General features: G+C 62.1%; 53 protein-coding genes (1 of these 53 cut by a window edge). 23 read left to right on the top strand and 30 right to left on the bottom strand.

Annotated features, from left to right (window positions below; all coding sequences use genetic code 11):
* Positions 1–158 carry the final stretch of a L,D-transpeptidase gene (locus LZK81_RS00265; protein ID WP_046607958.1) on the top strand. 514 nt of this gene lie to the left of the window's left edge, so only the last 158 of its 672 coding nucleotides appear in the window; its start codon lies beyond the left edge, outside the window; it ends in the stop codon at positions 156–158.
* Positions 159–242: 84 nt separating this feature from the next.
* On the opposite strand, the gene LZK81_RS00260 is transcribed toward LZK81_RS00265, so the two are convergent.
* The 8 genes from LZK81_RS00260 to hslV form a co-directional block, all read right to left on the bottom strand.
* Positions 243–2,414, bottom strand: coding sequence for a malate synthase G (locus LZK81_RS00260; protein ID WP_233954825.1), 2,172 nt, complete (start codon positions 2,412–2,414; stop codon positions 243–245).
* A gap of 115 nt (positions 2,415–2,529) precedes the next feature.
* Positions 2,530–3,450 (bottom strand): LysR family transcriptional regulator, encoded by a 921-nt coding sequence (locus LZK81_RS00255; RefSeq protein ID WP_233956677.1) that lies wholly within the window; start codon positions 3,448–3,450, stop codon positions 2,530–2,532.
* A gap of 103 nt (positions 3,451–3,553) precedes the next feature.
* Positions 3,554–5,581: a hydantoinase/oxoprolinase family protein gene (locus LZK81_RS00250; protein ID WP_233954823.1), complete on the bottom strand. Its 2,028-nt coding sequence runs from the start codon at positions 5,579–5,581 to the stop codon at positions 3,554–3,556.
* 52 nt (positions 5,582–5,633) lie between these two features.
* Entirely contained in the window at positions 5,634–7,052 is a 1,419-nt protein-coding gene (locus LZK81_RS00245; RefSeq protein WP_233954822.1) for a cytochrome P450, read from the bottom strand.
* Between the two features lie 44 nt (positions 7,053–7,096).
* Positions 7,097–8,032, bottom strand: coding sequence for a DUF1402 family protein (locus LZK81_RS00240; RefSeq protein ID WP_233954821.1), 936 nt, complete (start codon positions 8,030–8,032; stop codon positions 7,097–7,099).
* Between the two features lie 213 nt (positions 8,033–8,245).
* Positions 8,246–9,553 (bottom strand): ATP-dependent protease ATPase subunit HslU, encoded by a 1,308-nt coding sequence (hslU, locus tag LZK81_RS00235; protein ID WP_046607953.1) that lies wholly within the window; start codon positions 9,551–9,553, stop codon positions 8,246–8,248.
* Complete coding sequence (locus LZK81_RS00230; RefSeq protein WP_233954820.1) at positions 9,550–10,068, bottom strand: GNAT family N-acetyltransferase; 519 nt, start codon at positions 10,066–10,068, stop codon at positions 9,550–9,552. Before LZK81_RS00230 ends, hslU begins: the two co-directional genes overlap by 4 nt.
* Positions 10,061–10,588 (bottom strand): ATP-dependent protease subunit HslV, encoded by a 528-nt coding sequence (gene hslV / locus LZK81_RS00225; RefSeq protein ID WP_007751667.1) that lies wholly within the window; start codon positions 10,586–10,588, stop codon positions 10,061–10,063. Before hslV ends, LZK81_RS00230 begins: the two co-directional genes overlap by 8 nt.
* A gap of 190 nt (positions 10,589–10,778) precedes the next feature.
* On the opposite strand from hslV, the gene hisB reads away from it, so the two are divergent.
* From hisB to coaA, 7 genes are read left to right on the top strand one after another with little or no spacing between them, the layout of a single operon-like run.
* Complete coding sequence (gene hisB, locus LZK81_RS00220) at positions 10,779–11,387, top strand: imidazoleglycerol-phosphate dehydratase HisB (RefSeq protein ID WP_233954819.1); 609 nt, start codon at positions 10,779–10,781, stop codon at positions 11,385–11,387.
* Between the two features lie 19 nt (positions 11,388–11,406).
* On the top strand, positions 11,407–11,898 hold the full coding sequence (locus tag LZK81_RS00215) for a DUF2628 domain-containing protein (protein ID WP_233954818.1): 492 nt from the start codon (positions 11,407–11,409) through the stop codon (positions 11,896–11,898).
* Positions 11,898–12,548 carry an imidazole glycerol phosphate synthase subunit HisH gene (hisH, locus tag LZK81_RS00210; protein ID WP_233954817.1) on the top strand — a complete coding sequence of 217 codons (651 nt, stop codon included), beginning with the start codon at positions 11,898–11,900 and terminating at the stop codon, positions 12,546–12,548. Before LZK81_RS00215 ends, hisH begins: the two co-directional genes overlap by 1 nt.
* A gap of 29 nt (positions 12,549–12,577) precedes the next feature.
* Positions 12,578–13,321 (top strand): 1-(5-phosphoribosyl)-5-[(5-phosphoribosylamino)methylideneamino]imidazole-4-carboxamide isomerase, encoded by a 744-nt coding sequence (gene hisA / locus LZK81_RS00205; RefSeq protein WP_233954816.1) that lies wholly within the window; start codon positions 12,578–12,580, stop codon positions 13,319–13,321.
* Positions 13,318–14,106 (top strand): imidazole glycerol phosphate synthase subunit HisF, encoded by a 789-nt coding sequence (gene hisF / locus LZK81_RS00200; RefSeq protein WP_105440002.1) that lies wholly within the window; start codon positions 13,318–13,320, stop codon positions 14,104–14,106. Before hisA ends, hisF begins: the two co-directional genes overlap by 4 nt.
* A gap of 18 nt (positions 14,107–14,124) precedes the next feature.
* Positions 14,125–14,448, top strand: coding sequence for a phosphoribosyl-ATP diphosphatase (locus LZK81_RS00195; RefSeq protein WP_233954815.1), 324 nt, complete (start codon positions 14,125–14,127; stop codon positions 14,446–14,448).
* Positions 14,445–15,440 (top strand): type I pantothenate kinase, encoded by a 996-nt coding sequence (gene coaA, locus LZK81_RS00190; protein ID WP_233954814.1) that lies wholly within the window; start codon positions 14,445–14,447, stop codon positions 15,438–15,440. Before LZK81_RS00195 ends, coaA begins: the two co-directional genes overlap by 4 nt.
* A gap of 31 nt (positions 15,441–15,471) precedes the next feature.
* Here the strand turns inward: coaA and LZK81_RS00185 are convergent, their stop codons facing one another.
* The 3 genes from LZK81_RS00185 to LZK81_RS00175 form a co-directional block, all read right to left on the bottom strand.
* Positions 15,472–16,083: an alpha-ketoglutarate-dependent dioxygenase AlkB gene (locus LZK81_RS00185; RefSeq protein ID WP_233954813.1), complete on the bottom strand. Its 612-nt coding sequence runs from the start codon at positions 16,081–16,083 to the stop codon at positions 15,472–15,474.
* Positions 16,084–16,099: 16 nt separating this feature from the next.
* A complete protein-coding gene (arfB, locus tag LZK81_RS00180; protein ID WP_038547443.1) occupies positions 16,100–16,534 on the bottom strand; it encodes an alternative ribosome rescue aminoacyl-tRNA hydrolase ArfB in 435 nt (144 codons plus the stop codon).
* Between the two features lie 165 nt (positions 16,535–16,699).
* The gene (locus LZK81_RS00175) at positions 16,700–18,313 is read right to left on the bottom strand and encodes a phosphoenolpyruvate carboxykinase (RefSeq protein WP_233954812.1); all 1,614 of its coding nucleotides are present in this window, start codon (positions 18,311–18,313) and stop codon (positions 16,700–16,702) included.
* Between the two features lie 328 nt (positions 18,314–18,641).
* Here LZK81_RS00175 and LZK81_RS00170 point away from each other — a divergent pair, with 328 nt between their 5' ends.
* The 12 genes from LZK81_RS00170 (at position 18,642) to trxA (ending at position 36,355) form a co-directional block, all read left to right on the top strand.
* Entirely contained in the window at positions 18,642–19,370 is a 729-nt protein-coding gene (locus LZK81_RS00170; RefSeq protein ID WP_046611897.1) for a response regulator transcription factor, read from the top strand.
* A gap of 105 nt (positions 19,371–19,475) precedes the next feature.
* A complete protein-coding gene (locus tag LZK81_RS00165; protein ID WP_233956676.1) occupies positions 19,476–21,230 on the top strand; it encodes a sensor histidine kinase in 1,755 nt (584 codons plus the stop codon).
* Positions 21,227–21,691, top strand: a complete 465-nt coding sequence (locus tag LZK81_RS00160) for an HPr kinase/phosphorylase (protein WP_046607944.1) — start codon at positions 21,227–21,229, stop codon at positions 21,689–21,691. The genes LZK81_RS00165 and LZK81_RS00160 overlap by 4 nt, the downstream gene beginning before the upstream one ends.
* A 127-nt stretch (positions 21,692–21,818) precedes the next feature.
* Positions 21,819–22,220: a PTS sugar transporter subunit IIA gene (locus tag LZK81_RS00155; RefSeq protein WP_007765502.1), complete on the top strand. Its 402-nt coding sequence runs from the start codon at positions 21,819–21,821 to the stop codon at positions 22,218–22,220.
* Positions 22,221–22,233: 13 nt separating this feature from the next.
* Positions 22,234–22,512: an HPr family phosphocarrier protein gene (locus LZK81_RS00150; RefSeq protein WP_046607943.1), complete on the top strand. Its 279-nt coding sequence runs from the start codon at positions 22,234–22,236 to the stop codon at positions 22,510–22,512.
* Positions 22,513–22,685: 173 nt separating this feature from the next.
* Positions 22,686–24,086: an adenosylhomocysteinase gene (gene ahcY / locus LZK81_RS00145; protein WP_046611895.1), complete on the top strand. Its 1,401-nt coding sequence runs from the start codon at positions 22,686–22,688 to the stop codon at positions 24,084–24,086.
* A 393-nt stretch (positions 24,087–24,479) separates the two neighbouring features.
* Positions 24,480–26,954, top strand: a complete 2,475-nt coding sequence (locus LZK81_RS00140) for a PAS domain-containing sensor histidine kinase (protein WP_046611918.1) — start codon at positions 24,480–24,482, stop codon at positions 26,952–26,954.
* A complete protein-coding gene (gene tsaE, locus LZK81_RS00135; protein WP_233954811.1) occupies positions 26,951–28,462 on the top strand; it encodes a tRNA (adenosine(37)-N6)-threonylcarbamoyltransferase complex ATPase subunit type 1 TsaE in 1,512 nt (503 codons plus the stop codon). Before LZK81_RS00140 ends, tsaE begins: the two co-directional genes overlap by 4 nt.
* A 12-nt stretch (positions 28,463–28,474) precedes the next feature.
* Complete coding sequence (locus tag LZK81_RS00130) at positions 28,475–29,221, top strand: nucleotidyltransferase family protein (RefSeq protein WP_233954810.1); 747 nt, start codon at positions 28,475–28,477, stop codon at positions 29,219–29,221.
* Positions 29,218–32,421, top strand: a complete 3,204-nt coding sequence (gene addB / locus LZK81_RS00125; protein WP_233954809.1) for a double-strand break repair protein AddB — start codon at positions 29,218–29,220, stop codon at positions 32,419–32,421. Before LZK81_RS00130 ends, addB begins: the two co-directional genes overlap by 4 nt.
* Positions 32,414–35,962: a double-strand break repair helicase AddA gene (gene addA / locus LZK81_RS00120; RefSeq protein ID WP_233954808.1), complete on the top strand. Its 3,549-nt coding sequence runs from the start codon at positions 32,414–32,416 to the stop codon at positions 35,960–35,962. The genes addB and addA overlap by 8 nt, the downstream gene beginning before the upstream one ends.
* 72 nt (positions 35,963–36,034) lie before the next feature.
* On the top strand, positions 36,035–36,355 hold the full coding sequence (trxA, locus tag LZK81_RS00115) for a thioredoxin (RefSeq protein WP_007770439.1): 321 nt from the start codon (positions 36,035–36,037) through the stop codon (positions 36,353–36,355).
* Positions 36,356–36,436: 81 nt separating this feature from the next.
* Here trxA and LZK81_RS00110 read toward each other — a convergent pair whose 3' ends face one another.
* From LZK81_RS00110 to LZK81_RS00070, 9 genes are all read right to left on the bottom strand, one after another.
* Positions 36,437–37,789, bottom strand: coding sequence for a bifunctional folylpolyglutamate synthase/dihydrofolate synthase (locus tag LZK81_RS00110; protein WP_233954807.1), 1,353 nt, complete (start codon positions 37,787–37,789; stop codon positions 36,437–36,439).
* A gap of 33 nt (positions 37,790–37,822) precedes the next feature.
* The gene (gene accD / locus LZK81_RS00105; protein WP_233954806.1) at positions 37,823–38,719 is read right to left on the bottom strand and encodes an acetyl-CoA carboxylase, carboxyltransferase subunit beta; all 897 of its coding nucleotides are present in this window, start codon (positions 38,717–38,719) and stop codon (positions 37,823–37,825) included.
* Positions 38,720–38,758: 39 nt separating this feature from the next.
* Positions 38,759–39,598, bottom strand: a complete 840-nt coding sequence (gene trpA, locus LZK81_RS00100) for a tryptophan synthase subunit alpha (RefSeq protein ID WP_046611890.1) — start codon at positions 39,596–39,598, stop codon at positions 38,759–38,761.
* 1 nt (position 39,599) lies between these two features.
* Positions 39,600–40,820, bottom strand: coding sequence for a tryptophan synthase subunit beta (gene trpB / locus LZK81_RS00095; protein ID WP_046607935.1), 1,221 nt, complete (start codon positions 40,818–40,820; stop codon positions 39,600–39,602).
* Between the two features lie 11 nt (positions 40,821–40,831).
* Complete coding sequence (locus tag LZK81_RS00090; RefSeq protein ID WP_233954805.1) at positions 40,832–41,488, bottom strand: phosphoribosylanthranilate isomerase; 657 nt, start codon at positions 41,486–41,488, stop codon at positions 40,832–40,834.
* Positions 41,489–42,140: 652 nt separating this feature from the next.
* On the bottom strand, positions 42,141–42,902 hold the full coding sequence (locus tag LZK81_RS00085; RefSeq protein WP_233954804.1) for a M48 family metallopeptidase: 762 nt from the start codon (positions 42,900–42,902) through the stop codon (positions 42,141–42,143).
* A 91-nt stretch (positions 42,903–42,993) separates the two neighbouring features.
* Positions 42,994–43,416 (bottom strand): DUF2852 domain-containing protein, encoded by a 423-nt coding sequence (locus tag LZK81_RS00080; protein ID WP_046611886.1) that lies wholly within the window; start codon positions 43,414–43,416, stop codon positions 42,994–42,996.
* A 148-nt stretch (positions 43,417–43,564) separates the two neighbouring features.
* Positions 43,565–44,848: a polyhydroxyalkanoate depolymerase gene (locus LZK81_RS00075; protein WP_233956674.1), complete on the bottom strand. Its 1,284-nt coding sequence runs from the start codon at positions 44,846–44,848 to the stop codon at positions 43,565–43,567.
* Between the two features lie 260 nt (positions 44,849–45,108).
* On the bottom strand, positions 45,109–45,951 hold the full coding sequence (locus tag LZK81_RS00070) for a fumarylacetoacetate hydrolase family protein (RefSeq protein WP_233954803.1): 843 nt from the start codon (positions 45,949–45,951) through the stop codon (positions 45,109–45,111).
* A 155-nt stretch (positions 45,952–46,106) separates the two neighbouring features.
* Here LZK81_RS00070 and LZK81_RS00065 point away from each other — a divergent pair, with 155 nt between their 5' ends.
* Positions 46,107–46,706: a nitroreductase family protein gene (locus LZK81_RS00065; protein WP_233954802.1), complete on the top strand. Its 600-nt coding sequence runs from the start codon at positions 46,107–46,109 to the stop codon at positions 46,704–46,706.
* Positions 46,707–46,838: 132 nt separating this feature from the next.
* Here LZK81_RS00065 and gyrB read toward each other — a convergent pair whose 3' ends face one another.
* The 5 genes from gyrB to LZK81_RS00040 all read right to left on the bottom strand — a co-directional run bounded on the left by gyrB (position 46,839) and on the right by LZK81_RS00040 (position 52,167).
* On the bottom strand, positions 46,839–49,274 hold the full coding sequence (gyrB, locus tag LZK81_RS00060; protein WP_233954801.1) for a DNA topoisomerase (ATP-hydrolyzing) subunit B: 2,436 nt from the start codon (positions 49,272–49,274) through the stop codon (positions 46,839–46,841).
* 139 nt (positions 49,275–49,413) lie between these two features.
* Positions 49,414–49,779: a helix-turn-helix domain-containing protein gene (locus LZK81_RS00055; RefSeq protein WP_038547381.1), complete on the bottom strand. Its 366-nt coding sequence runs from the start codon at positions 49,777–49,779 to the stop codon at positions 49,414–49,416.
* A complete protein-coding gene (locus LZK81_RS00050; RefSeq protein WP_046606630.1) occupies positions 49,776–50,357 on the bottom strand; it encodes a Smr/MutS family protein in 582 nt (193 codons plus the stop codon). The genes LZK81_RS00055 and LZK81_RS00050 overlap by 4 nt, the downstream gene beginning before the upstream one ends.
* Positions 50,354–51,472, bottom strand: coding sequence for a murein transglycosylase A (locus LZK81_RS00045; protein ID WP_233954800.1), 1,119 nt, complete (start codon positions 51,470–51,472; stop codon positions 50,354–50,356). The genes LZK81_RS00050 and LZK81_RS00045 overlap by 4 nt, the downstream gene beginning before the upstream one ends.
* Positions 51,469–52,167 carry a Tim44/TimA family putative adaptor protein gene (locus LZK81_RS00040; RefSeq protein WP_046606632.1) on the bottom strand — a complete coding sequence of 233 codons (699 nt, stop codon included), beginning with the start codon at positions 52,165–52,167 and terminating at the stop codon, positions 51,469–51,471. The genes LZK81_RS00045 and LZK81_RS00040 overlap by 4 nt, the downstream gene beginning before the upstream one ends.
* A gap of 126 nt (positions 52,168–52,293) precedes the next feature.
* Here LZK81_RS00040 and LZK81_RS00035 point away from each other — a divergent pair, with 126 nt between their 5' ends.
* Positions 52,294–52,809 (top strand): FxsA family protein, encoded by a 516-nt coding sequence (locus tag LZK81_RS00035; protein WP_233954798.1) that lies wholly within the window; start codon positions 52,294–52,296, stop codon positions 52,807–52,809.
* 85 nt (positions 52,810–52,894) lie between these two features.
* Positions 52,895–53,371: a protein-export chaperone SecB gene (secB, locus tag LZK81_RS00030; protein ID WP_037086290.1), complete on the top strand. Its 477-nt coding sequence runs from the start codon at positions 52,895–52,897 to the stop codon at positions 53,369–53,371.
* Between the two features lie 52 nt (positions 53,372–53,423).
* Here the strand turns inward: secB and dnaQ are convergent, their stop codons facing one another.
* Genes dnaQ through LZK81_RS00005 form a run of 5 tightly spaced genes read right to left on the bottom strand, consistent with a single transcriptional unit; the run spans position 53,424 to position 57,029 of the window.
* Positions 53,424–54,128, bottom strand: a complete 705-nt coding sequence (gene dnaQ / locus LZK81_RS00025; protein ID WP_233954797.1) for a DNA polymerase III subunit epsilon — start codon at positions 54,126–54,128, stop codon at positions 53,424–53,426.
* Complete coding sequence (gene coaE, locus LZK81_RS00020; RefSeq protein ID WP_233954796.1) at positions 54,121–54,732, bottom strand: dephospho-CoA kinase; 612 nt, start codon at positions 54,730–54,732, stop codon at positions 54,121–54,123. The genes dnaQ and coaE overlap by 8 nt, the downstream gene beginning before the upstream one ends.
* Positions 54,729–55,589, bottom strand: coding sequence for a shikimate dehydrogenase (locus LZK81_RS00015; protein ID WP_233954795.1), 861 nt, complete (start codon positions 55,587–55,589; stop codon positions 54,729–54,731). Before LZK81_RS00015 ends, coaE begins: the two co-directional genes overlap by 4 nt.
* On the bottom strand, positions 55,582–56,175 hold the full coding sequence (locus LZK81_RS00010; protein WP_233954794.1) for a Maf-like protein: 594 nt from the start codon (positions 56,173–56,175) through the stop codon (positions 55,582–55,584). The genes LZK81_RS00015 and LZK81_RS00010 overlap by 8 nt, the downstream gene beginning before the upstream one ends.
* Positions 56,176–56,207: 32 nt before the next feature.
* On the bottom strand, positions 56,208–57,029 hold the full coding sequence (locus LZK81_RS00005) for a pyruvate, water dikinase regulatory protein (protein ID WP_046611875.1): 822 nt from the start codon (positions 57,027–57,029) through the stop codon (positions 56,208–56,210).
* Positions 57,030–57,433: the final 404 nt, after the last annotated feature.

The raw sequence follows: 57,433 nt of genomic DNA, 5'->3' as shown, positions 1-57,433 counted from the left end.
GCCAGGATACGCTCTTCCGTCTGCACGGCACGCCGGAATGGAATTCGATTGGCACCGCGGCTTCGTCGGGCTGCATCCGCCTGATCAACCAGGACGTCATCGACCTCTACAGCCGCGTCCGTCCGGGCCGCGAAACCAAGGTCGTCGTGATCCAGTAATCGCGAAATTCGACGAGAATACGAAAAGGCCGCCGAGAGATGTCTCCGGCGGCCTTTTTCTTTGCCTGATCCTCTGCTCGCCGGTCAGCCGGCGAGCTTGGCTTTCAGCTCCAGACGGCGGCGATGCAGGACCGGTTCGGTATAACCGTTCGGCTGTTCGCGACCCTTGAGCACCAAATCGAGCGCTGCCTGGAAGGCGACGGAACTGTCGAAATCCCTGGCCATCGGTATATAGAGCGGGTCGCCTGCGTTCTGGCCATCGACGACGCCGGCCATGCGCTTCATCGTCTCGACGATCTGCTCTTCGCTGGTGAGCTTGTGGTAAAGCCAGTTCGCCATGTGCTGGGCGGAGATGCGCAGCGTCGCGCGGTCTTCCATCAGGCCGACATTGTTGATGTCCGGCACCTTGGAGCAGCCGACGCCCTGGTCGATCCAGCGGACGACGTAGCCGAGAATGCCTTGTGCGTTGTTGTCGAGTTCGCGCTGGATTTCCTCCAGGGTCCAGTTCGGCCGCACAGCGACCGGCACGGAGAGGATATCCGACAGTTTGGCGCGGGTCCGGTTCTTGAGGCCGGCCTGGACGGCGGCAACGTCGATCTTGTGATAGTGGGTGGCGTGCAGCGTGGCCGCCGTGGGCGACGGGACCCAGGCGGTATTGGCGCCGGCCCTCGGATGAGCGATCTTCTGTTCCAGCATAGCCGCCATCATGTCGGGCATGGCCCACATGCCCTTGCCGATCTGCGCGTGGCCGGACAGGCCGCATTCGAGGCCGATATCGACGTTCCAGTTCTCGTAGGCCGCGATCCAGGCGGCCTGCTTCATGTCGCCCTTGCGGATCATCGGGCCCGCTTCCATGGATGTATGGATCTCGTCGCCGGTGCGGTCGAGGAAGCCGGTATTGATGAACACGACACGTTCTCGCGCCTCGCGGATGCAGGCCTTGAGGTTGATCGTGGTGCGGCGCTCCTCATCCATGATGCCCATTTTCATGGAATTGGCTGGAATGCCGAGCGCCTGTTCAACGCGGGTAAAAATCTCGCAGGCGAAGGCGACCTCTTCCGGCCCGTGCATCTTCGGCTTCACCACATACATGGAACCGGCGCGGGAATTCTGGCGGCGGCCGTTCGGGCCGATATCGTGGATGGCGATCAGCGCCGTCACCATCGCATCCATGATGCCTTCCGGCACTTCCCTGCCGTCACTGTCCAGCACCGCCGGATTGGTCATCAGGTGACCGACATTGCGGATCAGCATCAGCGAGCGGCGCTTGACCGTCACATCGCCGCCGGGAGGGGCCTTGAACGTTGTGTCGGAGTTGAGCTTGCGGATGAAGGACTTGCCGCCCTTGCTCACCTCTTCCTGGAGGTCGCCGTTCATCAGGCCGAGCCAGTTGCGGTAGACGACGACCTTGTCCTCGGCATCGACGGCGGCGATCGAGTCTTCGCAGTCCATGATCGCAGTGATCGCCGATTCCAGCCAGACATCCGAAATCTTGGCTGGATCGTCCTTGCCGATCGCCGTCGTGGCATCGATGAGGATTTCGATATGCAGGCCGTTCTTCGTCAGCAGCAGATGGGTCGGCCCGGCGGGCTCGCCGAGATAGCCGGCAAACTGAGCCGGATCCGCGAGATTGACGGTCTTGCCGTCCTGAGCTGCGGCCGTCAACTTGCCGCCGGTGACCACAAACGAGGTCACCTCGGTCCAGCTTGCGCCGGAAAGCGGCACGGACTGATCAAGGAAGTCACGCGCCCAGGCGATGACCTTGGCGCCGCGGACCGGATTGTAGGCCTTGCCCTTTTCAGCGCCGTCGGTTTCGGCAATGGCGTCGGTGCCATAAAGCGCATTGTAAAGCGAACCCCAACGGGCATTGGCGGCGTTCAGCGCATAACGGGCATTCATGACCGGGACGACGAGCTGTGGGCCGGCGATCTCGGCGATTTCCGGATCGACCCTGTCGGTCGAAACCGTGAAATCCGGCCCTTCCGGCAGCAGGTAACCGATGTCGCGCAGGAAGGTTTCGTAAACAGCCAGATCGCTGGGTGCTCCGTTCTTGCGGTACCAGTCGTCGAGTTTTACCTGGAAGGCGTCCCGCTTGGCGAGAAGCTCGCGGTTCTTCGGCGCCAGGTCGTGGACGATCTTCGAGAACTCGGAGAAAAACCGTTCGGCATCGACACCGGTCGCCGGCAGCGCTTCCTTCACCAGGAAGTCGTGGAGCTTCTCGTCGATTGCGAGACCATTTTTTTCGATACGGGCCATCGGTTCCTCCGAATTTTCCAGTCGCGCGCAAGTCTCTTTGGTAGCGAGGGAAATTGCAATTGCACAAATATTGAATGACTTATGCCATATCGGAAATAATCGCGAACGATAGCAGCTATTTCCGGCTTGCCTCCGGGGAATGCCGTTCCCAATACGGGATCGGCCCATAAAGGTCGGCAAGATATTCGATGAAGGCGCGGACCTTGGAAGGGAGATGCTGCCGGCTCGGATAGACCGCCGAGACCGAGATATTCTTCGAGCCCTCATATCCGGGCATCACCATCACCAGCCGCCCATCCTTGAGCTCGTTGCCGATATCCCAGGTGGATCTTAGCGCGATGCCGAGACCGGCGATCACCGCTTCGCGGATGACTTCGCTCGAATTGGTGTTCAGCATCCCGGCTGGCCGATAGATCAGCGGGCCTTTGGGGCCTTCCAGCCTCCAGGGTTCGCCATTGTGGGCCGTCAGGCAGTGATGGTTCGCCAGTTCCTCGATACTCGTCGGAGCGCCGTGGCGTTCGACATAGGAGGGCGAGGCGCAGAGGATGCGCCGGACCTGGACGAGTTTGCGGGCGACAAGGCTGGAATCCTTCAGCTCGGAGATGCGGATTGCCACGTCGAAACCCTGGGCGATGATATCCGTGAACTCATCTGACAGCATCAGGTCGATCGACAGATGTGGGTTCGCCTGCATGAATGTCGGAAGATGCGGCGCGATGTGCATCCGACCGAACGAGGTCGGCGCGGAGATGCGCAGATTGCCGGCGATCTCGGTCGATCGGCCCGAAACGAATTGCTCGGCATCCTCGATCCCGGTCAGGATATTGGCGATCCGATCGTAAAAACCCTTGCCGGCATCGGTCATTCCGATCTGGCGGGTGGTGCGCTGCAGGAGGCGCGTCCCCAGTTGCTCCTCCAGCCGCTTGATGCGCTTCGAGACCACCGCCGGGGAAATGCCAAGGCTCTTCGCCGCCGCCGACATATTTCCGCTGGCTGCGACTTTGACGAAGATTTCCAGATCGGCGAGATTGGTGATCACTGCGATTTGTTCCCAGCTGGAATAAATACCGGCTCACTTACGCCCTTTTAAAGGGCGCTTAAAGGGCAATCCGCCCTAGGCGCCGAGCAACGTGAGCGGGCTAAACCGCTTGGAAAACGGCTATCCTCGGCCTGCCGACTGCAACCGCAGTAATCCGTGCCTCGACGAATTTTCGCGACCCCTCGATTTCCGGCGCATCCAGTTCTTCCGAAATTGTTACCACCGCATCCCTGGCGCCATCCGCATTCGCCTGCGTCTGCGCGGCGGCGATTGCGTGCTCGCGCGCGGCGGTCAGCGCTGCCGTTTCACCGATGACCGCAATCCGCTCGCCCGCTCCGGACACTATAAATCGGCCCTCTTCCGGGGAAGTGACGACAATGGTGACGCTGGCACGGACCTGGCCGACCACAGCCCCGACGGCGTTTGCAACATCGGCATCGGCAGGAATGATCGACTGCGCGCCGAGCATATCCGCGACCGCCGGATAATAGACGGGTGCTGAAGCCCCGAGCCCGATCAGCGACCGATCCAGCGAAACGGAGAACCGGGCAATGCCGGGAACGCGTTTCAGCGCTCGGTCGACGGCAAGCGAAACCGCGGGATCGATGGCTCCGGCGCCATCTTCGGCGAGGCAGGCTGCGAGCACCGCTTCGGACGACTGGCGCGTCAGCCGGCTCACGATCTTCTCAGCCAAGTCTTCCGAGGACGCGGCGATCCCGCGCCCCGCGCCGTCCTTGCGCCGGGCGGCAAGTTCCAGCCCTAGCCTTGCAGCCTCTCCGTGCCATTGGCCCTGGCGGCCGAGTACATGCAGCGCATCGGAAGGGGTGATGCCGGAGAGATGCACCAGCCCTCTCGCAACCAGCCGGTCGAGGATTGCCTTCTGCGAATTCATCGTCAGCAGATCGTTGAGCGAAACCGGCACGTTGCCGATGCGGGCAAAAAGCGCCTGTTCCGGCGGCTGCAGGCCCTGGGCCATCACATCCGGCACGCCGGTTCGCACCGCAAAGCGGCCGTCGTGCCGGCCGGCATGGCTGGCGCGCAGCTGTTTTTCCAGCGTCGACAGGATGATCTCGCCATGCGCCATGGCGGCGAGGCTGAGCGGCAGAAGCCGGCGCGGACCGAGCGTGAGCCGCGCTTCGAGGCCGCGGTCGTCGATATGAACCTCGGAATCGCCGCCAAGCCCATAGGTGCGCAGCGCCACCGCCTCCACCATCGTGCGATGGCCGCCGACCACCGCGCCCTCTTCCGCCAGCTTCGGCCGCCCGCCATCGAGAACCGCGACATCCGTGGTGGTGCCGCCGATGTCGGAAACCACCGCCTGATCGAGCCCAGTCAGAAAATGCGCCCCGACAAGGCTTGCGGCGGGGCCGGAAAGGATGGTTTCGATTGGCCGCAGCCGCGCCTCGGCAGCGGAGATCAGCGCGCCATCGCCGCGCACCACCATCATCGGCGCCGTTATGCCACGGGCGGTCAGAAAGCCCTCGCAGGAACCGACCAGCCGGTCGATGATCGACACCAGCCGGGCATTGAGCAGCGTGGTCAACGCACGGCGAGGACCGCCGAGTTTCGACGACAGTTCGTGGCTGCAGGTGGCGGGCAGATGCGAAAGCGCGCGAATACGGTCCCTCACCCGGATTTCGTGAGCCGGATTCCGGACGGCGAAATAACCGGCGACCGCAAAGGACGAAACCGTTCCGCCAAGCGCCGGCATGGCCGTTTCCAGAGCCGCCATGTCGAGCAGCGTCTCGTTGCCGTGCACGTCATGGCCTCCGGGCAGGAAGATCACCGGATCGCTTCCCAGCGCCTCGGCAAGCCCGCCACGGGTGAGATCCTCCGAGGTGAAGCCGACCATGATCAGGGCCGCACGACCGCCCTGCCCTTCGACCAGCGCATTGGTGGCAAGCGTGGTCGACAGCGAAACGAGGCCGATTGCCGAGGCGGAAGCGGCACTTTTCTCCAGCACCGCATCGACGGCGCCGGCAATGCCGACCGCCAGATCGTGCCGGGTCGTCAGCGATTTCGCCTTGGCAACAACGCCTTCGCCCTCGCGGAACAGCACCGCATCCGTATAGGTGCCGCCGGTATCGATTCCGAGAAGGAGAGGGCCGGGAAGAATGGATGAGGCCACGCGAGAATCCTGAAGATCAGTCTATGGATCAATAGCGCATAGGCCGCCAAGATCAATTCACCAGCGGAGACCTCCGATGTCGCGGACTGACCCGCATCAGCAGACCATCTCGCGGCTGGGTGGTCAACTTCTGGACCGGCCAGACCTTGGTCTCAGGCGTAACGTCGAAACGATAGCGACCCATCAGCACCGCGAGCGCGATTACCGCCTCCTGCAGGGCGAAGGTGGCGCCGATGCAGGTGCGCGGGCCCGCGCCGAAAGGCAGATACTGGAACCGGTTCAGCTTGCCGCGGTTCTCGGGCAGAAAACGCTCGGGCATGAAGGCCCGCGGCTTTTCCCAATAAAGTTCGTGGCGGTGCAGCGTCCAGGGCATGACCAGCACGGTCACGCCGGCGTCGATCCTGACCGTCTTGCCTTCCGGGCTCGTCCAGTTGTCGTCGCTGATCGCTTCGCGATTGATCGAGGGTGCCGGCGGATAGAGCCGCAATGCCTCCTCGAACGCCGCGCGCACCCAGGGCATCAGTTCCAGCCATTCGACCGGATCGGCGCCGGTCGCCAGAACGCGGTCGATCTCCTCTTCCATGTTCTGCCGTACCGACGGCGATTCCGCGACGCAATAGAGCGTCCAGGCAAGCGCCCGGGCCGTGGTCTCGTGCCCCGCGCCGATGAAGGTGAGGATATTGTCCTCGATCTCGCCCATGGTCAGTCCGTCGGGACCGGCAAGCTGCAGCAGCAGCGTCAGGAAATCCTGCGGCACATCGCTCGGATGTTTGCGCATCCGCTCCTGCCGCATAAGCATGGTTTCGGCAACCACGCGCCGGAACTTGTCGAGGATCCGCCTGCCGCCGATGCGCGTTACGCGCGGCACCCAGGGCGGGGCGCGCAGCATGTCCATCGGGTCAATCCGGCCCATGCGATGCAGAAGCTGGTCGACATCGTCGGCAACGGTCTCCTTGTTCCCGGCGATCTCCCCGGAAAACAGGGTTTCGGCGAGGATGGCATAGGTCAGTTCGGTCATGTCCACGGAAATATCACGGACCGAGCCCTCGGCGCCGGCCTCGGCATATTTCCTTGAGAACTCCTCGGTCTGGCTCAGCATCTGGCCGGCAAAACCGCGGGAATGCCTTGGCGTGAAAACCGGCGCCATTGCCTTGCGGCAGCGTTTCCAGACCTCGCCTTCCGCCGTCAGCAGGCCGTCCCGGAGGATCGGGCGAAGGACGAGCTGGCGGATCTCCGACATGACGTAATTGCTGACATTGTCCACCAGAATGTGCCGGATAAGCCCGGGATGATTGACGATCAGCGTCCGTTCCTTGAAGAACTTCGTCTCGAACCAGGGCAGCGTGTAGGAAACCTTGCCCCAAAGTTCCAGCGGATTGCGCAGCGCAGTCCAGATGACCTCGATCGGGTTCAGCAACCGATCTCGATGCGGAGGTGCCGGCGGAACGAAGGGTTCGGGGCGGATGTCCATGGACAGCCCTCCTCAGGGGTTTCCTATGGAGGGTATATCAGCCGTCAGAGGAGGGATTTCAACTCGGCGAGCTTGTCGTTGACCAGCCAGCCGTAATAATTTTCCTCCGGCAGGCCGCCGCGGGCAGCCAAGGCGGCGGCGCGCTGCGCCGAACCGCCGGTATTGTAGAGTGTCGCGGTGATGCCGGGGTTGCGGGAAATATCCATGCCGGCGATCGTCTTGTAGTCGTCGATCGAGCGGCGGATGCTGGCTGCCATATAGGCGAGCGACTTGTCCGGGTCCATGATCGCATCATAGACCGCGGCGGCCTTGTTCTCGTCGAGCTTCGGGTAACCGGAATTCCTGGAAACCATGTCCGAGAGCATCAGCGCCGTCAGCGGGTTGACCTGGCCGAGGCCGAAAGTCTGACCAGCATAGAAGGGCTGGAAGAAGACCGCGCTGAACCGATTGTCGGGAAACGAGGTGCCCCCGACCGAACGGCCGCGAAAGCTCTTTTCCCAGACGCCTTCGCGGCAGGACCAGAGCTTGTAGGAATCGGCGAAATCATCGCATTTCCCGAATTCCGGCCGGTCGAGGAACTGCTGGATGCTCTCGTCGCCGTAGCCGAAACGGAAACTGTTGCCGGCATAGGCGGCCGCCTTGACGTAATAGGTCTGCAGCCGGTCATAGGCATCGACATTGTAGGTGTGCTCGCCGACGATCGCGCCGATCATGTGGATCGGATCGATGCCGTAATCGGCGGCCGTCGACTTGATCTTGCCGATCAGCTTCTTGTCGGAAGCCAGCAGGTCGCGGATTTTCTCGTATTTGTCATCGAAGGTCGTGCGGCCGGCGCGAGTCCGGCGTACCGAGGCACCCGGAACCTTCGGCTGTTCCGCGTGGCGATTTCCTTCGGGAACCATGGTGAGGCCGCCTGCGAACGCGGAAGAGGCCGCGGACGTTGCGACGACAAGGATCAGGGCCAGAAGGATGCGTTTCAAGATTTGCGTGTCCCAGGACTTCGACTATGCCGATCTCCGGCACCGGATGCTTAAAGCCATTCCAGACCGACTCACTCAAGCGCCGGACATTTCCATGAAAACGCGCTTCCCTTACGCGAGGCGCAAGGACCGTGTCGAGACGGGGGCGATCAAAATCCCGTCAGTGCTCGGAAATGAGCAGCCGGACGTTGCCCGGCTGCCACGATTGCGCACTCAGAGAATGTAGCGCGACAGATCGGTGTCGGCGGCAAGATCGCCGACATGCTTCTTGACGTATTCCGCATCGATCGTGACGGCGGTGCCACCCTGATCCGGGGCATTGAACGAGATTTCGTCGAGCACCCGTTCCATCACGGTCTGCAGCCGGCGGGCGCCGATATTCTCGACCGAGGAGTTGAGGTGCACGGCGACATCCGCCAGAGCGTCGATCGCATCCTCAGTGAAGTCGAGCGTCAGCTCTTCCGTTTCCATCAGCGCCTTGTACTGGCGGATAAGGCTCGCCTCGGTTTCCGTCAGGATGCGGCGGAAGTCTTCCTTGGTGAGCGGCCTCAATTCGACGCGGATCGGCAGGCGACCCTGAAGCTCCGGCAGAAGGTCGGAGGGCTTGGAGACGTGGAAGGCGCCCGAAGCGATGAAGAGGATGTGATCGGTCTTCACCGGCCCGTATTTGGTCGACACCGTGGTGCCTTCGACCAGCGGCAGCAGGTCGCGCTGCACGCCTTCGCGGGACACACCGGCGCCCATTCCGCCGTCGCGGGCGGCGATCTTGTCGATCTCGTCGAGGAAGACGATGCCGTCGTTTTCGACCGAGCGGACAGCCTCGCGCTGAATGACCTCGTTGTCGATCAGCTTGTCGGATTCGTCGCGGATCAGCTCGCCATAGGATTTCTTGACGGTGGTGCGGACCTTCTTGGTGCGGCCGCCCATCGCCTTGCCGAACATTTCCGACAGGTTCAGCACGCCGATATTGGCGCCTGGCATGCCGGGAATCTCGAAACCGGGCATGCCGGAGCCACTGTCGGCCACTTCGATGTCGATTTCCTTGTCATCCATCTCGCCGTCGCGCAGCTTCTTGCGGAAGCTGTCTCGGGTAGCCGGCGAGGCAGTGGAGCCCACCAGGGCATCGAGCACGCGTTCCTCGGCGCTCATATGGGCCTTGGCCTGTACGTCGGCGCGCATCTTGTCGCGCACGAGGCCGATGCCGATTTCGACAAGATCGCGGATGATCTGCTCGACATCGCGGCCGACATAACCGACTTCGGTGAACTTGGTGGCCTCGACCTTGATGAAGGGCGCGCCGGCGAGCTTCGCCAGGCGACGCGATATCTCCGTCTTGCCGACGCCGGTCGGGCCGATCATCAGGATGTTCTTCGGCATCACTTCGTCGCGCAGGCTCTCGTCGAGCTGGTGGCGGCGCCAGCGATTGCGGAGCGCAATCGCCACCGCGCGCTTGGCGTCGTGCTGGCCGATGATGTGCCGATCCAGCTCAGAGACGATTTCCCGGGGTGAAAAGTTACTCATGTCAAATCCGTTTCTTCTGGTGCGTCCAGCGCCATGAAATGGGCCGGACCGTAAATGGATGTCCTGCTGTCGACGTAGCGGAAGCCGGCCTTTTCATAGGCGCGGATCGCCTGGGCATTTTCCGGATCCGGATCGATGACGATCCTTTTCGCGCCGTTCTCGAAAAGTTCAGAGGTCAGCTGGCGGATAGTCGCGCTGCCATGGCCGATGCCGACAAGCTCAGCATTGCCGATCGAGATGTCGATGCCAAGCGTGCCCTTCGGCTGATCCTGATAGGGATGATCCTCTTCGAGATGCGGATCGTAGTACTGGAGATAGGCGATCGGCCTGCCGTCCAGTTCCGCGATCATCGGCCGGGTCTCGACGCTCGTCATCGAATATTCGATGCTCGCCAGTTCCTCGTCGACCTTACCCCACCATTTCGCGATATGCGGCTCGGCGAGCCACGTCGCCAAGAGAGAAAAATCCTCACGGGTGACATCACGAAACGAGTAGCGGGGCGCGCCTTCAGCCATCGGCGTCCAGCGTTTCGATGACCAGGTTGTGGTTGGTATAGACGCAGATATCGGCGGCGATATCGAGCGCCTTGCGGGCGATCTCCTCGGCCGACTTGTCCGTATCCATCATCGCGCGGGCGGCGGCATAGGCATAGTTGCCGCCGGAGCCGATCGCGATCGTTCCGTGCTCCGGTTCGAGCACGTCGCCATTGCCGGTGATCGCCAGCGTCGTCGACTTGTCGGCGACCAGCATCATCGCTTCGAGATTGCGCAGGTACTTGTCCGTGCGCCAGTCCTTGGCGAGCTCGACGGCGGCGCGCATCAGCTGGCCCGGATATTGTTCGAGCTTCTTTTCAAGCCGGTCGAGCAGCGTGAACGCATCAGCCGTCGCGCCAGCAAAACCGGCGATCACCTCGCCCTTGCCGATGCGGCGCACCTTGCGGGCATTGCCCTTCATCACCGTCTGGCCGAGGCTCACCTGGCCGTCGCCGGCCATGATGACCTTGCCGCCTTTCCGAACAGTAATAATGGTTGTCATAAGCCACCTGTTGGCCCGTCCTGCGGGCATTGGTTTTCAGAGCATTTCCGCCCCGTTGGGCATTTATGTAAGTCGGTCCAGGGCGAATGCAATCTCATGATGCGATGCCGCCGCCACTGCCCTGCTTTTGCTGGATATTTGACGTAGTGCCTGATAAGGAGCGCAGATCGATCGCATGGAGCAGACCCAGATGGGTGAGACGACTACCGCACGCATGGGCAACATCGTCCGCAAGACCAACGAAACCTCCGTTTCCGTTTCCGTCAATCTCGACGGCGCCGGCGCGGCCAGGATTTCCACGGGCGTCGGCTTTTTCGACCACATGCTGGACCAACTCTCGCGACATTCGCTGATCGACATGGACATCGAGGTCACCGGCGACCTGCATATCGACGACCACCATACGGTGGAAGACACCGGTATCGCGATCGGCCAGGCGATCTCCAAGGCGCTCGGCGACCGTCGCGGCATCACCCGTTACGCCTCGCTCGACCTTGCCATGGACGAGACCATGACCAAGGCGGCCATCGACGTGTCCGGCCGGCCGTTCCTGGTCTGGAACGTCGCGTTCAGCGCGCCGAAGATCGGCACGTTCGATACGGAACTGGTGCGGGAATTTTTTCAGGCGCTTGCCCAGAATGCGGGCATCACGCTGCATGTCCTGAACCACTACGGCGCCAACAACCATCATATCGCCGAGACCTGCTTCAAAGCCGTGGCACGGACACTTCGCGCCGCCATTGAAATCGACCCGCGGCAGGCCAATCGCGTTCCTTCGACCAAGGGAATGCTGGTCTGACTGCTTGAGGAGACAATCCTTGAGAAGCTATCTCGTTCTGACCCCGCCCAATGACCCGCGAAGCGGACCCGAGAGGGATCTCCAGTCGATCCTCGTTCTGCGGGACGGGTTTTCCTGGCTGGCGCTGTTGTTTCCGTGGATCTGGCTGTTCTGGCATAGGCTGTGGATTGCCGGAAGCGTGGTGCTGCTGGTCCAGATCGGCAGCGGCATCCTGATGCAGGTTCCTGGCTTCTGGACCGCCGGCCTGCTGCTTGGCTTCGCCACCAGCCTGCTCACGGCACTCGAGGGCCGACATTATCGCTCCGAGGCGCTGATCCATCGCGGCTGGGCACTGGGAACGGTGATCTCCGCCCACGATCTGCGCACAGCCGAGGAGATCTATTTCTCCGGCCTGCCGCAGCCGGAACAACAACCAATGCCGGTCTCGGCCGAGTGGGCAAAGCAGGCAAAGCCGCCCGCCGCCGGATGGCAGGCCCCACACATGGGCCTTTTCGAACATGGAGGACGCTGATGCGCGTCGCAATCATCGACTACGGGTCCGGCAACCTCCGTTCCGCGACCAAGGCCTTTGAACGGGCCGCCCGGGAAGCCGGCATCGACGCGGTCATCGACCTGACCGACAAGGCCGAGGCCGTCGCCACCGCCGACCGTATCGTGCTGCCGGGCGTCGGCGCCTACGCGGATTGCAGCGCCGGCCTCGCCGCCGTGCCGGGCATGCGGGAAGCCATCCTCGACGTCGTCGAGCACAAGGGCCGCCCTTTCCTCGGCATCTGCGTCGGCATGCAGCTGATGTCGTCGCGCGGGCTTGAAAAGACGACCACCGACGGATTTGGCTGGATCGAAGGCGACGTCGTCGAGATGACCCCGAGCGATCCCAGCCTCAAGATTCCGCAGATCGGCTGGAACACGCTCGATATCCATCACCCCCACCCGCTATTTGACGGCATCCCGACCGGGTCGGACGGCCTGCACGCCTATTTCGTGCACTCCTACCATCTGGCGGCCAAGCACCGCAGCGACGTGATCGCGACCACTGAGTACGGCGGTTCGATGACCGCGTTCGTCGGCCGCGACAATGTGGCGGGCTCCCAGTTTCATCCTGAGAAAAGCCAGACACTAGGGCTTGCCCTCATCTCCAATTTCCTGCGCTGGAAGCCCTGAGCTCGCGCGAACTCTCAAGGACCGAAGACATGATCCTCTTTCCTGCAATCGACCTGAAGGACGGCCAGTGCGTGCGCCTCAAGCTCGGCGATATGGACCAGGCCACCGTCTACAATCCCGATCCCGCAGCCCAGGCCAAGGCTTTCGAGGACCAGGGGTTCGAGTGGTTGCATGTGGTAGACCTGAACGGCGCCTTCGCGGGGACAAGCGTCAACGGCGCTGCCGTCGACGCGATCCTCAAGGCCACGAAGAACCCGGTGCAGCTCGGCGGCGGCATCCGCACGCTCGACCATATCGAAAACTGGCTGGCGCGCGGGCTTGCCCGCGTCATCCTCGGCACCGTCGCGGTGCGCGATCCGGCGCTGGTCATCGAGGCCTGCAGGCAGTTTCCTGGCAAGGTCGCCGTCGGCATCGACGCCAAGGGCGGAAAGGTCGCGGTCGAGGGCTGGGCGGAAGCGTCCGAGCTCGGCGTCATCGAGCTGGCCAAGAAATTCGAAGGCGCCGGCGTTTCGGCGATCATCTATACCGACATCGACCGCGACGGCATTCTGGCCGGCATCAATTGGGCCTCGACGCTGGAACTCGCCGATGCCGTTTCCATTCCGGTGATCGCATCGGGCGGGCTTGCCTCGATCGACGACATCAGCCGCATGCTGGAGCCGGATGCGGCCCGGCTCGAAGGCGCGATTTCCGGCCGTGCGCTATATGACGGCCGCATCGATCCCAGGGAGGCGCTGGCCCTGATCCGCTCCAGACAAGGACGTGCCGCATGACCCTCAAAGCCCGCGTCATCCCCTGCCTGGACGTCAAGGACGGCCGCGTCGTGAAAGGCGTCAACTTCGTCGACCTGATCGATGCCGGCGATCCCGTCGAGGCCGCCAAGGCCTATGATGCTGCCGGTGCCGACGAGCTCTGCTTCCTCGACATCACCGCCTCCTCCGACAATCGCGAGACGATTTTCGACGTCGTCGCCCGTACCGCCGACCATTGCTTCATGCCGCTCACCGTCGGCGGCGGAGTGCGTGCCGTCGGCGATATTCGCAAGCTGCTGCTGGCCGGCGCCGACAAGGTGGCGATCAACTCGGCGGCGGTCAACAATCCGGATTTCGTGGCGGAAGCCGCCGACAAGTTCGGCAACCAGTGCATCGTCGTGTCGATCGACGCCAAGCGGCGGCGCAGCCAGGCGATCGGTGGCGACAATCTGAGCGCCTGGGAGATCTACACGCATGGCGGCCGCAACGCGACCGGCATCGATGCCGTCGAGTTCGCCGTCAAAATGGTCGAGCGCGGCGCCGGCGAGCTGCTCGTCACCTCCATGGACCGGGACGGTACCAAGAGCGGCTACGACCTGGAGCTGACGCGGATGATCGCCGACAGCGTCCGAGCACCAGTCATCGCGTCGGGCGGCGTCGGAAACCTGGACGACATGGTCGCCGGCATCAAACAGGGCCACGCGACGGCGGTCCTGGCCGCATCGATTTTCCACTTCGGGACCTATACGGTCGGTCAGGCAAAGCATTATATGGCAGAGCACGGCATCGCCATGCGGCTCGATTGAGCGGTCGGAGAGAATGTTATGAGTGAATTTTCCCTGATCGACCTCGAGCGGATCGTCGCCGAGCGGGCCAAGGCCTCGCCGGAGGAATCTTGGACGGCAAAACTGGTCGCCGCCGGCCAGGAGAAGGCCGCAAAGAAGCTCGGCGAAGAAGCCGTCGAAACGGTGATCGCCGCGATCAAGCACGACGCCAAAAATCTGACGGCGGAAAGCGCCGATCTTCTCTATCATCTTTTGGTCGTCTTGAATATTGCAGCGGTGCCGTTGCAGGATGTGCTCGACGAACTCCAGAGAAGGACCGGCCAGTCCGGCCTTCAAGAAAAGGCAAGCCGGCCGACATCATGAGCATTGCTTCCCAGCCCGCCGAGACGCCTGACCCTGAAACCGGCCCGAACACGGAATATTACTCGCCCTATCACCGCTTCACCGCGGAGGAATGGGCGAAGTTCCGCGCAGACACGCCCCTGACGCTCACTGCGGACGAGGTGCAGAGGCTGCGTTCGCTGGACGACCCGATCGATCTCGATGAGGTCAGGCGCATCTATCTCTCGCTGTCGCGCCTGCTGTCGACGCATGTGGAGGCGACGCAACGCCTCTTCCAGCAGCGAAACCGTTTCTTGAGCCTTTCCGACATCACCAAGACGCCCTTCATCATCGGCATTGCCGGGTCGGTCGCGGTCGGCAAATCGACCACCGCACGTATCCTGAAGGAACTGCTCGCCCGCTGGCCGTCGAGCCCGAAGGTGGATCTCATCACCACCGACGGCTTTCTCTACCCCAATGCCGTGCTGAGCCGCGAAAACCTTATGGAGCGCAAGGGCTTTCCGGAAAGCTACGATATCGGTACCATCCTGCGCTTCCTGTCGGCCATCAAGGCCGGCGAGCCGAACGTCAAGGCGCCGCGTTATTCGCATCTCACCTATGACGTTCTGCCTGACGAATACACGCTGGTCGACCGGCCGGACATCCTGATCTTCGAGGGCATCAACGTCCTCCAGTCGCGGGCGCTGCCGGCCGACGGCAAGATCGTTCCGATCGTCTCGGACTTCTTCGACTTCTCGATCTATATCGATGCCGACGAGGAGCAGATTCACAACTGGTACGTCCAGCGCTTCATGAAGCTGCGCCAGACCGCCTTCCGCGATCCGACCTCGTTCTTCAAGAAATACGCGGCGATCGATGCGGATGCGGCCCGTGCCGTTGCCGAAGGATTGTGGGAAAACATCAACCTGAAGAACCTGCGCCAGAACATTCTGCCGACCAGGCCCCGGGCGGACCTTATCCTGCGCAAGGGCCGCAACCACTTGGTGGAAACGGTCGAGCTGCGGAAACTGTAGGCGATCGATCGCCGGCTATTGAATTAAATCGTCAACTATTCACGCGGCGGAGCGTCAAGTTGATGCGTCCGCCGTTCTTCAGCAGCGTCGACGTACCCGGATAGATGCGATCGACGCCGTGGAAGGCGAGACGCCCCTCTCCGCCCAGCACGACGACATCCCCACTCGCCAACCGGAAAGAGCCGGTCGGGTCCTTTCGGTTCCGGCCACCGACCCGGAACAGGCAGCTGTTGCCCAGCGAGACGGAAAGAACCGGGGCGGCCAGATCGTTCTCGTCCCGGTCCTGATGCAGGCCCATCTTGGCATCGTCGGAATAGAAATTGATGAGGCAGGCTTCGGGCGGTTTCGGATAGCCGCCGAGCTTTCCCCAGAGATCGAGCAGTTCCCGTGGCATGGCGGGCCACGGCTTTTTCGTCAGCGGGTGAAAGGACTGGTAGCGGTATCCTTGGTCCTTGTCCGCTACCCAACCGAGCGGGCCGCAATTGGTCATGCGCACCGACATGGGTTTGCCGGTGCCGGGCATTTCGGGCGTGTAGAGCGGCGCCTCGGCCACGACGTCTCGTATCAGTTCGACCAGATGCTCCTGCGCCGGTCGATCCAGATAGTCGGGAAGGTGCCTGATGCCATTCGCAAGCGTCGCCAAAGATCAATCTCCGCCGTTAGTCGCCGCTTGGCCGGCCGCGCATCTTCTTGACGTCCGAACGGCCGGATTTTTCTTTCAGCCGACGCTCCACCGAACCCTTGGTCGGCTTGGTTTTCTTGCGTGGCGGCGGCGGCGGTTCGGCGGCCTTGAGGATCAGTTCCTTCAGCCGCTCGCGCGCGTCCTCCCTGTTGCGCTCCTGGCTGCGGAACCGGTTTGCCTCTATCATCAGCACGCCGTCCTTCGACACCCGTTTTCCGGCGAGCTTGATGGCGTTTTCCTTCACCCGCTCCGGCAAAGACGGCGTATTCACGATGTCGTAAAAGAGCTGGACTGCCGTCGAGACCTTGTTGACGTTCTGGCCCCCCGGCCCGCCCGCCAGCACGAATTGTTCCGTCAGTTCCCATCCGGCGATGGTAATGCGGTTGTTGATGACAAGGGGATTGCTGGCCATGGGTCTCTGGTCTTTGTTCTTGGGCGCATGCCGTGATCCGGAACCGGCACCCACGTTCGGGCGACATGCGGCAGGCCCGCATCTTTCCCACAAAGCCGGCAAAAAGAAAACCGCCGGCCCAGGGTGTTATCCCGGGCCGGCGGTTTCACGTGAATCCTTCAAAGATTACTCGGCGGCGGCAAGCATGACCGGAGCGGCGCTTCTCACCTTGCTGTCGACGTGGTCTTCGTACTGCCCGAAGTTCTGGATGAACATCGAGACGAGCTTCTTGGCATAGGCGTCGAACGCGGCGCCGTCCGCCCAGGTCGAGCGCGGATCGAGGATCGCATTGTCGACGCCATTGACGGCGACCGGAACTGCGAAACCGAAGTTCGGATCGGTCCGGAACTCGGCGTTCTTGAGGCTGCCATCGAGCGCAGCACTTAAGAGAGCGCGGGTTTCCTTGATCGGCATGCGCCGGCCGACGCCGTAAGCGCCGCCGGTCCAGCCGGTGTTGACGAGCCAGCAATCGACCCCGTGGCGGGCGATCAGTTCCTTGAGCAGGTTGCCGTATTCGGCCGGGTGACGCGGCATGAATGGCCCGCCAAAGCAGGTCGAGAACGTCGCTTCCGGCTCGGTGACGCCCTTTTCCGTGCCGGCGACCTTGGCGGTGTAGCCGGAGAGGAAGTGGTACATCGCCTGCTCCGGCGTCAGCTTGGCGATCGGCGGCATGACGCCGAAAGCATCGGCGGTCAGCATGATGATCGACTTCGGCTGCGGTGCCGTGCCGGTCTTCGATGCATTCGGGATGAAATGCAGCGGGTAGGCGCTGCGGGTGTTCTCGGTCAGCGAACCATCGCTGAAATCCGGAGCCCGGTTCTGGTCGAGCACGACGTTTTCGATCACGGTGCCGAAACGACGGGTCGCGGCATAGATTTCCGGCTCGGCTTCGGCCGAAAGATTGATGGCCTTGGCATAGCAGCCACCTTCGAAATTGAAGACGCCGTTTTCGCCCCAGCCATGCTCGTCGTCGCCGATGAGCGTGCGGTTCGGATCGGCCGACAGCGTGGTCTTGCCGGTGCCGGACAGGCCGAAGAACAGTGCGGTATCGCCGTCCGGGCCGACATTGGCCGAGCAGTGCATCGGCATGACGCCTTTTTCCGGCAGGAAGTAGTTGAGCACGGAGAAGACCGACTTCTTGTTTTCGCCAGCATAGGAGGTGCCGCCGACCAGGATGAGGCCATTGGTGAAATCGCAGGCGATCACGGTCTCGGTGCGGCAACCGTGGCGGGCGGGATCCGCCTTGAAGCTCGGCAGGTTGATGATCGTCAGCTTTTCTTCGAAGCTTTCAAGCGTGGCGCGATCCGGACGGATCAGAAGATTGCGGATGAAGAGGGCGTGCCAGGCGAATTCGCTGACGACGCGGGTCGGAAGCGCATACTCGGCATCGGCGCCGCCGACCAGATCCTGGACGAATAGCGTCTTGCCGGCCGCATGGGCGAGCATGTCCTTCTTCAGGACTTCGAAGTGTTCAGGCTTCATGGGCTTGTTGTCGCTGCCCCACCAGACACGGTTCTCGGTGCCGGCATCGCGGACGATGAACTTGTCCTTGGGGGAGCGGCCGGTGTGCTGCCCGGTGACGGCGCGGAGGGCGCCGTCGACCGTCAGATCGGCTTCACCGCGGCGGATTGCTTCTTCGTAGAGTTCAACCTCGGACGAATTGTAATAAACACGCGATACACCGCCGAGACCGATCGCCGCTAAACCCTTGGACGGGTTGTGAAGTCCAAACTCCTCCATGCGCGCACTCCTTCAGCTTGCCGTGGGGACTGACGCGAAATTAATGACAGATTTCTAAAAGGGCAAGAGGCCCTTTGCAAATTCTTTAATAATATCAATTATTTAATCGATTTAAAAAATTTTATTCCTCTTTAAATCGGTTTAATAACTGTTTCAATCCGCATCCGCACTATCTTAAACCTCATTGCCAAAACGCACGATCGTCAGCGGCCCCTTTATCTTTGCCACAATTTGTTCCACCTTTATACTCAAGAAGCGCGTCGGCTGATGCCGCCTGGCTGGGGTAAATTCCAGGAGTTGCGCATAGATGATGACGGAGATGGAGAGCATGCAGACAATCGCGCTCGTAGACGACGACCGCAATATCCTGACGTCGGTGTCGATTGCACTCGAGGCAGAAGGATACAAGGTCGAGACCTATACGGATGGCGCTTCCGCGCTCGACGGGCTGATCGCCCGCCCTCCGCAGTTGGCGATTTTCGATATCAAGATGCCACGCATGGACGGCATGGAGCTTCTGCGCCGCCTGCGGCAGAAGTCCGACCTGCCGGTGATTTTCCTCACCTCCAAGGATGAAGAGATCGACGAGCTGTTCGGGCTGAAGATGGGTGCCGACGACTTCATCACGAAGCCGTTCTCGCAGCGTCTGCTGGTGGAGCGGGTCAAGGCGATCCTGCGCCGGGCCGGTGCCCGTGAGGCGCAGGCTGCCGGCGGCACCGGCACCAAGGCCGCGGCCGACGCGCAGGCGGCCCGCACGCTCGAACGTGGCCAGCTTGCCATGGACCAGGAGCGCCATACCTGCACCTGGAAAGGCGAGCCGGTGACGCTGACGGTGACCGAGTTCCTGATCCTGCATTCCCTGGCCCAGCGGCCCGGCGTCGTCAAAAGCCGCGATGCGCTGATGGACGCCGCTTATGACGAGCAGGTCTATGTGGATGACCGCACCATCGACAGCCACATCAAGCGGCTTCGCAAGAAATTCAAGATGGTCGACAACGACTTCGATATGATCGAAACGCTTTATGGCGTGGGTTATCGATTCCGCGAGTCGGCTTGAACCCTTGCGAAAGGTTAACTTGAGGCCACGGCCGGACCAGCGTTAAGCTGGCCCGGTGGAAGGACTGCAGTGGCAGATCAAACGTTCGACAGCGATATTGCCCGAATGGAGAAGGCTGGGACACGCCGCGCGCCGCGGAGGTTCTGGTCGCGTCCCTTCACGCTCATTCGGCGGGTGTTCGGCCACGCGGTCTTTTCGAGCCTCACCCGCCGCATCCTGTTCTTCAATATCGCCGCAACGGTGGTGCTGGTCGCCGGCATTCTCTACCTCAACCAGTTCCGCGAGGGGCTGATCGACGCCCGCGTCGAGAGCCTGCTGACGCAGGGCGAGATCATCGCCGGCGCGATTTCCGCCTCAGCCTCGGTCGATACCAACTCGATCACCATCGACCCCCAGAAACTTCTCGAACTGCAGGCCGGACAGAGCATTACGCCGGTGCCGAACGACGAGGACCTCGATTTTCCGATCGATCCCGAGCGCATCGCGCCGGTTCTGAGGCGGCTGATTTCGCCGACACGCACCCGCGCCCGGATTTTCGACGCCGACGCGAACCTGCTGCTCGATTCCCGCCATCTCTATTCGCGCGGACAGGTGTTGCGTTTCGACCTGCCGCCGGTGGAGAACGAATCGCAGACCTGGAGCGACTGGTTTGCAGGCCTCATCAACCGCCTGCTGCAGCCGGGCAACCTGCCGGTCTACAGGGAAGCGCCGGGCGGCGACGGATCGATCTATCCGGAGGTGATGAACGCGCTGACCGGCGTTCGAGGCGCGCTCGTGCGGGTCACCGACCGCGGCGAGTTGATCGTTTCCGTCGCCGTGCCGGTCCAGCGTTTTCGCGCCGTGCTCGGCGTGCTTCTTCTTTCGACCCAGGCCGGCGACATCGACAAGATCGTGCATGCGGAACGGTTGGCGATCATGCGCGTCTTCGGCGTGGCGACACTGGTCAACATCCTCTTGTCGCTGCTGCTGTCTTCGACCATCGCCAATCCGCTGCGGCGGCTGGCGGCGGCCGCAATCCGCGTGCGGCGCGGCGCCAAGCAGCGCGAGGAAATCCCGGACTTCTCCTATCGCCAGGACGAAATCGGCAACCTTTCGATCGCGCTTCGCGAGATGACCAACGCCCTCTACGACCGCATCGATGCGATCGAGAGTTTTGCCGCCGACGTCAGCCACGAGCTCAAGAACCCACTGACCTCGCTTCGCAGTGCCGTTGAAACCCTGCCGCTGGCGAAATCGGAGGAGTCGAAACAGCGCCTGACGGAAATCATCTTCCATGATGTGCGCCGCCTCGACCGCCTGATCAGCGACATTTCCGATGCTTCGCGGCTGGATGCCGAGCTTGCCCGCTCGGATTCGACGTCCGTCGACATGGAAAACCTGCTCGGCAATCTCGTCGACATTTCCCGGCAGATCCGCAGCGGCCGCAAACCGGTGGAAATCAGTCTCACGGTGGACAACAAGGCCGGCAACCGGTCGGCCTTCCTGGTCAACGGCCATGATCTTCGCCTCGGGCAGATCATCACCAACCTCATCGAGAACGCACGATCCTTCGTGCCCGAGAAAGGCGGCCGCATCACCATCCGGCTCTCCCACAGCAGGGATCGCGTGATCGTGACGGTGGAGGACAACGGTCCCGGCATCCAGGCGGAAGATATCGACCGCATCTTCGAACGCTTCTACACGGATCGGCCGGACGGCGAGAGTTTCGGTCAGAATTCCGGCCTCGGCCTGTCTATCAGCCGGCAGATCGCCGAGGCCCATGGCGGCTCGCTGAAGGCGGAAAACGTGCACGATGCCAAGACGGGAGCCATGACCGGGGCGCGCTTCACGCTGTCGCTGCCGGGCGGCGAGGACCAATGAGCCCGACGCCGGTCAATATCCATGCGACCGCGATCGTCATCGGCACCAAGGGCCTCCTCTTCACCGGCCCGTCCGGCAGCGGCAAATCCATGCTCGCCTTCACCTGTATCGCTGCGGCCCGGCGCCAGGGTGCTTTCGCGGCCCTGGTGGCCGACGATCAGGTGCTCGTCTCGCGCCACGGCGATCATCTGCTCGCCACCCGGCCGGAACCGATCGCCGGCCTCATAGAACTGCGCGGCAGCGGTATCGCCCGTGTTGAAAGCCTCTCCGCCGCGGCGCTCGACCTTGCGGTCGAAATCATCTCCCTGCCCGAAGATGAAAGGCTTCCGCCGGAAAATGAACGCTTCCGGATTCCCAGTCTGGGTGACCTTCCACTTGTCCGGATATGGCGCGGCGCTCCGGACCCTTTGGCGGTTCTGGCGGCGTTCGCGTTCGATTTTCACGGCGAGATGCCGTTTTGATCATCCTGAAGCCTGAATTTTTTGACTTGAACTTCGAGTCTACTTGGAGAAGATGGCATCCCACCGCTGGACCGCCTTATTGCAATGCGATATTGGCGCCGAGTTTCCATAGCAGGGGGCAGTTTTCATGATCGGACTAGTGCTTGTCACCCATGGCAAGCTGGCTGAGGAATTTCGTCATGCGGTGGAGCATGTCGTCGGGCCTCAGAAATTCATCGAAACCGTATCGATCGGTCCCGAGGACGACATGGATCAGCGCCGGCAGGATATCGTCGATGCCGTCACCAATGCCGATGAAGGCCATGGCGTCATCATTCTGACGGACATGTTCGGCGGCACGCCCTCCAACCTTTCCATTTCCGTCATGGAAAGCGGCCGGATCGAAGTCATTGCCGGCATGAACCTGCCGATGCTGATCAAGCTCGCCGGCGTGCGCAGTGACAACAACATGGACAGGGCGCTCGTCGAAGCCTCCGAAGCCGGTCGTAAATATATCAATGTCGCAAGCCGCGTCCTCAGCGGCAAATGAGAACCCAGACCGGATGTCATCCCCCTCTCCCCGTGAATTCCTGATCGTCAACAAACGCGGCCTGCATGCCCGCGCCTCCGCCAAGTTCGTGCAGATGGTGGAAAGCTTCGATGCGCAGATCACCGTCTCCAAGGACGGATCGACCGTCGGCGGTACCTCGATCATGGGCCTGATGATGCTCGCCGCCAGCACGGGCTGCACGATCGAGGTCTCAGCAGAAGGCATTCAGGCCGAGGAAGCGCTGAATGCGCTCGAACAGCTTGTCGCCAACAAGTTCGGCGAAGAAGCCTGACGCGCCTGCGGCTTAACCTTCGCTGACATAAACATATAAAGACTTCTTTATATCCCGTTGCCAGCTTGCCGGAAGCCTGCTAAACCGCTGGCCAGTTTCCGTCTGCCAAGGCGGGTCTTGCCACGTCCGTCGGTACCTCGCCGGAGAAGGCGCCACCGAACATGGAGAGCTTTATGAGCACTGAGAAGGATTACGTCGTCGCGGATATCAATCTTGCCGCCTACGGCCGCAAGGAGCTCGACATCGCAGAAACCGAAATGCCGGGCCTGATGTCCTGCCGCGAAGAATTCGGCACGTCGAAGCCGCTGAAGGGTGCCCGCATCTCGGGCTCGCTCCACATGACCATCCAGACGGCCGTTCTGATCGAGACGCTTCAGCACCTCGGCGCAGAAATCCGCTGGGCGTCCTGCAACATCTTCTCGACCCAGGACCATGCTGCTGCGGCAATCGCTGCCGCCGGCATCCCGGTCTTCGCCGTCAAGGGCGAATCGCTGACCGAGTACTGGGATTATACCGACAAGATCTTCCAGTGGGCCGATGGCGGTCTCTCCAACATGATCCTCGATGACGGCGGCGATGCCACCATGTACATCCTGCTCGGCGCCCGCGCCGAAGCCGGCGAGGACGTCCTTTCGAACCCGACTTCGGAAGAAGAAGAAATCCTCATCGCGCAGATCAAGAAGCGCCTCAAGGCATCGCCGGGCTGGTTCACCAAGCAGCGCGACGCAATCAAGGGCGTTACCGAAGAAACCACGACGGGCGTGCACCGCCTCTACGAACTGTCCAAGAAGGGCCTGCTGCCCTTCCCGGCGATCAACGTCAACGATTCGGTCACCAAGTCGAAGTTCGACAACAAATACGGCTGCAAGGAATCGCTGGTCGACGGCATCCGCCGCGGCACCGACGTGATGATGGCCGGCAAGGTTGCCGTCGTCTGCGGATACGGTGACGTCGGCAAGGGTTCGGCTGCTTCGCTCGCCGGCGCCGGCGCCCGCGTCAAGGTCACCGAAGTCGACCCGATCTGCGCGCTGCAGGCCGCCATGGACGGTTTTGAAGTCGTCGTCCTCGAAGACGTCGTCGAAAGCGCCGACATCTTCATCACCACGACCGGCAACAAGGACGTCATCCGCATCGACCACATGCGCGCGATGAAGGACATGGCGATCGTCGGCAATATCGGCCACTTCGACAACGAGATCCAGGTTGCGGCTCTGAAGAACCTCAAGTGGACCAACGTCAAGCCGCAGGTCGACATGATCGAGTTCCCGAAGGGCAACCGCATCATCCTTCTGTCGGAAGGCCGCCTGCTCAACCTCGGCAACGCCACCGGCCATCCGTCCTTCGTGATGTCGGCTTCGTTCACCAACCAGACGCTTGCCCAGATCGAGCTCTTCACCAAGCAGGGCGAGTACAAGAACGACGTCTACATCCTGCCGAAGCACCTCGACGAGAAGGTCGCCCGCCTGCATCTCGCCAAGCTCGGCGTGAAGCTGACGGAACTCTCCGACGAACAGGCAGCCTATATCGGCGTATCGCAGACGGGCCCGTTCAAGGCTGAACACTACCGGTACTAATCAATAGCCGGTCAATCCACAAGATATGGTAGCCGCGGCCTTGACAAAGGCCGCGGCTTCTTTTTTGGGCGCATCCCTTCCCGGCGATTCCCTAAGCAAGTATTGTTTTAGAACTTGATTCGCGCCTTCCCAGGAGCGTGATGCCGAAAGCCGCCCACGGTTTTCGGACATCGTCGCGCTCCCACCATATGATTGGGAGCCGTCCGGCTACGGGCAAGGCACGATGTGGTATGTCTTGTCGATGAGCGGCAATTGGACGGAGACAGACCGGATATGTCGGTAAAAAAAATGAGCTCGTCAGAACGGGCCGATCCTCTTTGCGGCGAAGCGAAAGCTCCGGCTTTGCGTTCCCTTCTCGGGCGTTCCGTTTTCGGATCTCCGGACGATAACGCGATGGTCGGCAAGCTTCGCCGGCTGGCGCTGTTCGGCAGCGCTTTCCTCTCGGGCACAGCCCTTTCCGGGCTCGCGACGGCAGCGCTTGCGCAGCAGTCCGGCAATGCGGCTGTCCGCCTTTTCTCCTCCACGGAAGTCATCATCTCTTCGTTGGTGATGGGCGCGCTCGGTGCCGCCCTGTTTTCGGCCATCTGGCTGGTGCGTCAGCGCGGCAATATGGAAGCCGAATCCCAGGAAATGCGCAGCGCCCTTTCCGACGCGCAGCAGCGGATTTCCAAGTTCGAAGCCCTGATCGCCGACAAGAACCGGCGGATCGTCGTGTGGGAAAGCGGTTCCTCGAAACCGGAATTCCTCGGCCAGCTGCCGGCGGAAACCGGCGCGCCGCAGCAGGACCGCGAATTTCTCGCCTTTGGCCGCTGGATGCGCGGCAGCTCGGCAAGTGAACTGGAAAAGTCCGTCGAACTGCTGCGGGTCGAAGCCCGCTCCTTCGACATGGTCGTCGAGACCAACCGCGACGAAATCCTGGAAGTGCAGGGCCGTGTTTCAGGCGGCAAGGCCTTCGTCCGCTTCATCGCACTCAACAACCTGCGCGCCGAACTTGCCGAGCTCAAGATCGAGCGCGAGCGGCTGACGAGTTCGATCATGATGTTCCATTCGCTGCTCGACGCCATCGAGCATCCGGTCTGGCGCCGCGATTCGCAGGGCAGGCTCACCTGGGTGAACCACGCCTATGGCGATGCCGTGGAGGCTCCGACGCCCGCGCAGGCCCTCGAGGACGGCCGCGAATTTCTGGGCTCTATCGCACGCGAAAAGGTCAGGTCGGCGGCAACCTCCACCTCACCTTTCCATGACCGGATATCCACGGTCGTGCACGGAAACCGGACAATGTTCGACGTCGTCGACGTCGTTGCACCCGGCGGTTCGGCAGGCTTGGCCGTCGACGTTTCCGAGGCGGAAGCGGTGCGCGAGGAACTGAAGCGGACGCTGAAGAGCCACGCCGAAACACTCGACCATCTGGCGACGCCTGTCGCCATCTTCGACGGCGAGCGCCGGCTGCAGTTCTACAACCAGGCTTTCGTGCAGCTCTGGGGCTTCACCCTGCCTTTCCTCGATTCCAGGCCGGACAATAGCGAGCTGCTCGACAAACTGCGCAGCGAAGGCAAGCTGCCGGAGCAGCTCAGCTGGCGGAGCTGGAAGGACGCGGCCTTGTCCGTCTACCAATCTCCCAATACCCAGACCGACCTCTGGCATCTGCCGAACGGCCAGACACTGCGCGTGATCGCCACCGCCCATCCGCAGGGCGGCGCCACCTGGGTGTTCGAGAACCTTACCGAACAGGTGGATCTCGAGACCCGTTACAATACGCTGGTCCAGGTCCAGGGCGAAACGATCGACCATTTGTCCGAGGGCGTCGCCGTCTTCGGGCCGGACGGGCGCATCCGCCTGTCCAACCCCGCCTTCCGGGCGCTCTGGGGCATCACCGCCGAAGAATCCAAGCCCGGCACGCATATCAAGGCGATCGAGACCGCCTGCGCGCCATCCTACGACAAGCAGGATGGCTGGCGCCGCTTCGGCCAGATGCTGACCAATTTCGACGACGAGCGCCCCTCGCTGCAGGGTACGTTCGAACTCTATTCCGGCCTGATCCTCGACTATGCCGTGACGCCGCTGCCGAACGCCCAGACGATGCTCACATTCGTCGACATGACGGCAAGCGCGCGGGCGGAACGGGCGCTCAAGGAAAAGAACGAGGCGCTGCAGAAGGCAGACGAGCTCAAGAACGATTTCGTCCAGCACGTCTCCTACGAACTGCGCTCGCCGCTGACCAATATCATCGGCTTCACCGATCTTCTGAAGACGCCGGGCATCGGCCCGTTGAACGAGCGGCAGTCGGAATATATCGATCATATCTCGACGTCATCGTCGGTTCTCCTGACGATCGTCAACGACATCCTCGATCTGGCGACCGTCGATGCCGGGATCATGCAGCTCAACTATTCCGAAATGGCCATCGATGACCTGCTCGACGACGTGGCCATGCAGATCGCCGACCGGCTGCACGAAAACGGCGTGACGCTGGCGATCACCGCGCCGGCCGGTCTCGGCACCATCGTCGCCGACCAGCAGCGGCTGAAGCAGATCCTCATCAAGCTGCTCACCAATGCCACCAACTTTGCGCCGGACGGCTCGGCCATCACGCTCAACTGCTGGCGCACCCACAGCGACGTGTTCTTCTCGGTGACCGACAAGGGTCCGGGCATTCCGGAAGATATCCTGAAAACCGTGTTCGACCGCTTCTCGGCCAATGCCAAGGGTGGCAAGCGCTCGGGCGCCGGCCTCGGCCTTTCGATCGTCGAAAGCTTCGTGACGCTGCATCATGGCGATGTCGCAATCGACAGCAAGCCCGGCCAGGGAACCACGGTTACGTGCCGCATTCCAAGCGGCACGACGGCGCGGTCCGTCGCCGCCGAATGAGTGGTGAGACGGCCCTTACCCTGACGCTTGCCGACGAGGCCGAAACGATCCGCCTCGGCGAAGACCTGGCATTGGCGCTGAACAAGGGCGACTGGATCGCCCTTTCCGGCGATCTCGGCGCCGGCAAATCGACCTTCGCACGGGCTTTTTTGCGCGCGCTGGCCGATGACGTTGAACTCGAAGTGCCGAGCCCGACCTTCACGCTGGTGCAGAGTTACGAGCTGCGCATTCCGGTCTCGCATTTCGATCTCTATCGGCTGGGCGATTCCTCCGAATTGGACGAGCTTGGTTTCGACGAGGCGCTTTCCAACGGCATCTGTCTGGTGGAATGGCCCGAGGTCGCCGACAACCTGCTGCCGCAGGCCCGCATCCAGCTTCGGCTCGAACAGCACGGCAGCGGCCGGACCGCGACGATCACCGCCCCGGACGCACAGATGCAGCGCATCCGCCGCGTGCTGGCGATCCGCGAATTCCTCGACAGCCATGGCTATCCCGGCGCCCGGCGGCGGTTCCTCACCGGCGACGCTTCGACACGCGCCTATGAGAGCGTGACAATCGCAAACGGCGAAACGCTGATCCTGATGGACTGGCCGCGCCCGGCGCAAGGGCCGCCGGTTCTCGACGGAAAACCCTATCCCAAGGTCGCGCATCTCGCAGAAGACCCCTACCCCTTCGTGGCGATCGACGAATACCTGCGCGAACTGGGGCTGGCAGCGCCGGAAGTGCTGCATGTGGATTACGACCAGGGCATCCTGCTGATCGAAAATCTCGGCGAAGAGGGTGCCGTCGACGAAGACGGCAATCCCATCGAGGAGCGCTACCGGGAAAGCATCGTGTGCCTCGCCTTCCTGCACAGCCACGAGATGCGCCAGGACCTGCCGGTCGGCGACGGGCATATCCATCACATCCCAGATTTCGATCCCACGGCGATGAAGATGGAGGCCCGGCTTCTGATCGACTGGCATCTGCCCTGGAAGCGCGGCACGCCTGCGACCGACGAGGAACGGCAGGAATACCTGGAGATCTGGGACAACCTGGTCCGCGAGCTCGACGGCGTCGAGAAGAACCTGCTGCTGCGCGATTTCCATTCGCCGAACATCATCTGGCGGCCACATGAATCCGGCGTGCGGCGCGTCGGCCTGATCGATTTCCAGGATTCGATGATCGGCCCGACCGCCTATGACCTCGCCTCGATCGTCCAGGACGCGCGAGTGGACATTCCGAAGGCGCTTGCCGATCAGCTGATGCTGGACTACGTGACGCTTCGCCGTGCCCTCGGGGCCTTCGACGAGCCGACGTTCCTGAAGGCCTGGGCGATCATGGCGGCACAGCGCAACTGCAAGCTTGCCGGTCTCTGGGTGCGGCTCTTGCAGCGGGACGGCAAGCCGGGCTATCTGAAGCACATGCCGCGGACGCTCCGCTATCTCGCGACGGCGCTGAGCCACGATGTGCTCAGCCCCTTGCGCGATTGGTGCCGTCGGGCTGGAATAGAACTGCCCGAATCATAAATACGGTTCCCGATGACCATTCAACGAGCCCCCATCAAACAGGCGATGGTGCTTGCCGCAGGGCTCGGCACCCGTATGCGGCCGATCACCAACACGATGCCGAAGCCGCTGGTGCCGGTCGCCGGCAAGCCGATGATCGATTATGTGCTGGATTCGCTGAGAGAAGCCGGCGTCGAGCGCGCCGTCGTCAACGTGCACCACTTCGCCGACCAGATGGCGGCGCATCTTGCGGCCTATAAGGGCCTCGAAATCCTCATCTCCGACGAGCGCGACGCGCTGATGAACAATGGCGGCGGGATCGTGAAGGGGCTGAAGCTTCTCGATCGCAGCACGATTTTCGTCATGAATGCCGACCTCTTCTGGATCGGCGAGACACCGGGCAAGCCCACCAACCTGCAGCACCTGGCCGGATTCTTCGACCCTGAGCGCATGGACATGGCGATGCTCTGCGTCGATATCGACAACACGACCGGGCACAACGGCGTCAACGATTTCGGCATGGACGCGGATGGCCGGTTGAGGCGTTACCGCTTCGATCCGACCAATCCGGTCGTCTATGCCGGCGCCTTCGCGATGAGCCCGTCCTTCCTCGACGACGCGCCGTCCGACGCGTTCAACATCAACATCTATTTCGACAAGGCGATCACCCGCGGCCGGCTCTTTGGCACGATGCTCGACGGCCACTGGATCACCGTCGGCACGCCGGAAGCGCTGCCGGAAGCCGAAGCGGTGATCGCGCGCTATCCGGTGGAGGCATGACCACCCTATCCGGCAAGAAGCGGGTCTTCTCGATTGGAGCCGGAGCGCCGTTCCTCAAGACCGTGGCAGCGGCACTCTGCGACGGCCGGCTCAACGAGACCTTCCGCTACGATCCGGCCGATCCGCTTTCGCTTGCCGACGTGACCATCTATGTGCCGACGCGGCGCTCAGCCCGCGTGCTGCGCTCGGAATTCGTCGACCTGCTCGGCGGCCGCTCGGCGATCCTGCCGGTCATCCGGCCGCTTGGCGAAACCGACGACGACAGCGGTTATTTCGACCTCGTGGCACCCGAGGAGATGGACCTGGCGCTGCCGATCGGCGGCACCGCGCGGCTGCTGGAGCTCGGCCGGCTGATCCTTGCCTGGCGCAACCAACTTCCGAAAATCGTGCTCGACGTGCATTCGGAATCGCCGCTCGTCGCGCCCGCCAGCCCCGCCGATGCGATCTGGCTTGCCCGGGCGCTTGCCGAACTCATCGATGCGGTCGAAACCGAAGAGCGCGACTGGGCCGACCTGAAAAAACTCGATACCGGCGAACATGCGCTCTGGTGGCAGCTGACCGCCGAGTTCCTGTCGATCGCCAGCGCCTTCTGGCCGCTGCGGCTGGAAGAACTGCGCCGTTCTTCGCCGGCAAAACATCAGGCGTCGATCCTGCGCGGCGAGGCCCGGCGGATTTCCCTGAGAGAGCATAAAGGCCCGGTGATTGTTGCGGGTTCCACCGGTTCGGTGCCCGCTGCCGCCGACCTGATCGCCGCGATCTCCCACCTTCCGAACGGCACCGTCGTGCTGCCCGGCCTGGATCTTTCGATGCCGGCGGATCAATGGGCAATGATCGGCGAAGAGGCTTTCGACGGCAAACCCGAACCCGCCAGCCGCAGCCATTCGCAATTCGGACTGTCGCGGCTGCTCAAAAAGCTCGGCGTGACGCGGGAAGACGTGGAAGTGCTCGGCGAGGTTCCCGACGATCTCGCCTTCCGCGCCGAAGCGCTCTCCCAGGCGCTGGTGCCCGCCAAGGCGACCGACCGCTGGAGCACCTGGCGGGACAGCGCCGATCCCGGCCTCCTCGCCCAGGCTTTTGCCGACGTCTCACTGATCGAGTCCTCGAACGAGCGCGAGGAGGCTGTGGCGATCGCCATCGCGCTGCGCCTGGCGCTCGAACAGCCGGGCAAAAATGGCGGCGAGAGCCAGGCGGCGCTGATCACGCCAGACCGCGCGCTCGCCCGCCGGGTGACCGCCGAGCTTTCCCGTTTCGGCCTTCTCGCCGACGATTCCGCCGGTTCGCCGCTGTCGGGCACGCCGCAGGGCACGCTGGCGCAGCTTCTCCTCGAAGCGACGCTCCGGCCGGGCGACCCGGTGGCGATGGTCGCGCTGATCAAGCACCCGCTGATGCGGCTCGGCCTGCCAGTCGAAGATCTGCGTTCAGCGGTCGAGGCGCTCGAAATTCTGGCGCTGCGCGGCGGCATCGGCGACATGGATATTTCGGCGCTGGAACCGCTGCTCGAAACCCAGCTTGCCGCGCAGCTCGAAGACCGGCACGCGCCGCATTGGCGGCTGTCCCTGCCTGCCGACGCTGCCGACAAGGCCCGCGACCTCGCCCGGCGGCTGGCGAAAGCCGTCGAACCGCTTGCCTCCGCCCTCATCCGTCGACGTCCGGATGGGCGCGGCCTCACGGCAAAGCTCCCGCTGTCCGACTGGGCCGAACGCACGGGCCGCGCGCTGGAAGCGATCTGCATCGACGAACGGCAGAACCTCGCGGCGCTCTGGTCCGGCGAGGCCGGCGAACGGCTGGCGGGACTTCTGTCCGAAGTCATGGAGACCGACGGGCAGATGGAGGCGGACGGTCCGCAATGGATCGATATCGTCATGGCGCTGACAACCGGTGAGGCGGTAAAGCCCCGTTCGCTCAGCCATCCGCGCATCTTCATTTTCGGTACGCTGGAAGCCCGGCTGCAGAGCGTCGATACGATGATTCTCGGTGGACTCAACGAGGGCTCGTGGCCGGGCCAGACGGTCAACAACCCCTTCCTGTCCCGCACCATGAAGACCGATATGGGGCTGGAGCCGCCGGAACGGCGGATCGGCCAGCTTGCCCACGATTTCGAAATGGCCTGCGGCACGCGGCATCTCATCCTGTCGCGTTCGATGCGGCAAGGATCAACGCCGACCGTCGCCTCGCGCTGGCTGCAGCGGCTGCTGGCCCTGGGTGGCCGGCAGTTCGCCGACGAGCTCCGGACACGCGGTCACCAATATCGCGATTGGGCCTCGATGATCGATGCCGGCGAAAACCAGCCGGTCTCCAAACGCCCAGCCCCGAAGCCGCCGGCGGATCTGCAGCCGGTGAAATATTCCTTCAGCGAGGTGGGACGCCTGCGCCGCGACCCTTATTCCATCTATGCCCGCCGCATCCTGAAGCTCGATCCGCTCGATCCGTTCAACCGCGATCCCGGCGCCTCCGAGCGCGGCACGCTCTATCACGCGATCATCGATCGCTACACGCGCGAAGGCCACAAGCCCGGCACGCCTGCGGCCAAAGAGGCGATCCGCCGGATCACCGAGGAACTGTTCGACGCCGAGTTGCTGCCCCCGCATATCGACCGCGTCTGGCGGCCGCGTTTTGTCGAAGTGGCAAGAGCCTTCCTGGACTGGGAAGTCGAGCGCGCACCGGATATCCGCAGGACGATGACGGAGGTCGGAGCAGGCTGGGAACTGGAGCCCGCCGGCATCCGCGTCACCGGCATTGCCGACCGGATCGATATCAAGGGTTCCGGCCTTGCCGATCTCGTCGATTACAAGACCGGCCTCAGCCCCTCCGTGTCCCAGGCCCGGGCGCTGCTCGATCCGCAACTTGGCCTTGAGGCGGCGGCCCTGAGGGCCGGAGCTTTCAAGGATGCGGGTCCGTTGACGCCCGACCAGCTGCTCTATGTCCGGCTTCGCCCCGGCGACCGGTTCCGGGAAGACAAGGTCAACAACGAGGGTTCGAGCGCTACGGCCAAGCGCCAGCCGAAATCCGCGATCGATCTGGCGGACGAATCGCTTGAACAGCTGACCCGGTTCGTGATCACGCTGCGCAATGGCGAAGCCGGCTTCGCATCCCGCCTCGTCCCGATGGCGCAGAATGATTTCGGCGGCGAATACGACCATCTCGCCCGTGTGGCCGAATGGTCGACGGCCGACGACGAGGAGGCGGAAGCCGATGAGTGATCTGGCTCCGGAGGGCGACGACCCGATCAAGTGGATCGACTGGACGACGGTACAGCAGTCGCTTGCCTCGGATCCCGTCAGCTCCGCCTGGGTTTCGGCCAATGCCGGCTCCGGCAAGACGCATGTGCTGACCCAGCGGGTCATCCGGCTGCTGCTCGCCGGCTGCCGGCCATCGTCGATCCTGTGCCTCACCTACACGAAGGCTGCGGCATCGGAGATGTCGAACCGCGTCTTCCATCGGCTCTCGGAATGGACGGTGCTTTCCGATGACGAGCTCCGGAAAAGGATCGCCGGCATCGAAGGTGCTGAGCCGGATTCCCTCAAGCTCGCCGAAGCGCGAAGACTGTTCGCCAAGGCGCTGGAAACGCCGGGCGGGCTGAAGATCCAGACCATCCACGCCTTCTGCGAAGCGCTGCTGCACCAGTTTCCGCTCGAAGCCAATGTCGCGGGGCATTTTTCGGTGCTCGACGACCGCGCCGCCTCCGCCCTGCTTGCTGACGCACGCCGTTCGCTGCTGACGGCAACGTCGGCGGAGGAAGACCCGGTGCTTGCAGAGGCCTTTGCGCATGTGCTGGATCTCGGGGACGAATTCGGGCTGGAAACGCTGCTCGGCGATATCATCGCCAAGCGCACCGCGATCCGCCGCTTCGTTGCCCATGCCGAACGGCACGGCGGCATCGGCGTAGAACTCAAGCACGCCCTGGGGCTCGGGCCAGCCGACACGGAAGACAGTATCGCTGCCGGCTACTGGCCCCTGCCCGGCCTCTCTGGCCTGACGCTCGATCTTTATCTCGCGCTCGCCGACCAGAAGGGCGGCCAGAAGGTCACGGACGTGGCCTACGGTCTCCGGCTGGTCGCCAAGGAGCCGGACGTCCTGAAGCGCGCCCAGCATCTCGACCAGATCTTTCTCACCCGAGAGGGCAAGCCGAAGGCCGACAGTTCGCTGATCGCCAAGGCGATGACGACGACTGCGCCGGAACTGGCCGATGCCGTGGCCACCGCTCGCGCCCATGTTGTCGCCTGTCGCGACCGGCTGCGGCTGGTCAGGATGTTCCTCGCAACCAAGGCGGCGCTGACGCTGGCGCAACGCCTCAACGACGACTACGAGGACCTGAAGAAACAGCGCAGCCTGCTCGATTTCGAGGACCTGATCGCCCGCACCGCCGATCTTCTCACCCGCGACGGCGTCGGCGCCTGGGTGCATTACAAGCTGGACCAGGGCATAGACCACATTCTCGTCGACGAGGCTCAGGACACCAGCCCGATCCAGTGGACGGTGATCAAGTCGCTGGCCGAGGATTTCTATTCCGGTGCAAGCGCCCGCGGAACCCGCCGCACCATCTTTGCGGTCGGTGACGAAAAGCAGTCGATCTATTCCTTCCAGGGTGCCCGGCCGGAGCGGTTTGCGGAAGAACGCAGCGAGACGGAAAAACGGGTGCGGGCCAGCGACCAGGCCTTCCACTCGGTGCGGCTGCCGCTCTCCTTCCGGTCCACGGCCGATGTGCTCGCAGCCGTCGATCAGGTGTTTTCGCTCGAGGAGAATTTCCGCGGCCTCAGCGCACTCGGCGAACCGGTGCAGCACCGCTCCAACCGGATCGGCCATCCGGGCGCAGTCGATCTGTGGGATGTCGTGGTGCCGGAAGTCTCCGAACAGGAGGAGGACTGGACCGCGCCGTTCGATTCGACACCCGACAAGGCGCCGTCTGCCATTCTCGCAAGCCGGATCGCCAACCGGATCGAGGAGATGATCGGCAAGGAAATGATCATCGAAAAGGGCATCGAGCGGCCGATCGAGGCCGGCGATATCCTCGTTCTGGTGAGAAAACGCGATGCCTTCGTCAATGCGCTGACCCGGGCGCTGAAACGCCGCGACAACATTCCCGTCGCCGGGGCCGACCGGCTGCGGCTGACGAGCCATATCGCCGTGCAGGATCTTCTGGCGCTCGGCCGTTTCCTGCTGCTGCCGCAGGACGATCTTTCGCTGGCGGCCCTCCTCAAGAGCCCGCTCTTCAATCTCTCCGAGGAGGATGTCTTCGAAGTCGCGGCACTGCGGGCCGAAAACACCGGTGCCTGGGCGCAGCTCAACCGTCTGAGCGAGGAACAGCCGCTCCGGTTCCGCGATGCAGCCGACAGGCTCCAGCATCTGCTTGCCCTTTCGCGGCAACTCAGTCCGCATGATCTGTTTGCCCGGATTCTCGGGGCGCAAGGCGGGCGGCGGAAATTCCTTGGCCGGCTCGGTACCGAGGCGGGCGATATTCTCGACGAGTTCCTGACCTTTGCGCTCGACCACGAGACCAATGGACTGCCGGGCCTGCAGGCGTTCATTTCGACGCTCGAGATCGAATCGCCGGAGGTGAAGCGCGAGCAGGACGGCGGCCGCAACGAGGTGCGGATCATGACCGTGCATGCCTCCAAAGGCCTGGAGGCCCCGGTCGTGTTCCTGGTCGACAGCGGCTCGAAGGCATTCATTTCCTCGCATGTGCCGAAATTCCGGCTGCTTCGGATCGGCGGCGAAAGCGTTCCGGCCTGGGTGCCGGGCAAGATGCTGAGCAATGCGATGACGGCCGCCGATGACGATCGGATCAGGACTTCGACCGAGGAAGAATATCGCCGGCTGCTCTACGTGGGGATGACACGGGCCGCCGACCGGCTGATCGTCTGCGGTTATCGCGGCAAGATCGACAATCCCGATACCTGGCAGTCGATGATTTCCAAGGCGCTTGCCGCCGACGAGCACCATTGCAGCCCGGCGGAATTCCATGGGTCCGAGGGCCAATGGGGCGGCTTCAAGTGGCGGCTTCCGGCGGCCCCCCGCCAGGCACCGAAGGCGGCGCACAAGGAGGCGGCAGCAGCTGACAAACGGCCGCTTCCCACGGCTCTCTCCCGTCCCCTGCCGGCCCAGAAAATCCTGCCGCGGCCACTCAGCCCTTCCGGTGCAGGAACGATGATCGACGACGACGCGGACGATCTGATCGTCACCTCGCCGCTGTTCGCCACTGACCAGAAAGACAGTGCGGGGCTGGCGCTGCAGAAGGGCAAGCTGGTTCACCGCATGCTGCAGATGCTGACGGATTTCCCCGAGGCCGAACGCGCCTCTGCCGCCCGGCGGTATGCGGACCGCGCCGCCCGTTTCTGGCCGGCCGCGGAGCGCGAAAAGCTCGTCGGCAGCGTCATGTCGGTGCTTTCGCATGCCGAACTGAGGCCGGTCTTTTCCGAGCGCAGCCAGTCGGAAGTCTCGATCATGGGCACGCTGGCGCTCGAGGGCCGCGACTACGCGATCACCGGCCGCATCGACCGGCTGGTGGTGACCGAAGACCGGGTGATCATTCTCGACTACAAGACCAATCGCGTGCCGCCGAAGACCTCGGAGGACGTGCCGCTCTCGCATCGCGCCCAGCTCGCCATCTATCGCGAGATCCTGAAACCGCTTTATCCGGCAAAGGATTTTGAATGCGTGCTGGTCTATACCGAGTCGGCGCAGGTCATGTCGCTGCCACCGGGCCTGCTGTCACGCTCGCTTGCAGAACTCAAAACAAAGTGAGATAGCGGCCATTGAAAACTTTGAGCGGGAAGCTCACATTTATGCCAACAGAGAATCGTGAAGGAGTGCCCTATGGCTACCGTAAAAGTCGATAACAGCAACTTCCAGACCGAAGTCCTCGACTCCGCTCAGCCGGTCGTCGTGGATTTCTGGGCTGAATGGTGCGGCCCTTGCAAAATGATCGGTCCGAGCCTCGAAGAAATTTCGAACGAGCTCGCCGGCAAGGTGAAGGTCGTCAAGCTGAATATCGACGAAAATCCTGAGCTGGCTGCCCAGTTCGGCGTGCGCTCGATCCCGACGCTTGCCATGTTCAAGGGTGGCGAAGTCGCCGACATCAAGGTTGGTGCTGCTCCGAAGACTGCCCTTTCGGCCTGGATTTCCAGCGCCGCCTAACTTCCAGTCGCATGCCCGCATAAAGAAGCCCGGCTGTTCCCTGCAGCCGGGCTTTTTCTTTTGCTATCGCGGCCCCTGCTGTCAGGTTGGCGGGGTGCCGTTGTCGGCAAGCACATTGCCGGCGAAATAAAGCGAGCCGCCGATCAGGATGCGCGGCGGCGGAGCGCCCGGCACCTGGCGGCGGGTGATTTCCTGCAGAGCCTCGGCCGCGGAGCCGGCGGGTTCTGCCACCAGACCCGCGTCAAAGGCGGCATGGGCGAGAACCACCGGGTCGAGGCCCGATTCGCTGCCGCGGATGCGCACGGTGAAGACGTGTTCGGCGATATCGGCAAAGGCGCGAAAGTAGCCGATCGGGTCCTTGGTGTTGATCATCCCGGCGATGATGTAGAGCGGCCGGGCCTGGCGTTCCTCGAAGGAGGCCATTGCCTCGGCGATCACCTCGCCGGCGCCGGGATTGTGCCCGCCATCCAGCCAGATTTCAGAGCCTTCGGGCGCATATTGGAGTAGTTTGCCTTCGGTCAGCTTCTGGAGGCGGGCCGGCCATTCGACGGCCGCCATCGCCTTTTCCATCATCGCTTCGGTGACGGTAAAGCCAGCAGCCTTGACGGCACGAATGGCGGCGGCAGCATTGGCATATTGATGGCGGCCCGGCAGCCGCGGCAGCGGCAGATCGGCAAGACCGAATTCGTCCTGGTAGATCAGCCGGCCGAACTCCTCGTGGGCGGAAAATTCCTGGCCGTAAACGGCGGTCGGACAGCCGAGCCGGTCGGCGGTCGAGACCAGCACGTCGCGGGCCGCTTCGAATTCCTGATGGCCGATGACGACGGGACGGCCGCGCTTCATGATGCCGGCCTTTTCGGCGGCAATCAGTTCGACCCGATCGCCGAGATAGGCCTGATGATCGAGCGAGATCGGCATGATGACCGAAACGGCCGGATCGGAAATGACGTTGGTGGCATCGAAGCGGCCACCGAGGCCGACCTCGAGGATCACCGCATCGCCCGGCTGTTCGGAGAACAACAGGAAAGTCGCGGCCGTCAGGATTTCGAAGACGGTGATCATCTGGCCGTCATTGGCCGCCGCGATGCGCCGCAGGGCATCTGCCAGCATCTCGTCGCTGACGATCTGGCTGCGGCCGCCCTTGACGCCGATCCGATAGCGTTCGTGCCAGTGCACGAGATGTGGGGACGTGTGGACATGCGTCGCGTAACCGCCCGCCTCGAGCAGGGCGCGGCAGAAGGCGGTCACGGAGCCCTTGCCGTTGGTGCCGGCCACATGGATGACCCGCGGCAGCTTCTTGTGCGGATTGCCCAGCATTTCGAGCAGGCGGGTAATTCTGTCGAGCGAAAGATCGAAACCCTTCGGATGAAGGGTCATCAGTCGTTCAATTTCCCGCTCGGCCTCGCTCACAACGGGCTCGTTCATGGTCGTCATCCCGCCGCTCCGGCTTTCGATGCTCTCTTTCGGTCAAGCGCTGAGCGCGATGGGCGCCGGGAGCGCTTCCTGGACAGGCTGTTTCGTCAGCATCTTCAGGGTTTTGGCCAGCGTCGACGGAATGTCGTGGCGCTTCACCACCATATCGACCATGCCATGCTCCAGCAGGTATTCCGAGGTCTGGAAACCTTCCGGGAGCTTTTCGCGCAGCGTCTGCTCGATGACGCGCTTGCCGGCGAAACCGATTTCAGCGCCCGGCTCGGCGATATGGACATCACCCAGCATGGCATAGGAGGCGGTGACGCCGCCGGTCGTCGGGTTGGTCAGGACGACGATATAAGGCAGGCCCGCTTCCTTCAGCATGTCGACCGCGACCGTGGTGCGCGGCAGCTGCATCAGCGACAGGATGCCTTCCTGCATGCGCGCGCCGCCGGAAGCCGGGAAGATCACCAGCGGGCATTTTTCGGTCACGGCCCGTTCGCAAGCCCGGACGATCGCCTCGCCGGCCGCCATGCCGAGCGAACCACCGATGAAGTTGAATTCATGGACGATGGCCACGAGCTTGAGGCCCTGGACTTCGCCGAGACCGGCGAGGATCGTGTCCTCCTGCTCGGTCTTGATGCGGCTGTCCTTCAGACGGTCGGCATAACGCTTCGAATCGCGGAATTTCAGCGGATCCTGGGCGACCTTCGGCTGCGGAAACGCTTCGAAGACACCGCCGTCGAAGAGATCGACGAGACGGGACTTGGCGGGCATCTTCATGTGGAAGCCGGAAGCGGGGATGACCCACTTGTTTTCTTCCAGGTCCTTATGAAAGACCATTTCCCCGGTTTCCGGGCACTTGATCCAGAGATTTTCCGGAACGTCCCGGTTGGGACGACCGAGCATGGAGTTGATGCGCGGCCGGACGTAATTGGTGATCCAGTTCACTTGGCGTACTCCCGATTAACTCAAGCCTAATGTGGGAAACTATTCGGCGGCAACAAGGCGGGCAGCGCGCACGCCGGTTGCAAGGCCCCGAACCAGGGTTGCGACTGCAGCCACGGTATCCGGACCGGCCTTGCCATCCTTGGTGAGGCTGCCGGCGATCTGGCTGACGATTGCCGAGCCGACAACGACACCATCCGCCGCAGCGCCGATTGCCTTGGCGTGATCGGCGGTCTTGACGCCGAAACCGACACAGACCGGCAGAGCCGTATGGCCCTTGATGCGGTTGACCGCGCCGGATACCAGCGACGGATCGGGCAGCGCCGAACCGGTAATGCCGTTCATCGAGACGTAATAGACGAAGCCGGAGGTGTTTTTGAGAACAGCCGGCAGACGCTTGTCGTCGGTAGTCGGCGTGGCAAGCCTGATGAAGTTGACGCCCTTTGCAAGCGCCGGGATGCAGAGCTCGTCATCCATTTCCGGCGGCAGGTCGACGACGATCAGGCCGTCGATGCCGGAGGCGATCGCGTCATCGAGGAATTTCTCGACGCCGTAGACATAGATCGGGTTGTAGTAGCCCATCATGACGATCGGCGTCTCGGCATCGCCTTCGCGGAACCTGCGTGCGAGTTCGAGCGTCTTTGCGAGCGTCTGGCCACCCTTCAGGGCGCGCTGGCCGGCCATCTGGATCGCCGGGCCGTCGGCCATCGGATCGGAGAACGGCATGCCGAGCTCGATGATATCGGCGCCGGCGCCGGGCAGCGCTTTCATGATGCCGAGCGAGGTCTCGAAGTCCGGATCGCCGCCCATGAAATAGGTGATCAGGGCGGGGCGGCCTTCTGCCTTGAGGGCCGCGAAACGATTGTCCATGCGTGTCGTCATATCACACTTCCATTCCGAGAATCTTGGCGACGGTGAAGATATCCTTGTCTCCACGGCCCGACAGATTCATCAGGATGATTTCGTCCTTGCCCATCTTCGGGGCACGCTTGATCACTTCGGCGAGCGCATGGCTCGGCTCCAGCGCCGGGATGATGCCTTCGAGACGGGTCAGCACCTGGAAGGCGTCGAGCGCTTCCTGGTCCATGATCGGCACGTATTCGGCACGGCCGATCGAATGCAGCCAGCTATGTTCCGGACCGATGCCGGGGTAATCGAGGCCGGCCGAGACCGAATGGCCTTCGAGGATCTGACCGTCGCCGTCCTGCAGCAGATAGGTACGGTTGCCGTGCAGCACGCCCGGCGATCCGGCGGTGATCGAAGCGCAATGTTCGACGCCCTGGAGGCCGCGGCCGCCTGCTTCTACGCCGACGATCTTGACGCTCTGATCATCCAGGAACGGATGGAAGATGCCGATCGCATTCGAACCGCCGCCAACGGCCGCAATGACCACGTCAGGCAGCCTGCCTTCGGCTTCCAGCAGCTGGGCGCGGGCTTCGGTGCCGATGACCGACTGGAAGTCGCGGACCATTTCCGGATAGGGATGCGGACCGGCAGCAGTGCCGATCAGGTAATAGGTGTCGTCGACATTGGTGACCCAATCGCGCAGCGCCTCGTTCATGGCGTCCTTCAGCGTGCCGTTGCCGGCGGTCACCGGAATGACTTCGGCGCCGAGGAGCTTCATGCGGAAGACGTTCGGGGCCTGGCGCTCGACGTCGGTGGCGCCCATGTAGACGACGCAGGGGAAACCGAAACGGGCGGCAACGGTTGCGGACGCAACGCCATGCTGGCCGGCGCCGGTCTCGGCGATAATGCGGGTCTTGCCCATGCGCTTGGCGAGCAGGATCTGACCGATGCAGTTGTTGATCTTGTGCGAACCGGTATGGTTCAGCTCTTCGCGCTTGAAATAGATCTTTGCGCCGCCAAGATGTTCGGTCAGGCGCTCGGCGAAATAGAGCGGGCTAGGACGGCCGATATAATGGGCGCCGAGATCAGCCAGTTCCGCCTGGAAGGCAGGATCGTTCTTCGCCTTTTCCCATTCGCCCTGGAGATCCAGGATCAGCGGCATCAGCGTTTCGGCGACGAAGCGCCCGCCGAAAATACCGAAACGGCCATCCTCATCGGGGCCGGCACGGAACGAATTGGGTTGTGGCGTCTCGTTCACTCTCTACTCCCTCACGCGCCCTTCCGACCCGCATCTGCGACGGCATCGAAAAACGCATCGATCATTCCAAGGTCCTTGATACCCGGCGCGCTTTCCACGCCAGACGATAGGTCGATACCGCTTGCCCGCGTCGATTTGAGGGCGAGAACGGCATTATCCTTGTTCAATCCTCCCGAAAGCATGTAATCCACGCCCTCGTCAAGGGAAGCCATCAGGCTCCAGTCAAAGGAAATGCCGTTGCCGCCCGGCAATTCGGATCCGGCAGGCGCTTTGGCATCGAAAAGAAAGCGGTCGGCTACGCCGATATACGGATCAATCCGGTCAAGATCGCCAGCTTCCTTCACCGAGAAAACCTTCATGACCGGCAGACCGAAGAGCGTTTTCACCTGCAGAACCCGTTCCGGGCTCTCGTTGCCATGCAGCTGCAGGATGTCGGGCCGCACCATGGATACGATGTCGTCCAGCTCCTCGTCATCGGCATCGACCGTCACCGCGACGAGCTTCACCCGTCCGCGGACTCGATCGGCGAGGTCACCGGCAAGGTCGGGCTCGACATAACGCGGGCTCTTGGCGAAAAAGATGAAGCCGATATGCGAGGCCCCCCGCGCCACGGCGCGATCGACAGCCTCGGGGGTCTTCAACCCGCAGATCTTGATATCAGGTTTCATGACGTGCGGATTGACATGAAATTTGGCCGGAGTCGAGGCAAATCATGGCGGACGGAGTGCGCCCTTGGTGATCCCAGACATTTCAGTTTCGGCCGGGACACGTCGTATGCCTCGAATTGAAATTTTAATAATGACACGCGACGTGTCCCGTTCGGTGTGTTTTTCCGCGCAACTCCGGTCCCTCTGCGGCGGTATGGAATTTAACTCCGTGGAAATGAGCACGGATGCCATACCGGGTTGTGTGCGATACACGCACGCCCCGCCGTTTTTCAGGCGAGAGGAGGACCATTTTCTGCGCAGCCCCTGGCAACCCGCTTGCATAACAGCGGTTCGCCAGATCACCGGTCCCATCTCGCCGGTAATGCTGGCCGGTGTAGCCGAAACGGGGCGAGGGGATTGTAGGCATGGGTTTGAGCGGCGGGGATGAGAAGGTTGTTAAGTGTTTGATGCCGCTGATGAGGCATGCGGAATATGCGTCTTTAGATCGGTGTCTGCGAGTGGATCCTCGGGTCAAGCCCGAGGATGACGGAGGAGAGGCTGGCGGGCTGATCAAGGAGAGGACTGGGGAAAGAGCGACGGATCGCGGAAGAACAGGCACGGCATACAACGTCGTCATCCTCGGGCTTGACCCGAGGATCCATCTGCCTCCGCGTCACTCGAAATCGATCGCGTGCAGCTGCGAGCCGTGCTGTTTCAGCCATTTGCGCGCTTCCTCCATGCGCGGGCAGAGCTCTCTGCACAAGGCCCAGAATTTCGGGCCGTGGTTCATCTCCTTCAGGTGCGCCACTTCATGGGCGGCGAGATAGTCGATGATCAGAGGCGGGGCCATGACGATGCGCCAGGAGAAGCTGAGGTTTCCGTCCCAGGAGCAGGATCCCCAGCGGCTGCGGGTGTCCTTCATGGAGACAGACTTGATCGGCTTGCGGATGGCGGCGGCGTGGCGGGCGACCAGCACTTCGAGATCCTTGCGCGCCTCCTTCTTGAAGAAGGCGGAGAGCCGGCGGCCCATGTGCTCCTCGAGGCCGCTGACCCTCAGTACCGGTTCGCCGTCGATCAGCACCGCCTCGGTGAGGCCGCGCAGCGTGCCGGTATGTTCGATCCGGTGAGGCACGCCGCGAAAGGCGATGCGGCCGCCGGGGCGAATCGCATTGTCCGCCGAGAATTTCGCCAACTTGGTCAGCAGCCAGCCCTGATGGCGGTCGAGGAAATCATCGATCTCGCGCTTCAGCAGGCCCGCCGGCACGGTGAGATTGAGCGCGCGGCCGCCGGGTTCGATCCGGAGCGTGATACGGGTGGCACGGCGGTTCTCCCTGATCGTCAGCGGCATCGCCCGATCGCCGACATCAAGGGTCCGCTTCACCGTTTCGAGCGGTTTCGGTTTGGAGCGGACTGGCTTTTTCAGAAGCGCGAACATGGACCCTTTCTAGCCGATTCCTTTACATAAAAAAGCCGGCGCCTCACAGACGCCGGCTTTCCATCACGTTTCACGTGAATCCTTGGGAGGATCAGAGATCGACAACCGGGTTCTGGCCGGAAGAGCGGTTCTGCCGCTCGCGCATGAAGCGATCGAACTCGTCCTGGTCCTTGGCTCGGCGAAGCTCACGCACATAGTTGTCGAACTCTTCGCGCATTTCGTCCAGCTTGCGGCGCTCTTCTTCGATCCGGTCGATCTCGGTCTTGCGCCAATCGTCGAAGGCGACGTTGCCGGTGGTGAAATGCGTGTTGTAACGGGACTTCGCCCGACGGCAGCCGGCGAACATACGATCGGCGCGGTCGTTGGCATCGCGCTTGAAGCCGCGGAGCCTGTCCCCGAAGAGAATATAGGCGAGCATGGCAAGGCCGAGAGGCCAGAAAACGACGAAACCGAGCACCATGAGAGCGATGGTGGCCGGCGTCCAATCCGGACGAATCAATGCTGACTGGTTCATTGGTCACACCCTGATGTTTCAGCGGGTGGCCACATGCCAGCCCGTCTCATTCCGATTTGGTGAGCCCATGATCCGCCTTCAAGAAGACGGATCATTAAATTCAAGAAGATGCTGAAATATAAATCGGAATTCGAAGAACCCGACGCGCTTAGCCGGCCTTGCCGCCCTTTATCACTCGCTTGACCGGAGTCTTCTTGGCCGCAGGCTTGGCATGTTTCTGGGTGAAGGCGACGATCCGCGGGGCGATCTCCCGACGGAAACGCGAGCCGTTGAACACGCCGTAATGGCCTACATCCGGCTGCATGTAGTGCATGCGCATCTCATCGGGAATGTTCGGGCAGATCGTCTGCGCCGCATTGGTCTGGCCGAGCCCGGAAATATCGTCGTTCTCGCCTTCGATGGTCAGAAGCGCAACCTGACGGATGAGCCCGGTATCGACCGGAACGTTCCGGTGCATCATTTCGCCCTTCGGCAGCGAATGCTTGATGAAGACCGTGTCGACGGTCTGGAGGTAGAACTCCTCGGTGAGGTCCATGACCGCCAGATATTCGTCGTAGAACTCGCGATGCTTCTCGGCGGACTCGCCGTCGTTCTTGACGAGGTGCTGGAAGAATTCCTTGTGGGCGCTCACGTGCCGGTCGAGGTTCATCGACATGAAACCGGACAATTGCAAGAACCCCGGATAGACGCGGCGCATGAAACCGGAATGCGGCCACGGCACGTTCATGATGACGTTGTCGCGGAACCACTCGATCGGATGCTCTTCCGCAAGCTTGTTGACGGCGGTCGGGTTGATGCGGGTATCGATCGGGCCGCCCATCAGGATCATCGAAGCCGGGAGCATCGAATCGCGCTGCGATTCCATCACCGCCACGGCAGCAAGCACGGGGACGGAAGGCTGGCAGACACCGATGACATGGGCGCCAGGCCCGATCGCATGCAGCATCTCGATGATGTAGTCGATATAGTCGTCGAGGTCGAAGCGGCCGTCGGTGATCGGCACCATGCGGGCGTCGATCCAGTCCGTGATGTAGACATCGGCGCTTGGCAGCAGCGCTTCCACGGTGCCGCGCAACAGGGTCGCATAATGACCGGACATCGGCGCGACGATCAGGATCTTCTGGTCAGGGGCACGGCCGGCCGGCAGATCGCGGCGGAAATGCAGGAGATTGCAGAACGGCTTGTTCCAGACGATCTCTTCGGTTACCGCGACGGTCTCGCCTTCGACGATCGTGAAGGGGAGATCGAAGGCCGGCTTGCCGTATCGGCGCGTCACGCGCTCGAAGACTTGAAGGCCGGCGGACAGCGTCCGGCCCATCGTCGTATGGGAAAACGGATTGAGCGGGTTGGAATAGAAGAAGTGCATGGCATCCGCGGCGGCGCGAACGGGAGCCATCGCGGCGTGGTTCATCTCGTAGAGCTGATAGAACATCGAGGTGCTACCTTTCGTGATTTCCGACAGCGCATTCGACAAGGGCATCGAACCGATCGGTTCAGGAGCAGCGTGGGGATAGGCTAGCACTTTTCTATTGCGGTGCAACATTATGGGGAATACCGGCTGAATTGGCCAAGAGGAAGGCGGAACCGCAGATCATTCTGCTGTCTTGAGAATGACATGTAAGCCTTAAAGTTCCACCTTCCAAGCCTGGTTAAGGACTCATGGCTGCCGGCAGGCATGAGTCCCCCGATCATTTAGATGTCGGCTGCGAAGGTCTGCCGCTGGGTGCCGAGGCCATCGATGCCGAGCTCGACGACTTCGCCGGGTTTCAGGAAACGCTGCGGTTTCATGCCGAGGCCGACGCCCGGAGGCGTGCCGGTGGAGATGATGTCGCCCGGATGCAGCGACATGAACTGGCTGAGGTAGGAGACGAGATAACGGACGCCGTAGACCATCGTCTTGGTGGAACCGTTCTGCATCCTCTCGCCGTTGACCGTGAGCCACATGCCGAGGTTCTGCGGGTCGGCGATTTCATCCTTGGTGACGAGCCAGGGTCCGATCGGACCGAAGGTGTCGCAGGACTTGCCCTTGGTCCACTGGCCGGAGCGTTCGCTCTGGAAGGCGCGCTCGGAGACGTCGTTGGTCAGGCAGTAGCCGGCGACATAGTCCATCGCATCGGCTTCCGAGACATATTTCGCGGTCTTGCCGATGACCACCCCGAGCTCGACTTCCCAGTCGGTCTTCTCAGAACCACGCGGGATGACCACGTCGTCGTTCGGGCCGACGATGGCGGAGGTCGCCTTCATGAAGATGATCGGCTCCGGAGGTACGGTCGCCCCGGTTTCGGCCGCGTGGTCGGAATAGTTGAGGCCGATGCAGATGAACTTTCCGGTGCCGGCGACGCAAGCGCCGATGCGGGTCGGCTGCAATTCAGCTAAGCTTTCCGGATCGAGAGCGGCGATCCTGGCAAGGCCTTCCGGGGAAATGGCGGGCCCGGCAATATCGGCGACATGACCGGACAGATCGCGAATCTTGCCCTTGTTGTCAAAAAGTGCCGGCGTTTCATGGCCCGGCTCACCAATGCGCATCAGTTTCAAAACATGATCCTCCATTTAAGCGAGGAGGTTTATGGAACATGCATCCCGGCTTGTCACGCCCGTTTTCAGCCAACCAGGAGTCTGTTGCCAAGCAGGTCGACGGGCCTATTGTTAATGTTAAATGTACTCACCGCCTACAATTTCGGAGAATGCCCATGACCAGCAGCAACACCCGCGATTCGGAATTTCCGATCGATACCTTCTTCCTCGACCGCTGGTCGCCGCGGGCGTTTACCGAGGAAACGATCGATCAGGCGACCATGCTGACGATCCTCGATGCGGCCCATTGGGCGCCCTCCTCCGGCAATAACCAGCCCTGGCGCTTTATCTATGCGCTGCGCGGAACGCCTTCTTTTCCGGTGCTCCTCGACATTCTCGTGCCTGGCAACCAGCGCTGGGCCCAGAACGCGGCGGCGCTGATGATCGTCGTGTCGAAGACATATCGGGTTACCAGCAATGGCGAACACCGGCCCGCCTACACCCATTCCTACGATACGGGTGCTGCCTGGTTCTCGGTCATCTCACAGGCAATGAAGCTCGGTTACCATGCCCACGGCATGGAGGGTCTCGACAAGGAAAAGGCCGTCAAGGTTCTGGGAATTCCGGAAGGTTACCGGGTCGAGGCAGCGGCTGCGATCGGCCGGATGGCCGACAGAACCACCCTGCCCGACGATCTTGCCGAGCGGGAATTCCCGAGCAAGCGCAAGCCGGTTTCCGAGATCGCCTTCGAAGGGAAATTCAGCGGCGAGCCCTGAGCGCCGGCTCAGAAATTGTTTCACGTGAATCCATATCCACAGGAAAGATTCACGTGAAACACTTTTGACTGGACAAACGAAAAGCGGCGGCCCGATCAGGACCGCCGCTTTTTTGTTTGTGAAGCTTCGACGTCAGATGTCGAGGTTGGCGACGCTCAGCGCGTTTTCCTGGATGAATTCGCGGCGCGGCTCGACCTCGTCGCCCATCAGGCGCGAGAAGAGACCGTCGGCGTCGGTCGCATCGTTGACCCTGACCTGCAGCAGCGAGCGGACGTTCGGATCGAGCGTCGTTTCCCAGAGCTGCTCGGCATTCATCTCGCCGAGGCCCTTGTAGCGCTGCATGGAGAGGCCCTTGCGGCCTGTCGCGAAGATCGATTCCAGCAGCGCGCGGGGGCCGGACATTTCCTGCTGGCCCTCCTTGCGCGTGAGGACCGGCGGCGTGCGGTAGATTTCCTGCAGGCGCGTGGTCATCTGGTCGATATGGCGGGCATCGGCCGAACCGATCAGCGCCACGTCCACGGCCGCGACTTCCTTGACGCCGCGCACCATGCGCTCAAACCGCAGGCCGCCCTCGTCCGTCACATGGCCGGCCCAGCCGCGTTCGGTCTCCTCTGCGATCATATCCAGGCGGCGGGCGACTTCGGCGGCGGTCTCCAGAGCCCGCTCGCGGTTGTCCGTGAGTTCCGGATTGAGTGCGCCGGCGATCGCGGCCTGTTCGATGATCGAGCGGCTGTAGCGGGAATGCAGGCCCTCGACCAGGGCGCGCAGACGCAGCGCATCCTGGATGACTTCGCGCATATCCTGGCCGGCACGGACTTCACCGGAGCCGAGCGTCAGGGTCGCTTCCTCGAGGCCCATAGTAATGAGGTATTCTTCCAGGGCGACTTCGTTCTTCAGGTACTGAATGGACTTGCCGCGGCTGACCTTATAGAGCGGCGGCTGGGCGATATAGATATGGCCGCGCTCGATCAGTTCCGGCATCTGGCGGAAGAAGAAGGTCAGAAGCAAGGTGCGGATATGGGCGCCGTCGACGTCAGCGTCCGTCATGATGATGATCTTGTGGTAACGCAGCTTGTCGGCGTTGAACTCGTCCTTGCCGATCGATGTGCCGAGCGCCGTGATCAGCGTGCCGATTTCCTGGCTTCCGAGCATCTTGTCGAAACGGGCACGTTCGACGTTGAGAATCTTGCCGCGGAGCGGGAGGATCGCCTGGTTCTCACGCGAACGGCCCTGCTTGGCGGAACCGCCAGCGGAGTCACCTTCGACGAGGAAGAGTTCGGATTTGGCCGGATCGCGCTCGGAGCAGTCGGCGAGCTTGCCGGGCAGCGAGGCGATGTCGAGCACGCCCTTGCGGCGGGTCAGTTCGCGGGCCTTGCGGGCGGCTTCGCGGGCGACGGCTGCTTCTACCACCTTGCCGACGAGGATCTTCGCTTCGGTCGGATGTTCCTCGAACCAGGTGCTTAGCGCTTCGTTCATCAGGCTTTCGACCACAGGCCGAACTTCCGAAGAAACAAGCTTATCCTTGGTCTGCGATGAAAACTTGGGGTCGGGCACCTTGACGGAAAGCACCGCGGTCAGGCCTTCGCGGCAGTCTTCGCCCTGTAGCGTAACCTTTTCCTTCTTGGTGATGCCGGAACTATCCGCATAGGACGTCACCTGGCGCGTCAGGGCGCCGCGGAAGCCGGCCATATGGGTGCCGCCATCGCGCTGGGGAATGTTGTTGGTGAAGCAGAGCATGTTTTCGTGGTAGCTGTCGTTCCACCACATGGCCACTTCGACGGTCATGCCGTCCTTTTCGCCCTTGATGCTGACGGGCTTTTCGACCAGCGGCTTCTTGGAGCGATCGAGATAACGGACGAAGGCTTCGAGGCCGCCGTCATACAGCATCTCTTCTTCCTTGACATCCGGCTTGCGCTTGTCCGTTAGCCGGATTCTGACACCGGAATTCAGGAAAGCCAGTTCGCGCAGACGATGCTCGAGCGTGCCGTAGTCATATTCGGTCATCGTGAAGGTGTCGGAGCTGGCGAGGAAGGTGACCTCGGTTCCGGAACGGCCTTCGTATTCGCCGATGACCTTGAGCGGGCCGTCAGCAACGCCGTGGGTAAAGGAGATCTCGTGGAGCTTGCCGTTGCGGCGGATGCGCAGTTTCAGCCAGACGGACAGCGCGTTGACGACGGAGACGCCGACGCCATGCAGACCGCCCGAGACCTTGTAGGAATTCTGGTCGAATTTACCACCCGCGTGGAGCTGGGTCATGATCACTTCGGCGGCGGATACGCCTTCGCCGGTGTGAATGTCGGTCGGGATGCCGCGTCCGTTGTCCGTAACGGTGATCGAACCGTCGGCATTAAGGGTCACGGTCACAAGGTCGGCATGGCCGGCCAGCGCCTCGTCGATCGCGTTGTCCACGACTTCGTAGACCATGTGATGCAGGCCGGAGCCGTCGTCCGTATCGCCGATATACATGCCGGGCCGCTTGCGCACTGCATCGAGGCCCTTCAGAACCTTGATCGAGTCGGCACCATATTCGGCACTCGCGCCATTATCGCTGACGGGTGTATCGGTCATCAAGTATCTTCCAATTCGTTTGAGATGCCGGTTAAGCGAATCACCGGCCATTCCACCCTCAGAATATAGGGAAATCGGGGCGGTTTCTAAAGGTTGAGCCTCGCCAATACGGCATGAAAGCCGTGGATGCGCAGCGAATTCAGCCTCGCATCTCGGCTTTTTTGAGGAGCGTGTCCATTTCCTCTATCACGTCGGGCGGTAAAGAGCGAATCCGCTGCGCCAGCCGGTTGGCAAAGCCGGTGTATGATGGCGGCAGACCCGCGGTATCGAGCACGACTTTCGGATGCGACGCTTCGGCAAGGCGGAAAAGTTCTTCCGCCTCGTCCCAGATGACGTTGAAATAACCGGCGATCCGCTGCAGCAGTTCGAAGGTCGGCCGGCCGCGCTTTCCATGCTCCAGGGCGGAAAGATAGGCAGGCGTGACGCCGATCGCCTCGGCAAGCTCGCGCTGGGTGATACCCTTACGGCGGCGCAGCTCTCTCAGTGCATGGCCAAAGGGGGTCATTCCCGATCTCCGCGGCCGCGCGAAAGCCGCACATACATGGCGCCCTCCCCGCCGTGATGGCGCGCCGCCCATTCATAGGACGAGATCAGAAACCGGAACTCGGCTTTCGAAAACCAAAGAGGCACGGCACGCCGCAGCGCGCCTTCGCTGCCCATCGAGCTGCCCTTGCCGGTAATCACCAGCACATGGCGAAGGCCACGTTCATGGGCTCTCAGCAGAAAGTCGAGAAGCAGGTCGTGGGCCTCGCCCTGGAATAGTCCGTGCAGATCGAGCCGAGCATCGATCGGCAGCCGGCCCTTGGCGAGCTTTTTTTTGACGGGCTTTTCGAGCGGCTGATGAGAACCCACCGGACGCCTGGCCGGAACGGTGGCCGGAAGTTCGACCGCATAACTCTCCTGTCGCGGCGCGGGTTTCGGTTTTTTCGCTTCGACGACCGCTTCCTCCGCGGCGATCTTTGCGGCCTCCGCTTCCTCGAATTGCAAAATCTCCTTCATGCGGCCCGGCAAGGCGCGGGCTGACTTCGCGACCCTTCCCCACAATATCCGCTCTTCCGGATCAAGTTTGCGACCGCCCTTCATCCGCCGTACCTGACAGACGCTGCCTTGGGGATGAGGATATAGAAGTCCGCGTCGTTGCGTACGGTTCCAGCAAGCTCGCCCGCCTCGAAGCCGGAACCGGTAAAAATGTCGCCGCGCGCCGGGCCGACGATCGCCGAGCCGGTGTCGAGCGCCAGCATCAGCCGCGCGAAGGGTTTTCCGTTATCCATATGGGTCAGCGTTTCGGACCGGATGAAAAAGGGGAAACCGAATGTGTGGATCTGGCGATCGACCGCGAGCGAGCGCCCCGGGATCAGCGGCACCTTGGCGGCAGCCACCGGCCCGAGCGACGGATCAGAGACATCCGCTTCCCTGAAGAAGATATAGGAACGATTATGCCAGAGCACCTCGTCAACCTTAGCCGGATTCCTAGCCAGCCATGCGCGGATGCTCTGCATGGAAATCTTCGCGGGGTCGATCTCGCCGCGGTCTATCAGCAGCTTGCCGATGGGCGAGAACGGATGACCCGCCTTGGCGGCATAGGTGATCCGGCGGATGCTGCCGTCCGGATATCTCAGCGTTGCAGCACCCTGGACATGGATGAAGAAGACATCGACCTTGGATTTCGCATAAGCGATCTCCAAGCCCCGGCCCTCGAGAAAACCACGGTCGATCTCGCCGCGATCCGGGTAGGGCACGATTCCGCCCACCGTCTGCCGGCCAAACATGTAGCCGGAGTCCAATCCCGCTGAACGGTTACTGTCGTCGAGATCAATGAGATCGTCTGGACGATAGTAGAAAGGATGCGCCCACACCGTATCTCTCGTTTCCGAGACCTCGATCTCCGGCTCGTAGAAAGCGGTGACGAAACCGCGCCGGCCGTCGTTGCGGGCGATCAGGAAGGGGGTGCAATGGGTCTCGAAAAAGGCCCGGGCAGAAACGGGACCGCCCGGGATGTCCCGGGCGGCTTCGATGAAGGTGGCGAGTTCCTCGGCCGTCAGGCCAAGGGAGCCGGTGCGGTACGGCTTGACCTTGCGGATATGCTCCAGCGACGCGCGCATGCCGGCAAACAGCGCAGTCGGATCATCATCGCCCCACCCCGCAAGATCGGGGAAGGATACCGGCCGAAGAGTATAATCCGCAGAGCTCAAGGTCATTGTTCGGATTCGGTGGCGACCAATCTCCAGTTCGGATCGCGGGAGTGAATGTCGCGGGCGAAGGTCCAGATGTCGGTGACTTCGGCAACGGTTTCCTGGTCGCCGTCGATCAGCGCGCCGGCCTTGTCATAGGTGGCGGAAATGAGCTGGCTGACAATCCGGACGGTAATCTGTTCCTCCGCATCCTTGACGGCTGCATGGGTGATATCCGACTTGTCGATGCCGACGAATGTCGACTTCACCACTTCGCCGCGGGATTCCCGGTCGGTGATCGCCGTGTCGAAACCGTCGAAAACCTCTTTCGAGAGAAGGCCCTTCAGCGTCTTCCGGTCGCCGTCGGCGAAAGCCATGACGATCATCTCGTAGGCCATGCGGGCACCGTTCAGGAACTCGCGGGGGCGGAAGGAAGGATCGGACTTGACCAATTCTCGCAGCGCGGCGTTGAGAGGCGTATCCGGCTTGGCGAGAGCGTCGACATCCGCATAACGCTGCTCGTCCTCCGCGGCATCCCGGCGCGGCAGGGTCACGACCTTGCTGTCGTCGCCACCCGGATTTTTCGCGACGTCGCGGGGGCTGTAAGGATCGAACGGCGGCTTCTCGCTTCCCGTCCGGCGTCCGAGCACACTGCGCAGTTGCAGGAAGATCAGAACCGCTGCGACAAGGAAAAAGAGTGTTATAAAGTCGTTGGAGCCCATCTTAACCCGCATTTGGCGTTTAAATATTCGGTGCAGTCTCTCATATAGTCTGCATACGCCTATCATTCAAATGGCGAAGACGTTAGCGCTTTGCGCGCAACCCGATATCACGACACAGGGAATATCATGCGCTTCTTTCTCGTGCCGCTCTTTCTGATCGGCTGGCCGCTCGCCGAAATCGCGGGCTTCGTGCTCGTCGGCAAAGCAGTAGGCCTCTGGGCGACGCTCGGTCTGGTGATCGGTACCGCAGTGCTCGGAGCCCTTTTGCTGCGCAACCAGGGGACCCAGATCCTGAGGAAGATTTCGACCGAGAGCCGCGACGGTCGCGCGCCTGGCCGCGCCCTGATCGACGGCGCGATGATCGTCGTCGCCGGAATCCTGCTGCTGCTGCCTGGCTTCCTCACCGACATCATCGGGCTGGCGCTGTTCATTCCCTTCGTGCGCAGCCTGATCTGGTCTGTGGTCGGCCGCCGCATCGTCGTCGTCCGTTCGCCGCGCAGCGAAGGCTATCGCTACGAAAGCCCGAGGCCTTCGCCGGAGGCCAAGAAAACCGGACCGGTGGTCGATCTCGACGAGCAGGATTACCATCGCGATCCCGATGCCTCTTCGCCCTGGGCTGGCCCCAAAAGCAAGGAACCTTGAGAGGTCCTGCGGGTTGGCCAGGGTTGTAAGCCCCCAGACGAAATGTTAGAGGGCCTCAACGCTCCAAAGCCTCGAGGAAATCCCAATGGCAGACGATAACAACCAGGCCGCAACGCCGTCCCTCAACATCCTGGCGCAGTACACCAAGGATCTCTCCTTCGAGAACCCGGGCGCTCCGCGTTCGCTGCAGGCGCGCGACAAGGCGCCGGCGATCAACATCAATGTCAACGTCAATGCCAATCCGCTTTCCGACGCCGATTTCGACGTTATCCTGACGCTGAACGCCGAAGCCAAGGAAGGCGACAAGATCGTCTTCGCGGCCGAACTGGTGTATGGCGGCGTCTTCCGCATCACCGGTTTTCCGCAGGAACACATGCTGCCGCTGCTCTTCATCGAGTGCCCGCGTCTCCTGTTCCCGTTCGCCCGCCAGATCATTGCGGACGTCACGCGCAATGGCGGCTTCCCGCCGCTGATGATCGACCCGATCGACTTCGCGCAGATGTTCACGCAACGCATGGCCGAGGAACAGGCCCGTTCCAAGGTTCAGGTGCTGGACAGCTAAGCCAAAATTTTCCAGATTTGACGAAAGAGCCCGGGCTTCGACCCGGGCTTTTTTATTCGGCCGGCTTGTACTTCAGCCAGACTGCCTTGTCCTTCAGCGACGTGACCATGGCCGCATGCGCTTCGATCTCGGCTTCGGTCAGCCGGGGGCCAAGAGGCCGGGGACGACCCGCAACCTCGATTACGACTTCCTCGACCTCGATCACCGTCGAAGACCGCTCGTTACCCATCAGGCCGAGCGCCGTCTGCCGGCCGCCGGTCATCTCGATATAGACTTCGGCGAGCAGTTCGGAGTCGAGCAGCGCGCCGTGCTTGGTGCGATGGGCATTGTCGATACCGTAGCGACGGCAGAGCGCATCAAGCGAATTCGGACCCATCGGATGTTTGCGGCGGGCCATGGCCAGGGTATCGATGACCTGGTCGGACATCACGGGCGGCAGGCCGAGACGGCCGAATTCCGCATTCATGAAGCCCATGTCGAAGGTCGCATTATGGGCGATCCACTTGGCGCCATCGAAGAACTCGATGATCTGCTGCGCGACATCCCCGAAGCTCGGCTTATCCTTCAGGAACTCGTCGGTAATGCCGTGCACGGCAAGCGCGTCCGGATGAACCTTGCGGTCGCCCGGGTTGATATAGAGATGCAGCGTTCTCCCGGTCGGGAAATTGTTGATCAGTTCGATGCCGCCGATTTCGATCACCCGGTCGACCTTCGATTCGAGGCCCGTGGTTTCCGTATCGAAGATGATCTCACGCATGTGGCTTTTTCTCGCTCGTCTTCCCGGCCTTCAGAGATGCGATGATCTCGCGAACCCGTTTTCTCGCCGCGTCCAGTCCAAGGCCCGTATCGACAAGGAAATCGGCTTTTTTCCGTTTTTCCGCATCGGGCATCTGACGGGAGAGAATCATCGCCAATTTTTCCTCCGTCATGCCGGGACGCGCAAGCACCCTGTCGCGCTGTATCTGTGGATCGCAGGTGACAACGACAATAACATCGACGCGATCCGCGCCCTTCACTTCGAAGAGAAGCGGAATATCGAGGAGCACGAGGTCAGTGCCGGCCTCTCTGTGGCGGGTCAGGAAATCGACTTCACGCTTGCGGACCAACGGATGGACGATCGCTTCGAGGACCGGGAATTTTTCAGGCGACGCCGAAAGCTGGCGGGACAGTTCCTGACGGTCGACGACATCATCCTTGACCGTGCCGGGAAACGCCTCACCGACGGGTGCCACCGCATCGGTACGGTAGAGATCGTGGACGACGGCATCGGCGTCATTCACCGGGACACCCTCTTCCGCGAACATTTTCGCGGTCGTCGATTTTCCCATTCCGATGGAGCCGGTAAGGCCGATGACGATCATCCGTGGTTTTCCATATCGGCGATGACGAGGTCGCGAAGGGTTTCATCGACAACCGGGCGACGGTCGAACCATTTTTCGAAGCCGGGCACAGCCTGGTGCAACAGCATGCCGAGCCCGTCGACAGTCGCGAAACCCTGTTCTTTGGCCTGGACGAGCAGCGGCGTTTTCAATGGGACGTAGACGATATCGGTGACGACCGCGCCGGACGCCAACGGCGCGAAGTCGATCTTCAGCGCTTCTCCGCCGTCCATGCCAAGCGAGGTCGTGTTCACAAAAAGGCCTGCTCCGGACATGACCTCGTGCAGCGCCTCGACAGGATGGGCATGAACTTTCGCGCCGAACCGATCGGCGAGTTCCTCGGCGCGTGAAATTGTCCGATTGACCACATGGATCTCACTGACGCCGCGATCCCGTATCGCCTGGATGACGGCGCGGCTTGCGCCGCCCGCGCCCAAAATCACAGCGCGGTCGATCTTGTCCCAGCCCGGATGTCGGTCGTCCAGATTGGCGGTGAACCCGTGGCCGTCGGTGTTGGTGGCATGCAACAGGCCGTCTTCCATCCAGAGCGTGTTCGACGCGCCAAGCTCTTCCGCCAGATCATCCGGCCGGTCGGAAAGCTTGAAGGCAAGCTCCTTGTGGGGAATGGTGACATTGCCGCCGCGAAAGCCGGAGCTTCCGTCTTTCAGCGATTGGATGAAGGCGGGGAAGTCTGCTTCGGTCACGGCCTCGGGCCTGTAGGTCCCGGCAATTTCGAACTTCTTCAGCCAATAGCCATGGATCAACGGGGAACGGGAATGTTTCACCGGCCAGCCGGTTACGAAAGCATTAACCAAAAATGTTTCACGTGAATCAGCCATCGATCGCTCCCAGTTCGCGGAGCTTTTCGAGAAGCGGCAGCATGGGCAAGCCGAGTATGGTGAAATAGTCGCCCTCGATCCCCGAAAACAACTGGATGCCCTCCCCTTCCAGCTGATAGGCCCCGACACTGCCGTAGACCTTTTCCCCGACCCGCGACAGGTAACGGTCGACAAAGGTATCATTTAGCTTCCGGACAGTGAGATCCGCATGGGCGACATGTTCCCAGACGATCTCGTTGTCACGCACAAAAGCGATTGCGCTGTTCAGGCGATGGGTTCTGTCCGAAAGGGAAAGCAGATTCTCTTTCGCTTCGGCAAGGGTCTTCGGCTTGTGATAGACACGGCTTCCGAGCGACATGGTCTGGTCCGAGCCGATCACCAAGGCGCCGGGGAAATGGCGGCTCACATCCACCGCCTTTGCCTTGGCGAGCTTCAGCGCCACCTCATCGGGGCTTACGCCCTCCAGTCCGGCTTCGATTTTCCGCTCGTCGATATCCGCCGCCCTGCTTTCAAAAGCGAGGCCGGCATTTTCCATCAGCATCCGGCGAAAAGGGCTGGAGGAGGCGAGTACGAGCGGCACTGTCACGGAAATCTCCCAAAGGCTGCGAGCGGATTCGCTTAACGCAGCTTCGGGCGTAGCGCAACGATTGCGGCTGCCGTCTCCTCTATCGACCGGCGGGTTACGTCGATGACAGGCCAGTTCTGGCGGGCGCAAAGCGCGCGAGCGTATTTCAGCTCCTCGTTGATCGTCGCACGGTCCGTATAATGGCGCCGGTCGAAGCCTTGGGTGACACCGAGTTCGCGGTGTTCACGCACCTGGCTAATCCGATCGGTCGTGGCGACGAGGCCGACGATCAGCGGGTGGGTGGCGCGGTATAGGCTGTCCGGCAGATCGACCCCCGGCACGATCGGGATGTTGGCGGTCTTGATGCCGCGGTTGGCGAGATAGATGCTGGTCGGCGTTTTCGAGGTGCGGCTGATGCCGATCAGCACGACATCCGCCTCATCGTAGTCCTCCGGCATCTGGCCGTCGTCGTGATCCATGGTGAAATTGAGCGCTTCGATACGCTTGAAATAATCTGCGTTGAGCGCGTGCTGGGCGCCAACCCGGCGACGGGACGGTGCCCCGAGATAGGCCTGGAAGGTCGCCATGACCGGTTCAAGGACGTTGACACAGGGCAAGCCCATTTCCCGGCATCGCTGATCGATGAGCTCGGCCAGGTCCTGATCGACAATCGTATAAAGAACGATGCCCGGTTCACGGTCGAGCGCCTCGAGCACAGCCAGCAGCTGTTTGCGGTTGCGGATCAGCGGATAGACATGTTCCACCGCCAGCGACGACTGGAACTGTGCCGATGCGGCCCGACCCGCGGAGATGAGAGTCTCGCCCGTGGAGTCAGATATGAGGTGCAGATGGAAGAAGTTTTTTCTGTTCTCCACGTTAAACTTAACCCTTTGTTGATAACTCGGGAGAGACCATGAAGTTCTCCCAGGCCCGGACCCGGCCTCGGGAAAACCGCCTAGTTTTCCACATTCGCGACTCCCGCGGATGCGGATCAGGCGGGCTTGTGCGTTCTGGGGATAGGGCCATTGCCGCCCTTTTTTCTCCCCAGCTTATCCACAGATAGCGCCGAATTCCGTTTCCTGCCATCCTTCTGAAATAACTGACGAAATTTATATTGTCCCAGAAACCTCTTTCTGGACCTGCTTTTTTATCCGCGGAACAGGCCGGAGGCGGCGGATCGTCGCGTCGGCTGTGAATTGACTTTAATCCTTGCTACTCACCGACTCTAAGAAATAGAAACTAGTAAGATTCATTATCTTATATTTTAAGGGAGAACCCA

It is taken from the genome of Neorhizobium galegae, from assembly GCF_021391675.1.
Lineage (GTDB): Bacteria > Pseudomonadota > Alphaproteobacteria > Rhizobiales > Rhizobiaceae > Neorhizobium > Neorhizobium galegae_B.
This window is presented reverse-complemented; position numbering and strand designations above follow the sequence as displayed.

Bases quoted from the DNA above. Each gene is read 5' to 3' on its own strand.
- LZK81_RS00260 (WP_233954825.1), bottom strand. From the start codon at position 2,414: ATGGCCCGTATCGAAAAAAATGGTCTCGCAATCGACGAGAAGCTCCAC.
- LZK81_RS00245 (WP_233954822.1), bottom strand. From the start codon at position 7,052: ATGGACATCCGCCCCGAACCCTTCGTTCCGCCGGCACCTCCGCATCGA.
- hslU (WP_046607953.1), bottom strand. From the start codon at position 9,553: ATGAGTAACTTTTCACCCCGGGAAATCGTCTCTGAGCTGGATCGGCAC.
- LZK81_RS00230 (WP_233954820.1), bottom strand. From the start codon at position 10,068: ATGGCTGAAGGCGCGCCCCGCTACTCGTTTCGTGATGTCACCCGTGAG.
- hslV (WP_007751667.1), bottom strand. From the start codon at position 10,588: ATGACAACCATTATTACTGTTCGGAAAGGCGGCAAGGTCATCATGGCC.
- hisB (WP_233954819.1), top strand. From the start codon at position 10,779: ATGGGTGAGACGACTACCGCACGCATGGGCAACATCGTCCGCAAGACC.
- hisH (WP_233954817.1), top strand. From the start codon at position 11,898: ATGCGCGTCGCAATCATCGACTACGGGTCCGGCAACCTCCGTTCCGCG.
- hisA (WP_233954816.1), top strand. From the start codon at position 12,578: ATGATCCTCTTTCCTGCAATCGACCTGAAGGACGGCCAGTGCGTGCGC.
- hisF (WP_105440002.1), top strand. From the start codon at position 13,318: ATGACCCTCAAAGCCCGCGTCATCCCCTGCCTGGACGTCAAGGACGGC.
- LZK81_RS00195 (WP_233954815.1), top strand. From the start codon at position 14,125: ATGAGTGAATTTTCCCTGATCGACCTCGAGCGGATCGTCGCCGAGCGG.
- coaA (WP_233954814.1), top strand. From the start codon at position 14,445: ATGAGCATTGCTTCCCAGCCCGCCGAGACGCCTGACCCTGAAACCGGC.
- arfB (WP_038547443.1), bottom strand. From the start codon at position 16,534: ATGGCCAGCAATCCCCTTGTCATCAACAACCGCATTACCATCGCCGGA.
- LZK81_RS00175 (WP_233954812.1), bottom strand. From the start codon at position 18,313: ATGGAGGAGTTTGGACTTCACAACCCGTCCAAGGGTTTAGCGGCGATC.
- LZK81_RS00170 (WP_046611897.1), top strand. From the start codon at position 18,642: ATGCAGACAATCGCGCTCGTAGACGACGACCGCAATATCCTGACGTCG.
- LZK81_RS00165 (WP_233956676.1), top strand. From the start codon at position 19,476: ATGGAGAAGGCTGGGACACGCCGCGCGCCGCGGAGGTTCTGGTCGCGT.
- LZK81_RS00160 (WP_046607944.1), top strand. From the start codon at position 21,227: ATGAGCCCGACGCCGGTCAATATCCATGCGACCGCGATCGTCATCGGC.
- LZK81_RS00155 (WP_007765502.1), top strand. From the start codon at position 21,819: ATGATCGGACTAGTGCTTGTCACCCATGGCAAGCTGGCTGAGGAATTT.
- LZK81_RS00150 (WP_046607943.1), top strand. From the start codon at position 22,234: ATGTCATCCCCCTCTCCCCGTGAATTCCTGATCGTCAACAAACGCGGC.
- ahcY (WP_046611895.1), top strand. From the start codon at position 22,686: ATGAGCACTGAGAAGGATTACGTCGTCGCGGATATCAATCTTGCCGCC.
- LZK81_RS00140 (WP_046611918.1), top strand. From the start codon at position 24,480: ATGGTCGGCAAGCTTCGCCGGCTGGCGCTGTTCGGCAGCGCTTTCCTC.
- tsaE (WP_233954811.1), top strand. From the start codon at position 26,951: ATGAGTGGTGAGACGGCCCTTACCCTGACGCTTGCCGACGAGGCCGAA.
- LZK81_RS00130 (WP_233954810.1), top strand. From the start codon at position 28,475: ATGACCATTCAACGAGCCCCCATCAAACAGGCGATGGTGCTTGCCGCA.
- addB (WP_233954809.1), top strand. From the start codon at position 29,218: ATGACCACCCTATCCGGCAAGAAGCGGGTCTTCTCGATTGGAGCCGGA.
- addA (WP_233954808.1), top strand. From the start codon at position 32,414: ATGAGTGATCTGGCTCCGGAGGGCGACGACCCGATCAAGTGGATCGAC.
- trxA (WP_007770439.1), top strand. From the start codon at position 36,035: ATGGCTACCGTAAAAGTCGATAACAGCAACTTCCAGACCGAAGTCCTC.
- LZK81_RS00110 (WP_233954807.1), bottom strand. From the start codon at position 37,789: ATGACGACCATGAACGAGCCCGTTGTGAGCGAGGCCGAGCGGGAAATT.
- trpA (WP_046611890.1), bottom strand. From the start codon at position 39,598: ATGACGACACGCATGGACAATCGTTTCGCGGCCCTCAAGGCAGAAGGC.
- LZK81_RS00090 (WP_233954805.1), bottom strand. From the start codon at position 41,488: ATGAAACCTGATATCAAGATCTGCGGGTTGAAGACCCCCGAGGCTGTC.
- LZK81_RS00085 (WP_233954804.1), bottom strand. From the start codon at position 42,902: ATGTTCGCGCTTCTGAAAAAGCCAGTCCGCTCCAAACCGAAACCGCTC.
- LZK81_RS00080 (WP_046611886.1), bottom strand. From the start codon at position 43,416: ATGAACCAGTCAGCATTGATTCGTCCGGATTGGACGCCGGCCACCATC.
- LZK81_RS00075 (WP_233956674.1), bottom strand. From the start codon at position 44,848: ATGTTCTATCAGCTCTACGAGATGAACCACGCCGCGATGGCTCCCGTT.
- LZK81_RS00065 (WP_233954802.1), top strand. From the start codon at position 46,107: ATGACCAGCAGCAACACCCGCGATTCGGAATTTCCGATCGATACCTTC.
- gyrB (WP_233954801.1), bottom strand. From the start codon at position 49,274: ATGACCGATACACCCGTCAGCGATAATGGCGCGAGTGCCGAATATGGT.
- LZK81_RS00055 (WP_038547381.1), bottom strand. From the start codon at position 49,779: ATGACCCCCTTTGGCCATGCACTGAGAGAGCTGCGCCGCCGTAAGGGT.
- LZK81_RS00050 (WP_046606630.1), bottom strand. From the start codon at position 50,357: ATGAAGGGCGGTCGCAAACTTGATCCGGAAGAGCGGATATTGTGGGGA.
- LZK81_RS00045 (WP_233954800.1), bottom strand. From the start codon at position 51,472: ATGACCTTGAGCTCTGCGGATTATACTCTTCGGCCGGTATCCTTCCCC.
- LZK81_RS00040 (WP_046606632.1), bottom strand. From the start codon at position 52,167: ATGGGCTCCAACGACTTTATAACACTCTTTTTCCTTGTCGCAGCGGTT.
- LZK81_RS00035 (WP_233954798.1), top strand. From the start codon at position 52,294: ATGCGCTTCTTTCTCGTGCCGCTCTTTCTGATCGGCTGGCCGCTCGCC.
- secB (WP_037086290.1), top strand. From the start codon at position 52,895: ATGGCAGACGATAACAACCAGGCCGCAACGCCGTCCCTCAACATCCTG.
- dnaQ (WP_233954797.1), bottom strand. From the start codon at position 54,128: ATGCGTGAGATCATCTTCGATACGGAAACCACGGGCCTCGAATCGAAG.
- coaE (WP_233954796.1), bottom strand. From the start codon at position 54,732: ATGATCGTCATCGGCCTTACCGGCTCCATCGGAATGGGAAAATCGACG.
- LZK81_RS00015 (WP_233954795.1), bottom strand. From the start codon at position 55,589: ATGGCTGATTCACGTGAAACATTTTTGGTTAATGCTTTCGTAACCGGC.